At 72.0% G+C, this 55333-nt stretch carries 53 protein-coding genes and 2 pseudogenes; 29 read left to right on the plus strand and 26 right to left on the minus strand.

Features of this window, described 5'->3' with window-relative positions; genetic code table 11:
- Positions 1-158: 158 nt before the first annotated feature.
- From ACZ5D2_RS32175 to ACZ5D2_RS32190, 4 genes are all read right to left on the minus strand, one after another.
- Positions 159-1607: a diaminopimelate decarboxylase family protein gene (locus ACZ5D2_RS32175; protein ID WP_468934262.1), complete on the minus strand. Its 1449-nt coding sequence runs from the start codon at positions 1605-1607 to the stop codon at positions 159-161.
- The gene (locus ACZ5D2_RS32180; protein ID WP_331737948.1) at positions 1604-2440 is read right to left on the minus strand and encodes a class I SAM-dependent methyltransferase; all 837 of its coding nucleotides are present in this window, start codon (positions 2438-2440) and stop codon (positions 1604-1606) included. Before ACZ5D2_RS32180 ends, ACZ5D2_RS32175 begins: the two co-directional genes overlap by 4 nt.
- A gap of 5 nt (positions 2441-2445) precedes the next feature.
- A complete protein-coding gene (locus ACZ5D2_RS32185; protein WP_331737949.1) occupies positions 2446-3132 on the minus strand; it encodes a 2OG-Fe dioxygenase family protein in 687 nt (228 codons plus the stop codon).
- A 473-nt stretch (positions 3133-3605) separates the two neighbouring features.
- Entirely contained in the window at positions 3606-5756 is a 2151-nt protein-coding gene (locus ACZ5D2_RS32190) for a hypothetical protein (protein WP_468934266.1), read from the minus strand.
- Between the two features lie 118 nt (positions 5757-5874).
- On the opposite strand from ACZ5D2_RS32190, the gene ACZ5D2_RS32195 reads away from it, so the two are divergent.
- The 4 genes and pseudogenes from ACZ5D2_RS32195 to ACZ5D2_RS32210 form a co-directional block, all read left to right on the plus strand.
- Positions 5875-6117, plus strand: a complete 243-nt coding sequence (locus ACZ5D2_RS32195) for a hypothetical protein (protein ID WP_468934268.1) — start codon at positions 5875-5877, stop codon at positions 6115-6117.
- 333 nt (positions 6118-6450) lie between these two features.
- The gene (locus ACZ5D2_RS32200) at positions 6451-8091 is read left to right on the plus strand and encodes an alpha/beta hydrolase (RefSeq protein WP_468934271.1); all 1641 of its coding nucleotides are present in this window, start codon (positions 6451-6453) and stop codon (positions 8089-8091) included.
- A 250-nt stretch (positions 8092-8341) separates the two neighbouring features.
- A complete protein-coding gene (locus tag ACZ5D2_RS32205; protein ID WP_331737953.1) occupies positions 8342-9079 on the plus strand; it encodes a VOC family protein in 738 nt (245 codons plus the stop codon).
- A 256-nt stretch (positions 9080-9335) separates the two neighbouring features.
- Positions 9336-9494 (plus strand): annotated as a pseudogene (locus tag ACZ5D2_RS32210) (IS982 family transposase); the annotation flags it as partial.
- Between the two features lie 36 nt (positions 9495-9530).
- Here the strand turns inward: ACZ5D2_RS32210 and ACZ5D2_RS32215 are convergent.
- From ACZ5D2_RS32215 to ACZ5D2_RS32225, 3 genes are all read right to left on the minus strand, one after another.
- Positions 9531-11114: an FAD-dependent oxidoreductase gene (locus tag ACZ5D2_RS32215; protein WP_468934275.1), complete on the minus strand. Its 1584-nt coding sequence runs from the start codon at positions 11112-11114 to the stop codon at positions 9531-9533.
- Between the two features lie 226 nt (positions 11115-11340).
- Complete coding sequence (locus ACZ5D2_RS32220; RefSeq protein WP_468934278.1) at positions 11341-11688, minus strand: hypothetical protein; 348 nt, start codon at positions 11686-11688, stop codon at positions 11341-11343.
- A 113-nt stretch (positions 11689-11801) separates the two neighbouring features.
- Positions 11802-12239 (minus strand): DoxX family protein, encoded by a 438-nt coding sequence (locus tag ACZ5D2_RS32225; protein ID WP_331737959.1) that lies wholly within the window; start codon positions 12237-12239, stop codon positions 11802-11804.
- A gap of 98 nt (positions 12240-12337) precedes the next feature.
- Here ACZ5D2_RS32225 and ACZ5D2_RS32230 point away from each other — a divergent pair, with 98 nt between their 5' ends.
- Entirely contained in the window at positions 12338-12946 is a 609-nt protein-coding gene (locus ACZ5D2_RS32230; protein ID WP_331737962.1) for a TetR/AcrR family transcriptional regulator, read from the plus strand.
- A 312-nt stretch (positions 12947-13258) separates the two neighbouring features.
- Entirely contained in the window at positions 13259-14473 is a 1215-nt protein-coding gene (locus ACZ5D2_RS32235; protein WP_468934283.1) for a phospholipase D-like domain-containing protein, read from the plus strand.
- Positions 14474-14622: 149 nt separating this feature from the next.
- On the opposite strand, the gene ACZ5D2_RS32240 is transcribed toward ACZ5D2_RS32235, so the two are convergent.
- The gene (locus ACZ5D2_RS32240; protein ID WP_331737967.1) at positions 14623-15738 is read right to left on the minus strand and encodes an NADAR family protein; all 1116 of its coding nucleotides are present in this window, start codon (positions 15736-15738) and stop codon (positions 14623-14625) included.
- Positions 15739-15829: 91 nt separating this feature from the next.
- Between ACZ5D2_RS32240 and ACZ5D2_RS32245 the strand changes: the two genes are divergently transcribed.
- Both ACZ5D2_RS32245 and ACZ5D2_RS32250 read left to right on the plus strand, forming a co-directional pair.
- Complete coding sequence (locus tag ACZ5D2_RS32245; protein ID WP_371681460.1) at positions 15830-16693, plus strand: endonuclease/exonuclease/phosphatase family protein; 864 nt, start codon at positions 15830-15832, stop codon at positions 16691-16693.
- 66 nt (positions 16694-16759) lie between these two features.
- Positions 16760-17038 carry a DUF2625 family protein gene (locus ACZ5D2_RS32250; protein ID WP_331737970.1) on the plus strand — a complete coding sequence of 93 codons (279 nt, stop codon included), beginning with the start codon at positions 16760-16762 and terminating at the stop codon, positions 17036-17038.
- Between the two features lie 38 nt (positions 17039-17076).
- Here ACZ5D2_RS32250 and ACZ5D2_RS32255 read toward each other — a convergent pair whose 3' ends face one another.
- From ACZ5D2_RS32255 to ACZ5D2_RS32270, 4 genes are all read right to left on the minus strand, one after another.
- Positions 17077-18063 (minus strand): TolB family protein, encoded by a 987-nt coding sequence (locus ACZ5D2_RS32255; protein ID WP_331737971.1) that lies wholly within the window; start codon positions 18061-18063, stop codon positions 17077-17079.
- The gene (locus ACZ5D2_RS32260; protein ID WP_468934289.1) at positions 18060-19382 is read right to left on the minus strand and encodes an MFS transporter; all 1323 of its coding nucleotides are present in this window, start codon (positions 19380-19382) and stop codon (positions 18060-18062) included. Before ACZ5D2_RS32260 ends, ACZ5D2_RS32255 begins: the two co-directional genes overlap by 4 nt.
- The gene (locus ACZ5D2_RS32265) at positions 19382-20656 is read right to left on the minus strand and encodes a discoidin domain-containing protein (RefSeq protein ID WP_468934292.1); all 1275 of its coding nucleotides are present in this window, start codon (positions 20654-20656) and stop codon (positions 19382-19384) included. Before ACZ5D2_RS32265 ends, ACZ5D2_RS32260 begins: the two co-directional genes overlap by 1 nt.
- Positions 20657-21127: 471 nt before the next feature.
- Complete coding sequence (locus ACZ5D2_RS32270) at positions 21128-21718, minus strand: DUF1963 domain-containing protein (RefSeq protein ID WP_371681462.1); 591 nt, start codon at positions 21716-21718, stop codon at positions 21128-21130.
- Positions 21719-21932: 214 nt separating this feature from the next.
- Here ACZ5D2_RS32270 and ACZ5D2_RS32275 point away from each other — a divergent pair, with 214 nt between their 5' ends.
- Entirely contained in the window at positions 21933-22802 is an 870-nt protein-coding gene (locus ACZ5D2_RS32275; RefSeq protein WP_468934295.1) for a glycosyltransferase family 2 protein, read from the plus strand.
- A 46-nt stretch (positions 22803-22848) separates the two neighbouring features.
- Here the strand turns inward: ACZ5D2_RS32275 and ACZ5D2_RS32280 are convergent, their stop codons facing one another.
- Together ACZ5D2_RS32280 and ACZ5D2_RS32285 are read right to left on the minus strand one after the other, a co-directional pair.
- Positions 22849-23076: a hypothetical protein gene (locus ACZ5D2_RS32280; RefSeq protein ID WP_468934298.1), complete on the minus strand. Its 228-nt coding sequence runs from the start codon at positions 23074-23076 to the stop codon at positions 22849-22851.
- Positions 23077-23365: 289 nt separating this feature from the next.
- The gene (locus ACZ5D2_RS32285) at positions 23366-23746 is read right to left on the minus strand and encodes a winged helix-turn-helix transcriptional regulator (RefSeq protein WP_331737984.1); all 381 of its coding nucleotides are present in this window, start codon (positions 23744-23746) and stop codon (positions 23366-23368) included.
- Positions 23747-23837: 91 nt separating this feature from the next.
- Between ACZ5D2_RS32285 and ACZ5D2_RS32290 the strand changes: the two genes are divergently transcribed.
- The 3 genes from ACZ5D2_RS32290 (at position 23838) to ACZ5D2_RS32300 (ending at position 25679) form a co-directional block, all read left to right on the plus strand.
- Positions 23838-24677, plus strand: coding sequence for an SDR family oxidoreductase (locus ACZ5D2_RS32290; RefSeq protein WP_331737985.1), 840 nt, complete (start codon positions 23838-23840; stop codon positions 24675-24677).
- 345 nt (positions 24678-25022) lie between these two features.
- Complete coding sequence (locus ACZ5D2_RS32295) at positions 25023-25214, plus strand: hypothetical protein (protein ID WP_371681463.1); 192 nt, start codon at positions 25023-25025, stop codon at positions 25212-25214.
- Positions 25215-25283: 69 nt separating this feature from the next.
- A complete protein-coding gene (locus ACZ5D2_RS32300; RefSeq protein ID WP_468934303.1) occupies positions 25284-25679 on the plus strand; it encodes a hypothetical protein in 396 nt (131 codons plus the stop codon).
- A 382-nt stretch (positions 25680-26061) separates the two neighbouring features.
- Here ACZ5D2_RS32300 and ACZ5D2_RS32305 read toward each other — a convergent pair whose 3' ends face one another.
- Positions 26062-26802 (minus strand): alpha/beta hydrolase, encoded by a 741-nt coding sequence (locus ACZ5D2_RS32305; protein ID WP_468934306.1) that lies wholly within the window; start codon positions 26800-26802, stop codon positions 26062-26064.
- Between the two features lie 191 nt (positions 26803-26993).
- Positions 26994-27329 carry a hypothetical protein gene (locus ACZ5D2_RS32310; RefSeq protein ID WP_331737995.1) on the minus strand — a complete coding sequence of 112 codons (336 nt, stop codon included), beginning with the start codon at positions 27327-27329 and terminating at the stop codon, positions 26994-26996.
- 509 nt (positions 27330-27838) lie between these two features.
- Between ACZ5D2_RS32310 and ACZ5D2_RS32315 the strand changes: the two genes are divergently transcribed.
- The 5 genes from ACZ5D2_RS32315 to ACZ5D2_RS32335 all read left to right on the plus strand — a co-directional run bounded on the left by ACZ5D2_RS32315 (position 27839) and on the right by ACZ5D2_RS32335 (position 31588).
- Positions 27839-28393 (plus strand): HAD domain-containing protein, encoded by a 555-nt coding sequence (locus tag ACZ5D2_RS32315; protein WP_468934309.1) that lies wholly within the window; start codon positions 27839-27841, stop codon positions 28391-28393.
- Between the two features lie 776 nt (positions 28394-29169).
- Positions 29170-29433 (plus strand): RlpA-like double-psi beta-barrel domain-containing protein, encoded by a 264-nt coding sequence (locus tag ACZ5D2_RS32320; RefSeq protein ID WP_331738980.1) that lies wholly within the window; start codon positions 29170-29172, stop codon positions 29431-29433.
- A gap of 242 nt (positions 29434-29675) precedes the next feature.
- Entirely contained in the window at positions 29676-30152 is a 477-nt protein-coding gene (locus ACZ5D2_RS32325; protein ID WP_468934312.1) for a hypothetical protein, read from the plus strand.
- Between the two features lie 138 nt (positions 30153-30290).
- A complete protein-coding gene (locus tag ACZ5D2_RS32330; protein ID WP_371681465.1) occupies positions 30291-30830 on the plus strand; it encodes an RICIN domain-containing protein in 540 nt (179 codons plus the stop codon).
- Positions 30831-31117: 287 nt separating this feature from the next.
- Positions 31118-31588: a hypothetical protein gene (locus ACZ5D2_RS32335; protein ID WP_331738004.1), complete on the plus strand. Its 471-nt coding sequence runs from the start codon at positions 31118-31120 to the stop codon at positions 31586-31588.
- Here ACZ5D2_RS32335 and ACZ5D2_RS32340 read toward each other — a convergent pair.
- The 3 genes from ACZ5D2_RS32340 to ACZ5D2_RS32350 all read right to left on the minus strand — a co-directional run bounded on the left by ACZ5D2_RS32340 (position 31535) and on the right by ACZ5D2_RS32350 (position 34331).
- Positions 31535-32098, minus strand: a complete 564-nt coding sequence (locus ACZ5D2_RS32340; RefSeq protein ID WP_331738006.1) for a 2'-5' RNA ligase family protein — start codon at positions 32096-32098, stop codon at positions 31535-31537. The two genes, ACZ5D2_RS32335 and ACZ5D2_RS32340, sit on opposite strands and share 54 nt — an antisense overlap.
- Positions 32099-32209: 111 nt before the next feature.
- On the minus strand, positions 32210-32635 hold the full coding sequence (locus ACZ5D2_RS32345; protein WP_331738009.1) for an SMI1/KNR4 family protein: 426 nt from the start codon (positions 32633-32635) through the stop codon (positions 32210-32212).
- A gap of 199 nt (positions 32636-32834) precedes the next feature.
- Positions 32835-34331: an esterase/lipase family protein gene (locus tag ACZ5D2_RS32350; protein WP_468934317.1), complete on the minus strand. Its 1497-nt coding sequence runs from the start codon at positions 34329-34331 to the stop codon at positions 32835-32837.
- A gap of 20 nt (positions 34332-34351) precedes the next feature.
- Here ACZ5D2_RS32350 and ACZ5D2_RS32355 point away from each other — a divergent pair, with 20 nt between their 5' ends.
- The 3 genes from ACZ5D2_RS32355 (at position 34352) to ACZ5D2_RS32365 (ending at position 41433) form a co-directional block, all read left to right on the plus strand.
- Positions 34352-39244, plus strand: coding sequence for a hypothetical protein (locus tag ACZ5D2_RS32355; protein WP_468934320.1), 4893 nt, complete (start codon positions 34352-34354; stop codon positions 39242-39244).
- A 368-nt stretch (positions 39245-39612) separates the two neighbouring features.
- Positions 39613-40314, plus strand: a complete 702-nt coding sequence (locus ACZ5D2_RS32360; RefSeq protein ID WP_331738016.1) for an RES domain-containing protein — start codon at positions 39613-39615, stop codon at positions 40312-40314.
- Positions 40315-41022: 708 nt separating this feature from the next.
- Positions 41023-41433 carry an XRE family transcriptional regulator gene (locus ACZ5D2_RS32365; RefSeq protein ID WP_331738018.1) on the plus strand — a complete coding sequence of 137 codons (411 nt, stop codon included), beginning with the start codon at positions 41023-41025 and terminating at the stop codon, positions 41431-41433.
- Between the two features lie 218 nt (positions 41434-41651).
- Here the strand turns inward: ACZ5D2_RS32365 and ACZ5D2_RS32370 are convergent, their stop codons facing one another.
- The 3 genes and pseudogenes from ACZ5D2_RS32370 to ACZ5D2_RS32380 all read right to left on the minus strand — a co-directional run.
- Positions 41652-42245 carry a hypothetical protein gene (locus ACZ5D2_RS32370; RefSeq protein ID WP_468934324.1) on the minus strand — a complete coding sequence of 198 codons (594 nt, stop codon included), beginning with the start codon at positions 42243-42245 and terminating at the stop codon, positions 41652-41654.
- Between the two features lie 91 nt (positions 42246-42336).
- Positions 42337-42963, minus strand: coding sequence for a cyanobactin maturation protease PatG family protein (locus ACZ5D2_RS32375; protein WP_468934327.1), 627 nt, complete (start codon positions 42961-42963; stop codon positions 42337-42339).
- 121 nt (positions 42964-43084) lie between these two features.
- Positions 43085-43852 (minus strand): annotated as a pseudogene (locus ACZ5D2_RS32380) (S8 family serine peptidase); the annotation flags it as partial.
- Between ACZ5D2_RS32380 and ACZ5D2_RS32385 the strand changes: the two are divergent.
- Positions 43851-44141 (plus strand): hypothetical protein, encoded by a 291-nt coding sequence (locus ACZ5D2_RS32385; RefSeq protein ID WP_468934329.1) that lies wholly within the window; start codon positions 43851-43853, stop codon positions 44139-44141. The pseudogene ACZ5D2_RS32380 and the gene ACZ5D2_RS32385 sit on opposite strands and share 2 nt — an antisense overlap.
- Before the next feature lie 157 nt (positions 44142-44298).
- Here ACZ5D2_RS32385 and ACZ5D2_RS32390 read toward each other — a convergent pair whose 3' ends face one another.
- Positions 44299-45282, minus strand: coding sequence for a zinc-binding dehydrogenase (locus ACZ5D2_RS32390; RefSeq protein WP_468934332.1), 984 nt, complete (start codon positions 45280-45282; stop codon positions 44299-44301).
- 83 nt (positions 45283-45365) lie between these two features.
- A complete protein-coding gene (locus ACZ5D2_RS32395) occupies positions 45366-45950 on the minus strand; it encodes a TetR/AcrR family transcriptional regulator (RefSeq protein ID WP_468934335.1) in 585 nt (194 codons plus the stop codon).
- 408 nt (positions 45951-46358) lie between these two features.
- Here ACZ5D2_RS32395 and ACZ5D2_RS32400 point away from each other — a divergent pair, with 408 nt between their 5' ends.
- From ACZ5D2_RS32400 to ACZ5D2_RS32415, 4 genes are all read left to right on the plus strand, one after another.
- A complete protein-coding gene (locus ACZ5D2_RS32400; RefSeq protein WP_331738031.1) occupies positions 46359-46865 on the plus strand; it encodes a CAP domain-containing protein in 507 nt (168 codons plus the stop codon).
- Between the two features lie 144 nt (positions 46866-47009).
- Positions 47010-48371, plus strand: a complete 1362-nt coding sequence (locus ACZ5D2_RS32405) for an SMI1/KNR4 family protein (RefSeq protein WP_468934337.1) — start codon at positions 47010-47012, stop codon at positions 48369-48371.
- 246 nt (positions 48372-48617) lie between these two features.
- On the plus strand, positions 48618-48956 hold the full coding sequence (locus ACZ5D2_RS32410) for a peptidase inhibitor family I36 protein (protein WP_331738035.1): 339 nt from the start codon (positions 48618-48620) through the stop codon (positions 48954-48956).
- Between the two features lie 172 nt (positions 48957-49128).
- Positions 49129-49272 carry a hypothetical protein gene (locus tag ACZ5D2_RS32415; RefSeq protein ID WP_371681468.1) on the plus strand — a complete coding sequence of 48 codons (144 nt, stop codon included), beginning with the start codon at positions 49129-49131 and terminating at the stop codon, positions 49270-49272.
- Between the two features lie 39 nt (positions 49273-49311).
- Here ACZ5D2_RS32415 and ACZ5D2_RS32420 read toward each other — a convergent pair whose 3' ends face one another.
- Positions 49312-50163, minus strand: a complete 852-nt coding sequence (locus ACZ5D2_RS32420; protein ID WP_468934341.1) for a LysR family transcriptional regulator — start codon at positions 50161-50163, stop codon at positions 49312-49314.
- An 81-nt stretch (positions 50164-50244) separates the two neighbouring features.
- Between ACZ5D2_RS32420 and ACZ5D2_RS32425 the strand changes: the two genes are divergently transcribed.
- Both ACZ5D2_RS32425 and ACZ5D2_RS32430 read left to right on the plus strand, forming a co-directional pair.
- The gene (locus tag ACZ5D2_RS32425) at positions 50245-50739 is read left to right on the plus strand and encodes a cupin domain-containing protein (RefSeq protein ID WP_468934344.1); all 495 of its coding nucleotides are present in this window, start codon (positions 50245-50247) and stop codon (positions 50737-50739) included.
- A gap of 204 nt (positions 50740-50943) precedes the next feature.
- Positions 50944-51303 (plus strand): DoxX family protein, encoded by a 360-nt coding sequence (locus tag ACZ5D2_RS32430; RefSeq protein WP_331738041.1) that lies wholly within the window; start codon positions 50944-50946, stop codon positions 51301-51303.
- Between the two features lie 309 nt (positions 51304-51612).
- Here ACZ5D2_RS32430 and ACZ5D2_RS32435 read toward each other — a convergent pair whose 3' ends face one another.
- Positions 51613-52866 (minus strand): helix-turn-helix domain-containing protein, encoded by a 1254-nt coding sequence (locus tag ACZ5D2_RS32435; protein ID WP_468934347.1) that lies wholly within the window; start codon positions 52864-52866, stop codon positions 51613-51615.
- Between the two features lie 398 nt (positions 52867-53264).
- Here ACZ5D2_RS32435 and ACZ5D2_RS32440 point away from each other — a divergent pair, with 398 nt between their 5' ends.
- Both ACZ5D2_RS32440 and ACZ5D2_RS32445 read left to right on the plus strand, forming a co-directional pair.
- Positions 53265-54143 (plus strand): aminoglycoside phosphotransferase family protein, encoded by an 879-nt coding sequence (locus ACZ5D2_RS32440; protein ID WP_468934350.1) that lies wholly within the window; start codon positions 53265-53267, stop codon positions 54141-54143.
- Between the two features lie 226 nt (positions 54144-54369).
- Entirely contained in the window at positions 54370-55263 is an 894-nt protein-coding gene (locus ACZ5D2_RS32445) for an aminoglycoside phosphotransferase family protein (protein WP_468934380.1), read from the plus strand.
- Positions 55264-55333 lie beyond the last annotated feature (70 nt).

Here is a 55333-nt window from a genome sequence, read left to right on the forward strand (position 1 = left end):
AACGAAAAGAGGGCGGTCGGGGGGCGTTGTCCTCCTCCCCCCCCCCCCCCCCCCCCCCCCCCCCCCCCCCTCCCCCCCCCCCGGCCCCCCCCCCCCCCCACCCCCCCCCCCCCCCCCCGCGCCCGGAAGCCTCAGGAGCTCCAGGTAGGCCTTGACCATTACGGGGTACCGGGCGTCGGGGCCGGGCCGGCCGGGTCGGCCAGGGCGAAGACGTCCGTGCCGGTCTCGGCCCGCCAGACCAGCTGTTCGGCGTCCCCGTCGACCGCGACGACGGCGGCCCGGGTCCGTATGAAATTGTTGCTGCGGCCGAGCGAGTAGGCGCCCGTGTCGTGCAGGCACAGGAGGTCCCCGGCCCGTACGTCGTCGGGCAGCTCCGTGGCGGCGGCGTGCACGTCGTTCTCGTAGCACAGCGGTCCGGCCACCGACCAGGTGCTGTTCGCGGCCGAGTACTGCCTGCCGATCGGGGTGAGGCGGTGGACCTCGCCGGTGCCGCTCCACGGGGTGACGTGGTTGCCTGCGTCGAGGATCAGCCAGCGGGCTTCGGGGAGTTCCTTGCGCGACATCACCCGCGTGACCATGGCCATGACGTCCGAGACCAGCCAGCGGCCGGGCTCGCAGGCGAGTGCCACCCCGTCGAGGCCGCGCAGCCGCATCCGTTCGTCCAGTTCCGGCAGCAGCCGGGCGATGTCGAGGAAGGGCTCCTCCTCCGGGAAGGGGTCCTCCCCGCGCAGGGCTGCCAGCGCGCTCTGCGGGCCGGTGCGGGGGCGCCGGATGCCGGGTACGCCGAACCCGCCGCCGATGTTGACCTCGGTGAGGCCGAACCGGGCGTGCAGCTTCGCGGCTTCGTCCAGGACCCGGTCCAGTGCCGTCAGCATCAGGTCCTCGTGGACGATCTGGCTGCTGAGGTGGGCGTGGACGGCCCGCAGGGCCAGGTGCGGGGACGCTTCGATCCGGTCCACCAGGGCGGCGAGCTGCGGTGATCCGGCGGGCCAGCCGAAGCGGGTGCGGGCGGCGGCGCGTTCGGCCTGGGCCCGGTAGCTGGGGTCGGCGGAGGTGGAGACGGGCAGGCCCGGGGAAATCCGGATGCCGACCTCGATGGGGCGCCCGGTGCGGGCGGCGACGGCCTCCAGCGCGTCGATCTCCTGCTCGCCGTCGATGTTGACGCGTACGCCGTGCCGTACGGCGGCGGCCAGTTCGTCGTCCGTCTTCACGGGGCCGTTGAACACCATCGCGGCGGGGTCGAAGCCGGCGGCCAGCGCGGCCTCCATCTCGTACCCGGAGACGACGTCCGCGCCGAGGCCGTGGGTGGCGAGCCGCCTCATGAGGTAGGGCAGGTAGTTGGTCTTCACCGAGTAGTAGGCGCGGGCGGGCCTGCCGAGCCCGCCGAGCACCTCCAGCAGGTGGGCGGTGGCGCGGTCCAGGCGTCCGGCGTCGAGGACGTGCACGGGGGTGCCGTGGCGCTGCGCGACGTCGGCCAGCCGTGCGGGGTCCCAGCCGGGTCCCGTGCCGGGGTCCGTGTTCGTGCTCGTGTTCGTTTCCGTGTCCGTGTTCGTGTTCGTGTTGTTCGTGTCCGTGTCCGTGTTCGTGTCCGGCCGGGGACGGCTCATGCGGACGCCTCCGTCCGCGCGGCGTGGACGGACTCGCCGGTGAGCAGGCGGAAGCCGGCGTCGATGTGGTCGCGGGTGGCGAGGTCTGCGTAGCGGCGGTGCCATCGGCCCGAGGCGAGGTCGTCGCGCAGGCGGGTGACGCCCCGGTCGACGGCCTGCTCGTCGGTGAGGGCGAAGGCGGAGCAGGCGCGGCGCGTGGCGGGGTCGAGGTAGGCCTCGGGTCGGCGCCAGAAGGCGGTCATGAATCCGTCGGTGAAGTCGTGCCAGACGGGGAGTTCCGCCACGTCGCAGGGGCCGAGGAGCTTGGTGAGGCGTTCGAGGGAGGGCACGCGGGAGCACTCCGCCTCGGCGATCTCCGGGACGTAGTCGCGGGTGAACCAGAAGTTCCGCTGCACGTTCATGTCGTAGGTGACGAGGGAGAAGCGGCGGGCGACGCGCTGGAGTTCGGCGATCCCGGCTTCCAGGTCCGTCCAGTGGTGGACGGTGAGGACGGCCATGACGGCGTCGAAGCTCTGGTCGTCGAAGGGCAGCCGTTCGGCGCTCGCGACGACGCACGGCGCCGCGAGCGGGCCGCGCTGGGCCCGCATGCGCAGGGACGGTTCGACCGCGACGAGCGTGCGGCCCTCGGGCTCGTAGGCACCGGTTCCGGCGCCGAGGTTGAGCACCGTGCGGGCGTCACCGAGCGAGGCCTCGATCTGCGCGGCCCAGCGGTGGTCGGGGCGGCGTACGGAGGAGTAGCCGACGCCGATCCGGTCGTAGACGGGGGCGTGGCCCGCGGGTGCGGCGGTGCCGGCGGACGTGGCCGGCGCGGTGGGGGGCAGGGTTCGGGACATCGTGCTCAGACCTCCCTGCTCGCGCGGACCTCGGCCTCGTACTCCTCGCCGTAGCGCCGGTTGTCCCAGGTGTTCACCGCGACGAGCCACACGTCGCGGTGGCCGCCCTCGTCGGTGAGGTGCTCGATGTCGGTGACGTGGTGGAACATCAGGCGGTCGTCGAAGGCGATGGCCTGGCCGTCCTGGAGGGTGGTGCGGAAGAAGGGCTCGCCGCCGCCGAGGGGCATGAGCTGGGTCTCGCCGCCGGAGATGTTGTGGCGGCGGGTGACGGCGACGATGCCGTACTGGTGGCCGTCCCGGTGCGGTCCCTCCGGTGCGGCGACGCCGTCGACCTCGGGGGTGGAGACGACGCGGCACTGGTGGATGTTCAGCTGCCAGGCGGTGTTCTTGTCGAGGCCCAGCGCTTCGGCGCCGGCCGCGATGAGCGGGGTGGGATCGGTGGTCAGCGGTTCCAGCGTGCGCATCTGGCCGCCGACGAGGTCGTTGTACTGGCGCGGCTGCGCGAAGTGACGGTGCGGCAGCAGTTCCAGCTTCCACTGGTCTTCGTGGACCAGGCGGAACTGGGAGAAGCGCCGGTACCTCTGCGTCGAGCCGGTGTACGGGTCGAGCGGCAGCTTCTCGAACTCGGCCAGGCTGTGCTCGTCCAGCGGCGGCGTGTCTATGACCGCGTAGCCCTTGTCGCCCAGACTCATGTCAACCCCCAACGTCAGGAGCCCGGAAGTGTGTTCTCCGGGCTTCGAAGCAACGCTGTGCAGGCTAGGCAGGTGTACGACACACCGACAAGATCATGATCTTGGCATGAACGCCGGTGGAACTAGACAACTTGTCGGGTGGACAAGCCGCATACCAAGCGGTATGGGAGGGTCGCGCGACAGCGGGCACCCGGACGTGGCCACGGGGCAGTCGTGGCCTGAATGATACCAGCCTTCATGGCCGAAATCCGACGACCATTCAGGTGTCCGGACAGCGCGCGGTGTTGCGGATGGCCCGTACGGTGGCCTTCGGGTCGGTGAGGGACGCGGCGCGGGTGGGGAGGATGCCAACAGAAACCGAGCAGCCTTAACGGACGACCACCTCCAGCACCAACCCGTACAGCCGCCCGGAGCAGTCAACAACCACCGCACACGAACGCGGTCACCCGCCGACAACCGGCCGCTGGGGCAGGTCAAGGTGACGCAGGAGCCGTGCAGGCGGTGAGGAGTGCCCTGGCGCGGTTCCGGAGGGCTTCGTCCTGGCGGATGATGCGATCTTCGACTCCCGAGCGGATCACCCGGGCGTCGCCGTCGGCGAGATCGGCGAGTCGGCGCACGTGGTCGCTGGTCAATGCGTCGGGGCCGAGTGCTTCCAGGGCGTCGCAGGCGCTCGTCGGATCGGCGTCCGATTCGGCCGACCGCAAGGCGGCCTCAGCGAGCGAGGTGCGGTCCAGCGAGGCGGGTTCGGCTACGGCCGTGAGGGCCAGCACTGCGGCCGGTGCCTGTGCCGGATCGCCGAGGGCGGATTCCAGGCGAGCGACGAGCGGCCGTCCCGCGGGGCCGAGGAGGACGGCCGCGCGGGCGGCCCGCACCACCGACCACCAGGACCAGGGGTTCTGTTCGGCGCGCGCGAAGACCGAGTCCAGAACGGCGACCACCCGGTCCGCGTCCCCCGTGACACGCCACAAAGCCTCAGCGAGGGCCGTGTCCGTATCCAGCGCGGGCGTGGTGTCGGAGGTCGAGCCGTCGAGCACCTCGCGGAGGGCAGGCACGAGCGCCGCTGCCCGGGGACCGAGCGCAGCCGCCGTCGTGGCGGCCTCCCTGAGCTGGTTGGCGCCACGTCGGAGGTCCTGTTCGAGGCAGTGCAGGAGCGGCGCGATCTCGCCGTCGAGGTCGTACAGGGCCTTCGCCGCGGGGAGGACTCCCTGCTCGGCCGTCACCGCCCGCAACGAGGCGGCGGCCCGGTTGCGGTCCGTCGGGGTGCAATGGGCGGCGAGGGAAGCAATGGCTCGGGCGGCCTGGCCGGGAAAGTGTGGGAGCGCCGCGCACAGCTCGGGCAACGCCGACGCTGCCGCGGCGCCCCACCCCGCCAGCAGGTTCGTCAGCTGCGAGGGTTCGTTGCCGCTCAGGACCTCGGGCTGGGTGAGGCGGTGGCGGACCGCGTCGAGGAGTTCTCCGTCGTACGGGAAGGCGGAGTCCCCCGCGCTGCGGAACCCGGCGGCGGCGTCGAGGGCCCGCGGGCGCCGCCCGAGGCCGGCGGCCAGGAGCGGGGCCGACTGTGCGGGCGCGACGAGTACGAGCGCGGCCAGGGCCCGGTCCGCATGGTCGTCGTCGTGGTGCGGGTTCCGTCGGGCGAGGGGGGCGAGGATCTCCGCGGCTGGTGCGGCGACGCTGCCCAACCGGCCCAGGAGGGACGACACGGCAAGCACCGACTCCTCGTCGACGGCCGCCGCTCGCAGGTTCCACACCAGTCGCCGCGGGGCGCTGCGAGAGAGCGTGCAGGCGCGGTCGGCCGCCCAGAGGCCTTCGGCCCGCACCTCGGCCCGATCGTCGTGCAGGGCCGCGTCGATCAGTGCGAACGCCGCCTTGCGCTCCTTGCGGCGGTCCCGGCCCAGGAGTGCCTCGATGACGGCGGCCAGCGGCTCACCGCGTTCGAGGTCGAGATCGGAGCGCAGGGGGTCGGCCGGCAGAAGGGACAGCATCGTCGTGTGCATGGGCTCCGTCCACGGAGCGCCGGCGTCAAGGGAGGCGAAGATGGCGGCCATGCGCACCTCGGCGGGCTGGGACGGGTCCAGGACGGCGGCGGCTGCCGCCGCTCCGCCCTGCGGGTCGAGCCGGGTGATCCCGGCCAGGACCTCCGCGCGTGCGGCGGATTCGGGTTCCTGGTCCCAGCGGGCGCGGAGCGCGGGGAGCGCGGTCTCGGACGCGCGGGTGTGGGACACCACCCAGGCCGCGGTCCGGCGGACCTCCGGCTCCGCAGAGGCCAACAGGGGCAGCAGCAACGGGAGCTGGTCGGCGACGGCCGCCCGGACCGCGCCCGGTACCACGCGGTACTCGTCGTCGCTCTCGGCCATGCCGCCCAGCAACGCCAGGACGTCCACCGTGCGGTGGCCGGCCGCCGCGATTTCGGCCAGGAACGGCACCGCCTCCGCGCTGGCGGCGTAGACCGTCCCCTGGTGCAGGACGCTCCCGTACAGCTCGGACAGGGCCTCCTCCGCCGCGTCCGCGTCGGTGCCGGTCAGAGCCCGCAGCAGAGGGGGAACGTCCTCCGCACTGCCGTAGGCGTGGGAGAGGGAAGACCATGGCCGGGCGTCCAGGCCGTCGAGCGCGCGTGCGAGATCCATGCGCAGCATCGTGCCAGCCGTCTCTGACAAGACCTGGCCACCCGGGCCGCCGGGGCCAACCAGGTACTCAGCCCACGAGCCAGCGGAACCCGACGGCAAGGCGTACGTCCTCGGCTCCGTGGACCCATGGTTCCGTCCGCAGCGGTCAGGCCAACCCGGCCGGCAGGGGACGCGGGGCCGCCTCGCCCTCGAAGCCGCCTGGCCGTCCCGTGCGGAGCCCGTCGGCCGGGTGCAGCTGGAGGCGATGCTGCTCGCCGGGCGGGAACCCGTCGACGTCCGTGCCGCCCGCGTCGTCCTGCGCCGTGGGCCCACCGGCCCGTACGGATTCGTCGTCCTGGCGACCGTCCCGTTCTACCTGTAGGGGCAACCGACCGTGTCCATGAAGCAGACATCGGGATCCCCCAGTCCTCGATCGGTGACTGGCTCCTCCTGCTCGCCGACCACCTCAAGCAGAGCATCGAGGACGGCGAGGTGCCGCCTCCCGGGCACACGCAACGGCGCGGGCCGCCGCCACCCGGTGGCCTGGCTCCACGAAACGCAGATCTTGGGGATGAGTCTCGGCCACCTGTCCGGATTTCAGGTGATACGCGTGGGGGACAGAAGATCACTCTTGGGAGGGATCCGGTCCGACCCGCTCGTCCAACACTGTGGAGGAGCAAGCGATTTCACCTGACGAAGAAACGGCACCACGCGTATGAAACGTCTCGCACCGCTGCTCGCCACCGCCGGACTCCTCGCCGCCGCTCTTCCCGGGCTGGCGGCGCCATCGGCTTCCGCCGCCCCGGTCCCCGCGTACCTGCGACAGACGCCGGCCTGGCACCGCTGCAGCCCCGATCGGCCGGCGGCGTACGAGTGCGCCACCCTCAAGGTGCCGCTCGACTACCGGCGTCCCGAAGGGCGCACCCTGAACCTCGCCATATCCCGGATGAAGAGCGAGAACCCCGCCAAGCGGCGTGGCGTCCTCCTCCTCAACCCCGGCGGCCCCGGGACCCCGGGGCTCTCCCGGCCGATACGGACGAATGCCGAGATGCCCAAGGACGTCCGCGACCGCTACGACCTCGTCGGCTTCGACCCGCGCGGCCTCGGCGAGAGCAGCCCCATCGGCTGTGGTGATCTGAGCGAAGCGGAGGTGGGCGTCGGCGGGGCGTACCGGCCCGAGACCTTCGCCTCGGACGTGTCCTGGGCGCGCGGAATCGCCGACAAGTGCCGTGAGAAGTCGGGCGATGTGATTCCGTACATCACCACCCGCAACACGGCGCGCGACATGGACGTCATCCGCGCCGCACTCGGGGAGCGGACGGTCTCGTACCTGGGCTACTCCTACGGGACGTACCTCGGCGCGGTGTACTCCCAGATGTTCCCGGAGCGCACCGACCGGTTCGTCCTGGACAGCGGCGTGGACCCGGGGCGCGTCTGGCGCGGCATGATCCAGGCGTGGGGGACCGGAGCGGAGCCCGCCTTCGAGCGGTGGACGCGGTGGGCCGCGGAGCGCTCGGACACGTATGGGCTCGGCGCCACGCCCGAGGCGGTCTCGGCCACCTTCTGGGCGCTGGTGGCGCGTGCCGACCGGGACCCGATCATCCACTACGGGGAGAAGGTGACGGGTGACGACATCAGGGCCGACCCGTCGCTCTTCTTCGATCCCCACGGTGCCTCGGTCGTCGTCAAGTCCATCAAGGCATCGGCCGACAAGGCGCCCCAGCCGCCGGGTGGCAACGCTGCGGGAGGCATGGCTCCGGGTGGCTCCGCTCCGGGCGCGAGCGGGAAGGGCGCCGACAGGAAGGGGCCCGGCACGCGGTCACCGCTCGGCGGCGTCCGGGCCGCCGGCCCGGACGCCGACGCGGGAGGGGCGTCGGAGGGTCCGGACGCCATTCCCGCCAGCAACGCCACCGCCGTGTACTGGGCCGTGGTGTGCGGGGACACGGACAGCTGGCCCCGCGATCCGGAGCAGTACGCGCGGGACGCGGCGCGGGACAAGGTGAAGCACCCGCTGTACGGGGACTTCGCCTCGAACATCAAACCGTGCGCCTTCTGGCAGCGGCCGCTGGAGCCCGCCACGCCCATGAAGACCCGGACCGATGTCCTGACCGTGCAGAACGAGTGGGATCCGATGACTCCGCTCGGTACCGGCCAGGGGCTGCACCAGGCGCTCAAGGGGTCGCGGATGGTGCTGGCGCTGGGGGGTGAGGGGCATGGTGTGTATCTCTCCAACCCCACGGCCTGCGCCAACATACCCGTCAACGCGTACCTGTCGACGGGACGGCTGCCCGCGAAGGACGTGACCTGCCACAACCCGCCGCCCACCCCGGATCCGGAGGGTGCCGGAGCCCGCTGACGACAGGCCCGGCCGCCAGGCCCCGCTGCAGTCGGCTGGACCCATTCGAACAGTCAGCCGCGACCCCCGGGCGCGGGCGGCGGCGCGGCGCCAGGGGGCCGGCCAGGTCGGATGCGGGCGGCGTGGTCGGGCTTCGCCTTCGTTCACAAGGGCTTGCACGGTCTCGACGATGGCGACCATGGTCAGTACCTGATGGAGCACATCACCAATTGCGGCGGCCCGGGCCGTGGCAGCTTCTAGGATCTGCGCCATGGCAACACGACTCGTACAGATCAATATGAAGGCGCACGACGACACCGCGCTCGGCCGGTTCTGGGCGGAGGCACTCGGTTGGGGTGTCGACAGCGAGGGACCCGGCGTGACCAACCTCGAACCCGTGGGCTTCGCCTACCCCGACCCCGTGGCCGTCTGCATCGACATCATCTCCCGCCCGGAACCCAAAACGGGCAAGAACCGCGTGCACCTTGATCTGGCCACCACCTCGGCCGCCCATCAGGCGGCGTTGGTCGCGCGCTTGAAGGATCTCGGCGCGACGCTCGCCGACGTGGGGCAGGGCGACGTCCCCTGGACGGTCATGGCCGACCCGGAAGGCAACGAGTTCTGTGTCCTGGAGCCCCGCCCGATCTACCAGGACACCGGGCCGATCGCCGCGGTGGTGGTCGACTGCACCGACCCACGAGCGATGGCCCGCTTCTGGGACGAGGCCATGGACTGGACGCTGCACGGGGTCACCGACGACCAGGCGACCATGCGCTCCGCCAAGGGCGTCGGGCCCTACCTGGAGTTCCTCCGCACTCCCGACACCAAGAGCGGGTGGAACCGCGTCCACCTCGACGTCTGCCCCTACCCCGGTGACGACCTGGCCGCAGAGGAAGCCCGACTGCGCGCCCTGGGCGCCACCGACCCCGGCATCGACCAGTCCGCAATCTCCTGGACGGTTCTGGCCGACCCGGAAGGCAACGAGTTCTGCCTCCTCACCCCTCGCTGACCTGGAGCAACCACTCCGGCCGGGGTCGGGTCAGCCGCGAAGACCGCGTGGCGTCAGCCCGTGCCGCCGGAGATGGATGGGGATGGCGTGCCTGGTGAGCCAGCGCTCGTCCTCGGGGGCAGGAAGGACGCGAGCGGGCCGTAGCCGTCGGCGGTGCCCGCACGGCTACGGCGCCTACGGCGGCGCCACGCGCTGGATCGTGTGCTGACGACCGTGCGGCAGCGGGTGGAGGACATGGCGGCCGAGGTGGTCCGGCCTCAAAGGCCAGCTCGGCCTCGAACGCCGCGGGGCCAGAACCCCTGCCGGGGTCCTGGCCCGCGTCGGTGAGCGCGGCCTGGCACTGGCCGCGGCGGTCTGGCACAACCGGGCCAACGGCACACCCATCACACGGTCAGCGACCGCCTGCGGCCACTGACCGACACATCGGACTCACGCGTCCAGGCCGAGGCGCTCACGGCCGGTCGGAACCTGCGCGCAGGGCCGCGGGTTCGGGGTGGGAGGAGCCGGTGAGTCCGGCTGCGGCCGGTTCACCGAACCAACGGCTCGCGGCCTGCTCGAACGCTTCTCCATCAGGGTGACGATCACCTGCCCAGGCGATCACGCCGTCGGGCCGCACCAGCACGGCACCCGCCCCGAGGTCGTTCGTCGCGGCCCCGGCCGCGTACCGTATCCGGCCCTCCCAGCCCGTCGCCGAAGTGTGCAGGCGCCGGTCGGCGCTGAAGTCGAGCAGGACACCTCGTCCGTCCTCCATGAGGTCGCCGAGGCGGGTGCCGTCCTCAAGGCAGAAGTCAGGGGCGCTCCGGCCGACCAGCGGATGCTCGTCGCCGAGGTCGTACCGGATCCACGAACCCGACAGCCGCTCGAACACGTACGTAGCTCCGTCGCGGGTCGCGATGAGATCGCGGACCACTGCCTGGATCGCCTGGGCGTACGGGTCCGGCCGCATGATCGCCACCTGGGCGCGCGACCAATCGAGCACCGCCGCACCGATCGGATGGCGCTCGACGGCGTAGGTGTCGAGAAGCCCGTCCGGCGCGCACCCGCGCACGGTCGCCGCGAGCTTCCACCCCAGGTTCATGGCGTCGCCGATGCCGGTGTTCAGACCCTGGCCGCCCAGAGGGGAGTGGATGTGGGCCGCGTCGCCCGCGAGCAGGACGCGTCCTCGCCGGTACGCCGTCGTCTGCATCGCCCGATCGGTGAAGCTCGAGGCGATGTGGACCTCGCCGATGGTCACGTCGGTACCGGACACGCGGCGCAGAACCGCCTGAAGGTGGCCGCGGGTCGGCGGCTGCGAGCGATCGAACGCACCGCCGTCGAAGTCCATCATCGCGATGTACCCGTCGGCGGGCATCCGGATGTACATGCCCGTCGGCGTCAGGTTGAAGCCGGGGCGCAGCTTCTCGGGATCGGCGAGAGTGGCTTGCATGGTGTAGCCGGTGAACTGCGGCTCGGTCCCGGCGAATTCGAAGCCCGTGAGCCTGCGCACCGTACTGCGTCCGCCGTCGCAGCCGACGAGCCAGCGCGCCTCGTACGCGTCCGCGCCGGCTTGTGCGACCACGCTCTCGCCGTTCTGGGAGACGGCCGAGACCGTGACGTCGCGCCTGATGTCCACGCCGAGCTTGGAAGCCTGCTCGGACAGCACCGTCTCGACCGCTTCGAGGTCCGTCCTCACGGATTCGAGTGCCGGGCCGGGAAGCCGGAACGGCAGGGCGGCGACGTCGACCTGGGCTCCGTCGAGCATCATGCCGGCGAAGTGCCCGCCGAGCCGAGGGCGTGACGGTGCGCGCGCTCCGGGCACCGCACCGAACACCTCCTGATCACCCGACGCCGTCAGCAGCGGTTCCAGCAACCCGCGCCGGTAGAACGCCTCGACCGACGCGGCGGACAGTCCTCGCCTCCCGAGCGGGGCTGCCCGTAAGGGGGAACCGAGCCCCGGCTCCCGTTCGAGCACCAGTACGGAACAGCCTGCGAGGCCAAGCTCGCAGGCGAGGGTCAGACCGACCGGACCGGCTCCCACGATCACAACGTCATGCACCAGAGATCCCCTCCTCGGACTCCCGGCCGGATGGTTAACCGGCGGGACCTCTCGAAAGGTGTCAGCCCCCACCGACATCGCCCCGACATCGCCCCGACGGCCCCGACAGGCCACCGACAGCACTTGTCGTCGTGCGCCTGGCCCCAGATCCGCGGCGCGCCCACGATGCGCTGCTCGGTCGGTGCGACCGCGGGGCCGCGGGTGAGCGGCCCGTAGAGGGTGGAGGTCATGCCCGGGTCCTCCCAGAGCTCGCGGCCGAGGATGTCGAGGGGGCGCTGGTGGGCGTGGGCGAGGGCCAGGCCGAGGAGGATGTAGCCGCGGTTGACGTAGCGCGCACCGGGGCAGTGCGGCCCATGCGGTGGGTGTCGAGGGCCCGGCAGACCAGCGGCCGGGTCGCGACGACCTTCGTGAGGGAGGCGATGTCGTAGGCGGTGTCCGGGGTGGGGGCGGTGTCGCCGAGTTCGTCCGCGATGCGGCCGCCGGTCAGGAAGCGGGGTTCCGCGCCGAGGGTGCCCATCGTGATGATCCCGCCGGGGTGGCGCCGTCGGTGATGACGGTCGTACACGATCGACATCAACAGCCCCAGGGACGGCCACGAGATGGGCTTCGCCCGGTGGAACGTCGAGGACCGGGCCGCCGCCGGCAACTGCTGCTCGGCGGTGGCGACCGGGTCCGGCCGATGACAGGTCAGAGCGCGGCGAGGACGCACACCGTCACGAACGCCACCTGGAGCAACGTCCGCGGGATCAGTGGCATGACCGGCTTCCCGTTGAGCGTGAGCGCTGACCGGGCGGCGTACACGTTGGCGGGGAACATCGCCAGCAGCATGACCGTGAGCGCGATCGCGGCCAAGGGACGGGTCGCGGGAAGCAGCAGGCCGCCCGCTCCGGCCAGTTCGAGCAGGCCGGTGGCCGTCACCAGCAGGTCTGCCCGGGGCAGCGCAGGCGGGACCATGGCGATCATCTCGGCTCGGCGACCCGTGAAGTGGGCGACGCCGGTGAGCGTGAACATCAATGCCAACGCGACGCACAAGGCGGGCTGCCAGCCGTCCAGGACGGAGAGGCCGAGCAGTCCGGCGAGGCGGGCCAGGGTCCAGCCGACGGCGAGCACGATCACGGGAGCCATTGCGTGTCCATCCTTCCGATTCCCTCATCTTGACACTGGAAAGATTCACCGATCGCGCTCATCTTGTCAATGCCTAGATCTGGGTTAGGCTCGATCCCATGACGACCCCTGCCTCCGCGTCCCGCCCCGCCGCCGCCGCCGCCGACCGCCACGGCTACCACCACGGCGACCTTCGCCGCGCACTCCTGACCGCAGCCGTCGAGGCCATCGAGGAATCCGGGGCCAGCGCAGTGAGCCTGCGCGACCTTGCCCGACGAGCCGGGGTCTCCCACGCTGCACCCGCCCACCACTTCGGGGACAAGGCGGGTCTGCTCACCGCAGTGGCTGTCGAAGGGTTCGACCTGTTCGCCGACGCCCTCAACGCCACGTGGGAGCAGACCGGCGACTTCGCCGAGGTCGGTGTCGCCTACGTACGCTTCGGGCTCACCCATCGCGGGCACTTCGAGGTGATGTTCCAGCCCGCCCTGTGCCGCACGGACTCCGCCGACCTGACCGCCGCCCGGGCCCGCGCGGCCGAGTCACTGCGCAGCGGCGCAGCCCGCCTGGCCGGCCGCACTGAGAACGGGGACCAGCAGATCGCCACGCTGGCGGCCTGGTCACTGGTTCACGGATTCACGGCCCTGCGGATCAGCGGCACGCTCCCGCTGGCGGCGGACGCCGACCCGGAGAGCGTGGCGCGGCAGGTCACCAAGTTCCTCGTCCGGTAGAGCGAGTTCGTCGCCGCGATCGGCGCATGGCTGAGGTCCGGTGCCGGTGGCACATGGGCGGGCCACGACGAACCGCGGCTCCGGGCGTTCCCAGGTGACCTTCGGCGGCCTGGGGGCGACCACACCGACCCGCTCGGCGCCATGCGCAGGCGGAGCCGTTCCGCGGAGGGGGCGACACGACACGCACCCCTGTCAGGCCCGCACTGGGTGGGTCCGGCGGGTCCGGTAGGTTCCTGGGCGTCAGATTCTTTGATCTTCAGACCGGGTGGGGACATGCGGATACGAAGTGCAGCCGCGACGGCGGTTCTTGTGATGGGGGCTTCGTTGCTCGGGGCGCCGGGGGCCATCGCCGTGGACGACACGGTCGCGCTCACCTCCACCTTCAACGACCCGGCGGGGACCACGGCCCAGCAGGACGCGATTCGGAACCAGCTGATCTCCCTGGTCGACCGGACGCCGGCGGGCGCGGAGATCAACGGCTCGGTCTACCTGATCACCGACGGCGGCGTCAGCAGCGCGCTGGTCGCGGCGAAGCAGCGCGGGGTGAAGGTCAGGCTCATCGTGGACGGGGACGCGGTCCCGGACGTGGACGCGAACGGGAAGGCCACCGGGTCGGAGTACTCGATGCTCGCCGCGGCGACCGGTCTGGGCACGGATCTCACCGCGGATTCGTGGGTGCTGGCCTGCCCGGCGGACCGGGGCTGCATCGGCAACCGCAGCCTCGGCGGAAGCAGCGACACCGGCGCGATCAACCACAACAAGTTCTTCCTGTTCTCCAGGGTCGGCAGCACCGACAACGTGGTGTTCCAGACCTCGGCGAACCTGACCACGAGCCAGCGGCGGAACCTGTTCAACAACTCCGTGACGATTCCCGACGCGGGCTCCGGCCTCTACGCCGGCTACCGCGCCTACTGGCAGGACCTGCGGACCAACGGCGCAACCGGGACCGGCCTGGCCACGTACTACAAGACCCGGGACGCCGGCCCCTACAAGACCTACTTCTTCCCCCGCCAGGAGAAGGCCGGCACCACCTATGACAACGACGCCGGCACCGACACCGTCGTGTCCCTGCTGAACAACGTGGACTGCGCGGGCGGCGCGACCCAGATCCGGATCGGCATGTACGCCTTCACCCGCCTCCAGGTCGCCGACAAGCTCGTGGCCCTGAAGAACGCCGGCTGCCGGGTCGAGCTCCTCCACAACGGCGAGGACGGCAACCTCGGCACCGCCGTCCGGTCCTCGATCGCCGGACGCCTCAGCTACGCCGCCCGCTGCTCCGGCACGGCCGTGGACGGCACCGGTGCCTCCCGCACCATCGGCATCCACTCCAAGTACATGCTGATCGAGGGCACCTACCTGGGCGGAGCCAACCGCAGGCTGGTCTTCACGGGAAGCCACAACTACACGCTCCCGAACCTCCGGGCCAACGACGAGACCCTCCTGAAGATCGACAATCCGGCCGTCTACGACGCCTTCAAGACGAACTTCGAAACCATCAAGGCCGGCCCGCACTGCACCGCCTGGTGAACAGCGCCGCGGGGAAGCCGGTGAGGCCCGGTCAGGCCTCCCCCTGGGGCCCCGCCTCGAAGGTGCCGGGCGGAAGGACGCAAGAACGCCCGGCCGGGCTCACCTGGCCGGGCGCTTCGCGCACCCCCCGACGGGTAGTCGGCTCCGCGTCAGTCGATGAGGGTCTGCCCGGCGTGCAGTTCGGAACGGACGAGCTCCAGGAGGCGGCCCGTCCAGTTGCGGCCCCGGCCCCCGTTCTCGCCCCAGAAGCCCGAGTCGGCATCGTCGTAGAGGACGGTCGCATCACCCGTGGCGAGCAGGATCGCCGCGAGGTCGGGGTGCTGCTCGTACTTGGCGCGCAGCAGGCGGGCCATGACCGCCGTCCGGACCTGCTCCCAGCCCTCGCGCCGCGGCGCCGCGGCCGCGACCGTACGGGCCTTCGCGCCCGACTCCGCCGCCACGACCGAGGCCCGGGCCTCCGGTTCGGCGACGGACCGGGCCCAGTAGGCGTGCGCCACCGACGGGTAGGTGACGTCGCCGACGGTGATGGGGGCGGGGTGGTCGTTGCGCAGCCCCCGCTTCCCCGGGTCATCGAGCGCACGCTGCGGATACGAGTGGTAGATCTTGACCGCGGGGGCGAAGGACTCGGCCGGCCCGTCGGCCGGCACCCGCGAAGGGGCCTTCGCGCGCCACTGTTCGCGTTCCTCGAAGTAGGCGACGGCCTCGTCGTACTCCTCCTGCGTGACCGTTTCCCCGTGCTCGTCCGGGGTCCGGCCGCCGGGCCCCGCCACCAGGACCTTCAGGGGGTGGTCCTTGTGGTCCATGTCGCCGAGTGCGTAGAGCCGTACGGTCTCGGGGATGGCCAGGTAGGCGGCGCGGGCGGCGGCCCGGTTGTCCTCCGTACGGTCCGCCATGAAGCCGTCCACCGCGGCGAGGCAGCGGGCGGTCGAGTCGGGGCGGCCGTTCAGCTCGTCGATGGTGTCGCGGACCTCGGCGAGCAGCAGGTCCGGTGTCAGCCAGGTGCTCGGTTCGCCGAACCTCCACGAGGCCAGGTGGTGCGCGGAGGCGCGTCCGCCGTCAGGAAGGCTGGTGGCCACCCATCCGCAGCGGAGCTTCTGCTCGAACTCGTCGAGGGTGACCAGCTCCCAGCAGTCGACGAGGCCGTCGGCGTAGATGAAGAGGTCGGTGAGGAAGTAGGAGCCGCCGTTGCATATGAACGCGTGCCGCCAGGTGCCCGGTACGCGGACGCCGTCCGCCGTGCGATGGGTGATCCGATTGCCGATCATGCGGTGATGATGCCGGACGGACCGGCCGTGAGGCACCTCGATTGTGCGTCGAGGGCGCCGTGTGATGATGTGCGTCCACTCCGGGGAGGCGATGGTGCTGAGAAGGGGCGCGCGGTGGGCCGCGGGCGCGATGGCCGCGGTCTGCATGGTGCTGCTCCTGGGCCCCAGCGCACCGGGCCGTGGCTTCCCCCTCGCCGGGCGCCTGCGTTCCGCCGCCGCCGGGGAGGTCGTACCGGACCGGGTCGGCACGTGGAACATCTGCAATCCGTGCGGTGGCAGCGGGCTCAACTTCGGCCGGGCGAGGGAGATCGCCACGGCCGCGCCGCAGGTCATCGGCCTGCAAGAGGCGTGCGTACGGGACGTCGAGGAGATCCGCACGTACCTGGAGGAGGTCTACGGGCTGGTCTACCGGGTCGCGTACGGCTCGGTCCTGCGGAACTGGAACCGCTGCGGGGGGCTGCCGTGGCGGCCGGGCGGCTTCGGCCAGGCGATCCTCTCGGCGGCGCCGATGACGGACCGGGTGAGCGTCGAATACCCCGACGGCGGCTCCGAGGCCCGCGGCTACCTGGCCGTCACCACGCTGGTGGGCGGCCGGCCCGTCCGCGTCTTCGACACCCACCTCGCCGAGCGCCGGCAGGGAGAGGTGCGGGCGGGCCAGGTGGAGGTGCTCGCCGCGGAAGTCGCCCGCCACGACCGTGCGATCGTCCTCGGCGACTTCAACGCCGTGCCGGACGCGCCCGAACTCGGCCCGATGTGGGCCCTGGCCCGGGACACGGACCCCGGCTGCCGCCCCTCCCCCTCCCCCGTCGGCGTCGACGCCTGCACGGCGACCACCGATTGGAACAGCAAGTTCGACTACGTGTTCCTCCGCGGCATCGCCCCGCGCACGCGCCGCGTCCGCCCCAGCCCGTACTCGGACCACCACCTGCTGTACACCGACCTGAACCGGGGGTAGCCGTGTCGGAGCACGATGGCTGCTGTCCCGATCGGTGGATCGGCGTGCGGGTGACCCGCGGACCCCTTGGGCGCCGGCCACTCGGCGTGGCTGTCCTGGATCTTCTCCGGAGGACTCCGGGAGTTCTATGAAGGCATGCGGTGGGACGGCTGGCGCAGTGAGGTCTCCGTGCTGGACGGGCGGCAGGGACTGTCGTTCTTCCCGCCGTTGTGGTCGGCCGAGGCACGCCGGGACCTGTCGGCGACCAGCCGTCGCGCGGTGCCCATGGCGGAACTCCTCGGCCTGGGCCGCGACTCGTGCCTTCAGTTCGACGGCACCGACCCCGGCTTCCTCGGAGTCGTCTGAGCCGGCTCGCCCGTGGGCCCGCGGTACCAGTCGGCAGGTCAGCGCACCGCGGCCGGGGAGAAGCCGCCGGGGACCAGGAGGCGGGGTTCGGCCGTGCCGTCCGCCGGGACCGACCAGATGTCGCTGGTGCCTCCCTCCCTTCCCGGGAGGGCGTAGCCGACGGTCCCGGCGTCCAGCCAGGCCGCCTGGTCGTCGACGCTGCGCGTTTCCGCGAGCGGGTGTTCGCTCATGTCCGCCAGGTCCAGGACGTACAGCCGCCAGGGTGCGGCGGGGTCGTCGGAGACCTTCTTCTTGAAGGCGATGCGGGTGTCGTCCGGTGACAGCGAAGGGCATTCGACGTTCTCGCGCAGGGCCTTCGCGGACCAGTTGCGCAGGTCCCCCTCGACGAGGTGGGTGCGGCCCTTGGTCGACACCGTGGCGTAGAAGCGGTTGTCGTCGCGTGCGAAGGTCACTCCCCAGTAGTTGACGTCGCCGGCGTGGTAGCGGGTCCCGTCGATGGTCAGCGGGATCTCCTCCATCGATTTGATCAGGTAGCCGGTGCGCAGGTCGAGGATGGAGGTCCGGGTGGAGAAGGCGGTCGTGGCGTAGGAGTCGCCGGTCGCGAAGGCCGTCCAGGACAGTACGTTTCCCGAGGCCGAGACGCGCGCCCGGTTGGGGATGCCGGGTACGGTCACGCGCTGGACCTCCCGCAGCTGCCGGTCCAGTACGAGGGCCTGGGTGCGGGCCGGGATGCCCGGCAGCTTGCGCAGGCACAGGGCGCGTTCCCCCGCGGCGTAGAAGCGCTCGCAGGCGGGTCCTCCCGTGGCGGGCGGCCCCCCTGTGCCGCTCCGGCGGGCGACCCGTCCGGTGGCCGAGTCCCGGTAGTAGAGCCCGGGTTCGGCCAGGCTGAACGATCCGTCCCCGGTGGCGGCCGGCATGCCGCGGTGCCTGGCGTGCAGTACGTAGCCCAGGGAGCCTCCCCCCAGCACCAGGACGGAGAGTACGACGAGGGCGAGGCGGCGGAGCTGTGGCGGTCGCGGGTTCACGGTTCCTCCGGGGCGTCGTGGGCGGGTGCGGGTGCGGGCGCGGGCGCGGGCGCGGGTACGGGTACGGGTACGGGTACGGGTACGGGTACGGGTACGGGTACGGGTACGGGTACGGGCAGGATGCGCCAGCCGGCCACGAGCGCCCCGGCCAGCGCGAGCGCCGCCGTCCACAGGGCGGGCCCCTGCCCCCAGAAGGTCCAGGCGGCCCCGAAGCCCGCGGCGCCCAGCAGCCGGGCCAGCGCCTGGCCGGTCTGGAGCACCGCCAGCCCGCCGGCCCGGCGGTGCGCGTGCAGCAGGGGACCGGCCAAGGCCATCAGGACCCCGTCGGTGGAGGCGTAGAAGACGCCGAGGAGCGCCGGCACCGCGAACACGGTGGGCCAGGCAACGGGAAACAGCAGGACCGCATACGCTCCGAGCAGCGCGAGGTGTCCGGCCAGGAAGGGCAGCCGGCGCCCCACGCGGTCGGCGATCCGGCCCGCCGGGACGGCGCACACCAGGTACCCGGTGGCGGCGCCGAGCGGCAGCAGTGGGAAGAGGGCGGGCGGCAGGTCGAGGCCGCGCTGGATGAGCAGGTAGAGGAAGGAGTCGCCGATGGTGGCGGCTCCGAGCAGGGAAGTGGCGTACAGGATCCGGCGGAAGGCCGGGTCGCGAAGCGCCCCCTGCCGCAGGGGCGTCGACCGGACGGGCGGCGCGGGGGCGGCGGAGGGGACGTACAGGACGAGCAGGAGCACACCGAGCAGGCCCGTGCAGAAGCTGACGGCGAACACCGCGTCGTAGGCGTCGGCGGTGGCCCACAGCACGGCGAATGCGGCGAGCGGGCCCAGCAGCGCGCCGGTGGTGTCCATGGCGCGGTGCACGCCGAACGCGCGGCCCAGTGTCTCCGGTGGGCCGCTGAGCGAGATGAGCGCGTCGCGCGGGGCGGTGCGCACGCCCTTGCCGAGTCGGTCGGCGGCGAGTGAGGCGGCGATCCCGGCGGTGGCGCCGCCGGCGAGGAGCAGCCCGAGCCGGGACAGCGCGGAGAGGAGGTAGCCCGCGCCGGCGACCCGCTTGTGACGGCCGCCGCGGTCGGCGAGCCGGCCGCCGAGGAGCCGTACCAGCGCGGTGGCTCCGTTGAACATGCCGTCCAGAAAACCGAACTGGAGGGGTGAGAGGCCGAGGCCCAGGACGAGGTAGAGCGGCAGCACGGCCGTGACCATCTCGGAGGAGACGTCGGTGACGAGGCTGACCGCGCCCAGCGCGACGACCGTGGCGGGGACGCGCCGCCGGGCCCCGGCGGGGCGGGGCGGCGCGTCCGGGCGGCCGGTGTTGGCCAGGTACATCAGTGGCAGCTGTACTTCGGGCTGGTGTCCTTGACCCCGTCGGTACCGACGTAGCTCCAGCTGTAGCCGGAGTCCGTGAAGTCGAGCTTCAGGACGCCGTACTGGCCGCTGATGCGCTTCTGGCTGTTGGGCTGCACCTGCTCGATCGGGTAGGGCTCGGCGCCGCCCATGCCGCCGACGATCTCCACGATCCCGTCGGCGGCCGCCTTGCCGTCGGGGTTCTGCGGCGCGAACCGCTCGTAGTGGTGGTCGTGTCCGTTGAGGACCAGGTCGGCCTTGGCGCCGTAGAGGATCTTCCAGACGGGCTTGGAGACGGGGTCGTTGCCGTGTCCGCCCGAGGAGTACAGCGGGTGGTGCCAGTAGGCGGCGATGCACTGCTTGCCGTTGGCGGCGAGGTCGGCCTTGAGCCAGTCGATCTGGGCGGCCTGGTCGAAGGCGTTGGAGTCGAGGGCGATGAAGTGCCAGTTGCCCTCGTCGAAGCTGTAGTAGCTCTTGCCCTGGGGGTAGGCGATGTTCCCGAAGTACGTCTTGTATCCGGCGAGGGAGCCGGCCGGGTCGTACGTCTCGTGGTTGCCGGGCACGGGGTGGGTCTTGTCCTTGAAGGCGCCCCAGCTCTTGTCGTAGTAGGCGCGGAAGTCGGCGATCCGGGCGTCGTCGTACTGGTTGTCGCCCATCGTCAGGTAGAACTTCGGGTCGATCTGCCGGGCCAGGGCGGCGGTCTTCGGGTGCGCGCAGCCGCTGTCGGAGGCCGTGCACTGGGCGGCGATGTCACCGGCCGCGACGACCGTGAAGGCGCCGCCGCCGGGGGGCGGGCCGCTGTCGGTGGTGCCGTAGACCTCGGCCTCGAAGAGGGAGTAGCCGTACGCCGTGCCGCGCGCCGTGCCGTACACGCGCAGGTACCTGCCCTTGCCGGAGAGGCCGGCGAGTTCGTCGGTGCCGCCGTTGCCGGCCGTCTCTTCGGCGATCTTGGTCCAGGTCGTGCCGTCGGTGGAGACCTCGACGCGGTAGGCCTTGGCGTAGGCGGACTCCCAGGTCAGCTTGACCCGGGAGACGGTGGCGCCGGCCCCGAGGTCGACGCGGATCCACTGCGGGTCCTTGCCCTCGGCGCTGGCCCAGCGGGTCGAGGCGGAGCCGTCGAAGGCGTTCGCGGCGCCGAGCGAGGAATTCTCGGTGGACGAGGCGGTGGCCGGCCTGCCGCGCGAGATGAGCGGGTCGGCCGCGGCCCCCGCCCGGCCGGGCCAGGCGAGGAGGAGCCCGGCGACGAGGGCGAGCACGGCGGTTAAGACTAGGAGGGCGGGCCGAAGCCGGATGCCGGATGTGGGTGGTGGGGTGGAGGCGTGCAGGTGCATGCCTGACTCCTTGACCTGGGAACGGCGAGAGCTGGACACCGTGCGGGGAACGCCGCCCTCCGGACCCCGGGGCGAACAGGGGACGGCGTCACGGCGGCCGGGTCAGAGCTCTCGCTGAGCACGTCATGCCCATGCCATCAGGCACCGTGCCGGGCCGCCGTCGGGGAGCGTAGCCGATAGGAAAGTTTCCTACCAGTGGTTCGGCCAGGCCGGCGCGAGCGAACAGGCGGGCCGCCGGTACGTGCCTCCGTGAGGGCGTGGGGCAGGGCGAGAATCGCCCACGCCGCCTCCGGCGACCGGCCGTTCAGCCCGATGGCCAGGCGTCCTGGGGCTGTAGGTCCCGGATGACCAGGCGGAACTGCGCAGTGGAGGCCGGCCGTGGGGAGTCGGGGGCGGTCAGCACTGCCACAGGAGTGCCGCGCGGCCGCACGGGGTGCAGGTGTGCGCGTAGGCGCGGCCGGAGCCGAAGTTCATCGCGGTCACGGGGTCGGGGCCTTCAGCGAGTTCAACGGTGAAGTCCATGGGCTGCGCGCAGGTGGGACAGGAGGGGGTCTCATCGTCCTGGAGCCAGTCGGGGGTGCCGCCGAGCCGGCCCAGGACCGTCGCGGTGCCGGGTGCCGTGCGGGCGGGTACGGCGGCGCGGACGGCGCCGAGTCCGAGGAGGTCCTGAGCCACGCCGTCGGGAGCCGGTACGGGCTCCAGTCCGCCGTCGGGGAGCAGCAGGGCGAGGTTGCCGCCCGCGGTGGGGCTCCATTGCGTGCACTGCCCGGGGCGGTTCGCGCACATGAACAGGGCCAGTACCCCGGGGGCGGGGCCGGTGTGTCCGGGAAGGTCGCCGAGGCGGATCTGGGCGAGGAACTGCAGGGGTGCGGCGCACGCGGCACAGGCCGGCCACGGGGTGCCGGCGGGGGCCAGCGGCGTGCCGCCGGTGCGGGTGACCGGGGCGTCCGGGGCGACCGGCCCGCCGTCGAGGAGGAGCATCGTCATGCCGGGAATGTACGCGCGGGGATACGGCGGGCCGGTGGGTGGGGTCGGGGCGGTGTGCGCCGCCGAGGCCCTGGCCAGGAGGACGAAGCGGAAGGTGACCGGATCCAGGGGCGGCTGCCGGATCCCGCGAGCGCGGGGTGGCCGGTGCGGCAAGCTTGGACCGGCGCGCCACCGAACTGCTGCGAAACCACGCGTGAGAGGAACGGGCAACGGAATGCCGAAGATCGGGGTTGTGGTCCTGACCATGGGCGACCGGCCCGCAGAGCTGCGAGCCCTGCTGGACTCGGTCGCCGCCCAGGAAGGCGATCCGGCAGCGGTCGTGGTCCTGGCCCAGGGCGTTGCCCTGTCCCCGCTCCCGGACGGGGTGGACGGGGTCGAGCTGCCGGAGAACCTGGGGATCCCAGGTGGCCGTAACGCCGGCGTGCGGTGGCTGCGTGAGCGCGGCGGCGTCGACGTCGTGGTGGTCCTGGACGACGACGGATCGCTGCCGCGTACGGACACCTTCCGGCTGGTCCGGGAAGCATTCGCCGCCAACCAACGTCTGGGCGTCGCCGGCTTCCGGATCGCGGACGAGACCGGAGCGAGCCAGCGCCGCCACGTCCCCCGCCGGGGCGGCCGGAACCCGCTGGTGTCCGGACCGGTGACGACGTTCCTCGGCGGCGGCCACGCCATCCGCATGAGCGTGATCGACCAAGTGGGCGACTTCCCCGCCCCGTTCTTCTACGCCCACGAGGAAACCGACTTCGCCTGGCGGGCGCTGAACGCCGGATGGGAGATCGACTACCGGGCTGACATGGTGCTGCAGCACCCGCGCACCGCGGCCTCCCGCCACAAGGTGTACTACCGCAACACCGGCCGGAACCGGGTCTGGCTGGCCAAGCGGCACCTGCCGGCCGTCCTCGTACCGGTCTACCTGGCGACGTGGGCCGCGTACACCCTGGTGCAACGACCACCGCTGTCGGGGCTGGTCGCCTGGTGGTCCGGCTTCTTCGAAGGGGTACGCACACCGTGCCCGCCCAGGCGGCCCATGCGGTGGCGGACAGTATGGCGGATGACACGGCTGGGCCGCTCCCCGGTCTTCTGACGGGCGGACACCCGGCGTGTCAGGCGCGGGCCGAAACGCCCTCCGGTCAGGCGGTCTCCGGGCGCTGGGGCGCCTTCCGCAGCTTCACGCCGCCGACGATGAGTGCCAGCCCCACGACGACGATGCCGAGGTAAGCGGTGGACGGAAGGTCGACGATCTTGTGCATCCAGCCCCACTCCGTGCCGAAGAAGGTCTGCGAAGCGAAGCTGACGAGCCCCTGGGCTCCTACGACGTAGCCGATGCTTTCGATGGTGTATCCGATGGTTGTTCGCACGGATCGATCCTCTCGCGGCGGTTCCGCAAGATCCTCCTCCCCAGGGCCGAAAACGCAGTAGGCCAAAGGATGCAGTCGCCCGCGCAGAGCAACGGCACAGCACCATCCCGCCGCGGCGGAGGAGTGGTCGGCAGCAGACCGGCACTCCCTCCGGCGGGGGTCAGCATCCTCCGTCGTAGAGCGCCTGCAGCAGCGGCCCCTGACGGTGGGTATCCGCGCCGCCCGGCAGTCGATGGCCACGAGGAAGGACCTGGTCGCTTCGCGAATGCGCACCGGCCACGCTACGACGCTATCCCGGCTGTCCCGCGCTGCGCGGTGACAGCCGCCGTGTGATCCGGTCGAACAGTTCCGTCAGCGGCTCGCCGATGTCCCGGCCGAACTCGGTCAGCCCGTAGGTGACCTGAGGCGGCGTCGTCGGCTCGACCTTCCGCCAGACCAGGCCGTCCTGGACCAGCGCGCGCAGGGTCTGGGCGAGCATCTTCTCGCTGATGCCCTGGATGCCGTCGCGGAGCTCGTAGAACCGGAGATCGTTGCTCCGCAAGGCGATCAGTACCCAGGTACCCCACCTGCTGGTCACATGGTCGACCACATCGCGCGCGGGGCAGTCGGTGTGAAACACCTCATACCGTTGCCCCGCCTCGGCCTGGTTGAGCTGCGCGCCTTCCACCATGTGATGAGCTTACCCCCAGGTATGTCCTTACCAAGAGTTAGCCCTGCTCCTAGCGTCGAAGCCACATCGGACATCGAACAAGGAGCTGATCATGATCGTGGTGACCGGAGCTACGGGGAATGTGGGCCGGCCGTTGACGCGGGCACTGGCCGAGGCGGGCCGGCAGGTGACGGCGGTGTCGCGGCACGCGGCGGCGGCGCCCGACGGTGTCCGCCACATGGTGGCCGATCTGGCCGAGCCGAACGGCCTTGAGCCCGCGCTGGCCGGGGCGAAGGCGCTGTTTCTGCTGCTGTCCGGCGATATGCACGCCGTCGGGGCCCACCCGGCCGACATCATCGGCCAAGCCGTGGCCGGCGGGGTCCGCCGGGTCGTCCTGCTCTCCTCGCTGGGCGTGGCGACCAGGCCCTTCGGCGCGACGCGGATCGCGATACGAGAGGTGGAGGACGCACTGCGGGACTCCGGCCTGGACTGGACCATCCTGCGGCCGGGCGGCTTCGCCTCCAACGCCCTGTGGTGGGCCGAGTCCGTCCGCACGCGGCGGGTCGTCGCCGCGCCCTTCGGCGATGTCGGGGTGCCGATCATCGACCCTGCGGACATCGCCGAGGTCGCGGCGGCCTGCCTGCTGGACGACCGGCACACCGGCCGTGTGTACGAACTGACGGGCCCTGAGGTGATCACGCCGCGCCGGCAGGCGGAGGCCATCGCCACCGCCCTGGGCTCGCCGGTGCGGTTTCAGGAACTCACCCGCGACGAGGCCAGGGCCGCCATGGCCCGGAGCATGCCCGTGGAACTCGCCGAGGACACCCTGGACATCCTCGGCGCCCCGAACCCAGCCGAGCTGCGCGTCAGCCCGGACACGCTGGAGGTCCTCGGTCGCGCCCCGCGCCCCTTCGCCGACTGGGCGGCCCGCAACGTCGCCGCGTTCCGCTGAAACTGCCCCGCACGCCCGGCGATCCACCGCTGACAGCCGCCGAACCTGATCCGTGACGCTTGCGCGGCCCCCGCCGGGCCGGAACCGACCCTGCGAACGCAGTGGACCGCCGTACGCCGTAGGGCCAACCAGCGCGCGTTGGCCCTACGGCCTGGATTCCCGGGTCGGGCCGCCGTGCGGGTAGCGGCCGTCAAGGCGGAGTGAGGGAGCGGGGGGATACGGCCACCGCGCGGTCCCGGCCAACCTGTTCGCCCGCGCAGGACGTTCGCCGTCGGCGTGGCCGGGGTGCTCGTGGCGGCTGGGGCCGTCTGCGGGGCGTGGACGATGTGGGGCCACGATGATGACGTGACGGTCGAGGCGGTGTGCGCGCTCGACACCAGCCGCCGCGAGTACGTCACCCACAACGCGGCGTGGGTGATCGTCGCGAAGGTCGCCGACAACACCCGCACCACCCCCGACGCGTGGACCCGCGCCGTCGCCGAGGCCACCCCACAGCCGCCGTGCGAGGACATCGTCACGGGCGCACCGACCGGCTAGGACCTGCCCGATGGGTCGTGCGAGCTGGTCAGGGCCGCGGTCTAGTGTTCGCTGGACGAGGGGGGGCGCATGCCGCGCGATACGGCCGCAGCAGAGGCGGGGCTGAAGGGGATCACGTTTCCTGCCTGGTACGGCAAGCACTACGTGACCCTGGCCGAGCTACTGGTTCGCCTCGGTAGTTTCGGCTTGGACCTGACCTGGCACGTCGAGTTCGACGAGATCGTCGATCCTCGCTGTGCCGAGATGGAGAGAAGGTCCGCTGACGCAGGGATGGACACGTTGACGCTGTTGTCGTTGACGACGCCTTTCCTCCAGCTGATCGACGCCGAAGCACGGGGGTTCGCCGACGACAAGCTGGTGCTCGTCCTGACCGAATTCGACAGCTCGTTGTGGGACGTCAGGGCTGTCGACGAGCGCGTACTCAGCGAACTGCGCCACCACTACCCGGGTGCCAAGGACCTCTGAACGGGGCGCTTCACTGCGGACGGAACCATAGGCGGATCGCGGCCACGGTGACCGTCCCGTAGAAGACGTACGCCCGCTTGTCGAAGCGCGAGTTCCCAGCGGGAGCGTCGCACGACCCGTCGGACACAACCTAGCCCCGTCCGCGGAACGGGCTCCCGGAACGGCTCACCCGTCACACCACGAGCGGCCGTCGGCGGTTCGCCACCGGCGTCCGTGAGGCCGACGGCTTCGCCGGGACCTCAGGGCACCGGGCGCGCGTGCCCCCGCCGAGTCGGCAGGGGCACGCGGCGTGGACACGCGCAGGAGCGCCAGGACCCGACCCCGACGCGGAGCGTCCTGGCCGGCACGGCCTACCGTCTGCCGGTGGCCTGACGTCCCGGCCTCACCTCAGGTGCCGGGCGAAGAACCGGGCCGCAGCCTCCCCCGCGTGCTGGGGGACGCCCGTGTGCCCGCCCATGTTGGCGTGGAGGGACTTCTCCTCGGAGCCGAAGGCGTCGAACAGGTCCAGGGACGCCTGCCGGTCGTTCCCCTCGTCGTCCCACTGCAACAGGACGTGCAGCGGGATCGTGACCTGGCGGGCCTCCTCGAAGACGGCACGAGGCACGAAGCTCCCGGCGAAGAGTCCAGCGGCCACGATGCGCGGCTCGACCACCGCGAGGCGAACGCCGATGGAGATCACTCCCCCCGAGTACCCGACCGGGCCGTCGATCTCGGGCAGCGACAGGAGGGCGTCCAGGGCGGCCTGCCATTCCGGGACCGCCTTGTCGACGAGCGGGAGGACGAGGGCGTCGATGACCTCGTCGCTGACCGGCTCGCCGGCTTCCATCGCCTGGCGCAGGTCGGCGCGGGCCTGCTCGGCGGCGGGCCAACGGGGCCGGTCGCCGCTTCCGGGGAGCTCGATGGTGGCCGCGGCGAAGCCGTCCGCCGCGGCCTGCCGGGCCCGGTCCACGAGGCGGGGGTACATCTTGCGCAGGCCGAGCGGGGGGTGGCCGAGCAGGATCAGCGGCACCGGTGCGGCGGCGGAAGCGGAAGCGGGCGTCCACAGGACGCCGGGGATCTCACCGAGGGTGAATTCGCGCTCCAGGACGCCGTCGTCGAGGAGCTGTTCAGAGATGAAGTGCATGGTCGTGCCTTTCGGGAGTGCTCATGAACGGCGCTCCCGGACGACCTATCGCCCGACCGTGACCCCGGAGGGGAGCACCCGTGTCGATACTGCGTTCACGGGTACCACCTCCTCGTTCTCTCGCACGGCCTCCGGAAAACTAGCAGTGGTGGCCGTGGTCCGCCAAGAGGATTTCGCGCAGGTCGAGAGGCTCAGTGCTGGACCGCTGTGCAGGTGACCGTGGTCTTGCCGTCTGCCGTCTTGACCGTGTACTTGCTGCCGGTGAGACCGCCGAGGTCGAACCGTCCCGACTTGTCGATGGGGACCGAGCCCGAGGTGGAGCCGGAGTAGGTCACCGTCGTACCGGCGGGGAATCCTTCGCCCCACACGTGGTACTTGCCGACTGAGTCCACCTCGACGTTGCACTTCGCGGCTGCGGGGGCCGTGGTGGCCGTGGTGGCCGAAGCATGGGCGGCGACGGTGGGGCCCACCACGAGTGCGGGGGCCACCAGGAGCGTGAGTGCTGCAAGACGACGTGTCCGGTTCATCATTCAACCTGCCTTGGACGCTGACGGTGCGGCCGGTGCGGCCGGTGCGGTGCGATGGCTCCAAAGCCCGCGGCAGCGGTCGAGCCGCTCTGCCGCACAAATGGCCGTTCCATCCTATCGTCCGGTTTGTCCTGCGGCATCTCGCGGATGGCCTTGACCGCGGCGAGCGGAATGCCCCCGGCCGAGCCACTTCGTCGTGTTGGGCCGTCCCGAGCGTTGGGCAGTGCAGGAGTCGGCGGGGTCCACCCGCCCTTCGCCTGTCTGGTCGACCACCTGCCGGAAGAAGGCCTCCAGCCGGGCCGGGCGGGAGTCGAAGGCGCGGGGCCGGGGCAGGCGCGTGGCCGCCGGGGGCCGTCCGCGTCGGACCGGCCCACGAAGGGCGGCCCGGCTCCGGCTCCGTGGTCACACCCGCCACCTCGTGTTCATCAATCAGGCCGGCCCCGTGCCGAGACGGTCTCTGCGGCTACGCTTCTCAGGGCAGTCGATGGTGAGCACGACCGGGGGAAACCGTGAACAGACCACTGCTGTTCCTCGACGTGGACGGGCCGCTCAACCCCTATGCGGCCGAGCCGGAGAAGTGCCCCGACGGCTACACCACGCTCGGAACGCCCCTGGACGGCGAGGCTCCTGAAGAGCACGGGAGCATCTCGTCCCGGCGGCGCCCCCCGCGGGTCTGGCTCAACCCCGAGCACGGGCGGTCCCTGCTCCGGCTCGGTTTCGAGCTGTGCTGGGCCACCTCATGGATGGACGACGCCAACCGGTGGATCGCACCGGTGCTCGGTCTTCCGGAACTTCCCTTCGTCGACTTCGGCGACGTCCTGTTCCAGGAACGCCCCGATGGAGTCTACTGGAAGACCGGTCCGCTGGTGGACTACGCCAACGGCCGTCCCTTCGCCTGGGTGGACGATGAACAGAGCGAGCTGGATCAGACGTACGTGACCGCCCACCATCGCGGGTCCGGGCTCCTGCACCACGTCAACCCGCGGGTCGGCCTGCGCGAGAACGACTTCCACACGCTCGCCGACTTCGCCCGGTCGCTGGACACTCCACGAGCCACCGGCTGAGCACGTCGTCGGCGCTTCCGGCAACCATGCGGACACACGGTCAAGCTCCCTGGTAGGGCGGGAGAACCGCCGCAGCCGGAGGCCGCCACGCCCGGGTAAGGGCCTTGTCCCTCGGCACCCCGGCGCCGGCCGAACAGGTCGTTAGCGGAGCGCTAGCAGATCGTTAGCGAGGTTCGTGATCATGGATCCTCCGCGATCGTCGGCCCATACAGGTGGCCATCGCGCCGGCGTGGTCGCGAGGACCGTCGTACGGCACAGCCCCTGCGACTCCCCCGAATCCGCGCCGCAGAACGCGACATTCAGAGAGAGAACGATGCGAGCAAGAATCGCCAAGACCGCGGTGGCCGCGCTACTGGCCGCCGGCCCCGCTGCCGTGATCACCGCCGCCACCGCCTCTGCCTCGGAGGACACCGTCACCAGCATCTCGGCGGCGAGCGCTTCGGAACTGCAGGGGGAGCCCGACTCGGCCGAGGCCGAGCTGCCGCTGCCGCTTTCCGCTCTCGCTCCGGAGCCGGGCAGGAACGACGGCACCGCCCACGAAGCCGGAGCCGGGCAAGACCACGGCAGCGCCCCCGAAGCCGAAGCCCGGGAAGACCACTGCGGCACCCCCGAAGCCGAAGCCGGGGAAGACCACCGCAGCGCCCCCGAAGCCGAAGCCGGGGAAGACCACCGCAGCGCCCCCGAAGCCGAAGCCGGGGAAGACCACCGCAGCGCCCCCGAAGCCGAAGCCCGGCAAGAGCTCGGAGGGAACGGCGGACTTCTTCTCCGGCAATGGTGTGGCCGGGGCGTGCGGCCGGCAGATCAGCGACAGCGATTTCGCTGTCGCGCTCGACCCGATCACGTTCGGAACCGGAAACCCGGCCCCTCACTGCGGCCAGAAGGTCGTGGTCACGTACAAGGGAAAGTCCATCGTCGCGACGGTCCTTGACGCCAGCCCGACCGCGCAGAAGCACGACCTGGACCTGACGCCCGCCGCGTTCAGCGCACTCGCTCCCCTCGACCAGGGGAGGATCAACGTCACCTGGAGTTTCACGGAGTAGCCGGCTCGCCCGCCACCAGGGCGTAGCAGCCGGCCTGCGCATGCGGGGACAGCACGACCCTGCGTAGGACGAAGCCTCCCCCGGCCGGGGGAGGCTCGGCGGTCGGGGCCGGCTGCGGGGGCGAGGAACGCGGCCGGGACCGGGCCGCGGGCGGCCCTGGAGGGCGTGGTGCGCGTTGCACGTGCTGGACCCCCCGATCTGGCGCGTGCAACCGCCGCCTGTGCGCCCGCGTCGGAGATCTCATGATCGTTCTGTTGGTGATCGGCGGCGTTCTCATCCTGGCGGCGGCCATGGCCGGCGCGGCGTCCGTCTGCGGGGGCGTCGCGCTTCGCGAGCGCCCGCTGCGCCCGCTGCGCCCGCTGCTGAGGGTGGCCGCCTGCTTCCAGCTGTCGTCGGCCGCCTTCGCGATCGCGGCCTTGGCCCTGGGGTGGGGGCACATGACCGGCTTCAACGTCCCCGAACCCTACGCCCAGTGCAACGGAATGGGGCGCGACCGGACCGCCCCGCAGCGGTACCTGGTGACGAAGTCGGTGTTCCCCGTTTCCGTCGTCTGCTCCGACGGACCTGACGGCACGGACGGAGACGAGCAGGTTCCGGGCTGGGTCAACCCGACCGTCTCCGTGGCCTCCGGGGTGGGCGTCGCGAGCCTGGTGGCGGCCCCCTTCACGGCCCGGCGGCGACACCGCCGCCCGGACCGGGGCGAGTCCACGGCTGCGTGAGGGGCTCGGCAAACCCTGTCGCAGCACCCAGCATTCAAACCCTCCATTTCGTACACCTGTTCCTATATGCTGCGATCGCACCACCAAGGTCCTTTCTCTGTACGTGACTTACTCCCCAGGGGGACTACAGTGAAGCGCTTGATCGCACGCATGACGTGCACGCTCGGACTGCTGCTCGGCAGCCTGGCCGCGACGACCGCTCCGGCAGGCGCGGCGCCCGCCACCGACATGACCACCATCACGAACGTGGCCGGCGGATCGTGTCTGGAGATGCCCGGGTGGACCGGCCAGCCGGGTGCCCAGGCCGCGGTGTGGGGCTGTAACGGCGGCGACAACCAGAACTGGGTCTTCAACAGCGTGGGCGGTGGCTTCTTCCGGATCGTCAACCGTTCCTCGGGCCAGTGCCTGGAGCTGGCAGGGCTGCCGCCGACCACCTCCAACGGAACCGCGGTCACGCAGTGGCCGTGCAACAACGGCCGCAACCAGCTCTGGTGGTTCGACCACTGGCGCAACGTCAACGGCCAGGCCACTGCCGAGCTCAAGAGCGCCTATACCGGGTGCTTGGAGATCAACGGCTGGCAGGCGGGCACCTGGGGCACCGGAGCCCAGCTGTGGAGCTGCAACAACGGCGACAACCAGCGCTGGGCCTTCGCGCGCGACTTCATCTACAACCACTGACGGGCCCGCCGGCCTGAACCCGTGGTGCTCCGCCCGGTGGTTCTCCTGAGGGTGCGGTTCCCGTCGAGAACCACCGGGCGGAGCTGCGTCCAGCCCTTGATCAGGGCGGCACGGTCCGCGTCCTGATGTGCCGTCGGCCGACGGGAAGCGTTGTTCGAAGGGGGCTGTATTCCACTCCATGCCGCCCTCCGGGCGAAGGCGCCACCGCGTACCTCGCTGTCCGCCGACCTCACCACCGAATCCGACGAATCCGACGCATCCGACCACCCGCGAGGACCCCACAGCTGATGTCCCTATGGCCTTCGATCGTTGCCGTACTCGGTACCCTGGCCGGCGCCCTGACCGCCGGGCTCCTCCAGCACCGTTCGGCACGCACCGCACGCGCCGAGGAGCGCGCCGACAGCCACCGCCAGGACCGGCTCGGCGCCGTCACCGACTTCGCGGCCGCCCTGGACGCGCACCGCTCGGCGATGTTCCATCGGGAGCGTCTGGCCCTGGCCGGGGCGGGCGCCGAGCACCAGCTGGAGGCCCAGACGAGGTCCCACGACACCCGGGCGGCCATCACCGCGCCCCACATCCGCCTTCAGGTCCTGGTCCCCGAACTGGCCGGCCCCGCCCAACTGGCCGCGGACGCCACCTACGAGCTGCGCAAGGCCGGCGACCGGACCGAGCTGGACACCCAGCGGCATGCGGCCAAGGAAGCGTCAGCCGCCTTCATCGCCGCGGCCGCCTCGCTGCTGAGCCCCGGCAACCGCTGACCCGAGCGGCACGCTCAACCGCGGTCGCCAGCCTTCCTCCGTCAGCGCCACCAGCTGGACCGCCGCCGCGCGGGCGCGCAGCGGCAACAGGCTGCCGACCGCAGCGCGCACCCGGCCGGCGGCCGTCGGGTCGTCCGCACCCATGGCGACCGTGACATGGGCGGCGGGACGCGCCCCGAAGCGGCCCCCGTACGGGCGCAGCCCGGGCCACTGGGCGCGGAACGCATCGACGACCGGTTGGAGTTCCGGAACGGTGACGGCGACGAAGCCGGACGCGGTCACGACCTCGTCCAGCAGCAGATCGGCTGCCGGAAGACCCGCCGCCAGGGAACGCACGCCTTCCTCGTCCCGGCATGTCAGCGCCGATTCCGGCACGAACGGGTAGAGGAGCGAGACGTGCGCCGGCACCCCCCGGCGGACCAGCGCCGGGTCGATGCGCCACGCCGCATCGAGAAGCGGGGCGGCATCGGGCAGAACGATGACGACGGCAGTGGTCCCTGGCTCTGGCACGCCATCATCATCGCAGGTCAGGTACGGGAACCGACACTGCCCGGCACGACATCGTCGAAGCGGTCCGAGCTTCGCCGCCCTGCATGGTGAGGGTGAGGGCGGGTGGCGGCGCTACAGCTTGATCTGCCCCGTCAGCCACCATTCGAGGTACTTGGCCAAGCTCGGTGCCGCCCAGGTACGGCTGTCGTCCTCGTGGTTCCAGACGAAGACGTCGGGCCGGTCGATCCTGGGGAGGAGTGCGAAGAGGTCTCCGTTCCCCGCGTCCGCGAAGAAGAGCAGCGGATCGAACGGCATGTACAGCTTGGTGAGCCCGGCGTCCTCGCGCAGGGTCCGGTTCTCGGACGCGATGCGTTCGGCGGACCAGATGAGCCCGTCACCGTACTCGTCCTCCATGCCGTTGCTCTCGCGGAGCAGGGCGACGAGTTCCGCGGGCAATGGATGGCCGAGCGTCGTCGCGCAGTGGATGAGCGACGCCTCCGACACCGGTGGCCGGAAGACGGCCGTACCGGGCAGCGCCGCAACGACTTGGGTCCACACCGTTGAACTCGACCTCCATGAGCCTTGGCCCGTGATGGAGCCGGCGGGCCTCCGGCCCCGCCGACGCGAGACCGGGCTGCGACTCGACCAGCGTGACCGATCGTCGAGCGAAGAGTACGGCTGCCGCGGCCGGGACGGCCCCGCACCGGCCCCAGGACCGTGCGGGGCTCGGCGCCGTCGGCATGGGGCCCGGTGCCGGTTACGCCTCCGCTTCGGCCAGGGGCTGGTCCGGTTCGGTGGCCAGGACCAGTTGGGTGACGTCGAAGCCGTCCGGGGTGCGTACCTCGATGCGGTACAGGCCCGGGGAAGGCGCCGATGCCGTTGCCACCGCGGCGCCGTCCTCCCAGGTCAGGGCGAGTTGTGCCACGGGACGGCCGGGGTCGGCGAGGTCGGTGAGGTGGCAGGTCAGGCCCGGGAGGGAGTCGACGTCGCTGAGGTGGATCTTCCACGGCCGGCCCGCCTCGACGAGGTCGGGTGCGCTCAGACCGCAGCCGGCCTCGCCCTGGGGCGGTCCGGGGTGGATGTCGTCGCGCAGGATCTCGGTGATGGCGTCGAGGGCGGTCGGTGCCTTGGCGACGTCGCCGTGCTGGAGGGGCAGGTGGGTGACGGCGTCGGTGAGAATGGCCGATTCCTTGTACACGGTACCGTCGCCGTGGACCCGGAAGTACCGGATGCGGTCGTTCCGGTCTCGGATGAAGGTGCCGTCGGAGTTCTGGCGGGCTCCGTCGTAGTGGGCCTCCAGCTCGCCGCCGGTGACGGTCAGGTTCTGCCAGGTGGGCTGGTTGACGCCGACGACGGAGCGGTGGCCGGGCAGGCCGATGTTCTTCTGGCGGTGGTGGAAGCGGGCCGCGTCGCGCGCCAGCTCCGCGTCGCCGCCGATGGCCGTGACGTCGCCCGGGGTGAGGTGGCGTACGTCGTCCCCCGCGCGCAGGCTGCGGTACTGCGGCAGCAGGTCGTGGAGGCCGGGCATGGTGGCGCAGAGGGCGCGGAGTTTGCGGTGCGGCAGCGGTACGGGGGCGCCGCGGCCGGTGGCGAGGATGACCGCCGCCTTGACCGAGCCCTGGAAGGGCGTGCCGAGGGTGATGACGCCCCGGGTGTCGGCGTGGAGGTCGCCGTCGTGCGCGGGGTCGAGTGCCGCGCGGGTGACGAGGCCGCCCATGGAGTGGGCGACGAAGACGAGCCGGCCCTCGCGCTGGTCGGTGCGGTGGCGGCGGGCCAGGGTGTGGGCGGGGTGCAGGCGCCAGTCGGTCAGGTGGCGGCGCGCGGCGTCGGCCAGGAGGCGTCCGTTGGTGGCGACGGGCAGGCGCCAGTCGTAGGCGAACTCCAGGATCGCGGCGGGGTCGGCGACGCTGGAGCGCACGGTGTCGACCAGGTCGGCGTACGGCTCGCTGCCCGCGAGGTACGGGGTCCACGCGGAATGCTTCAGGAGGCCGGTCGCCTCGATGCGGCCGGTCTTGCCCGCCAGCTCGTCCTCGGTCATGGCCAGGGACTTCAGGCCCGAGGGGGTGGTCCAGGCCTTCAGCAGCCAGGAGATGCCGCCGATGCCCCAGAGGTCCTTGCCGGTGGTCGTGTCGCGCAGGGTGCTGCCCATGATCCCGGGTACGACGACGACCGCGTCCTGGGTGACGTGGTCGGGTAACTCCGCGGCGTCCTGGGGGTGCTGTGCGGTGGTGGTGCGGTGCGGGTGCTCGTCCATGGCAGTGAAGAATAGGGACCGTGGACGGGGAGCGGGGCGAGATCGGCTTAGCCGGTCCGGCGGAGGCGACGCCGACGGCGACGACGCCGACGGCAGGGGCGCGGGCCGTCACCGGGAAGGTGCCGGCGACGGCGGTCCGCGCCGCCGCGGAGGCGGAGCCGCGTACGGGCACCCTGTTCGTCCTGCCGATGGAGGACGGGACGGAGGCGCTGCGCCAGGCCTTCGGCGCGCAGCTGGAGGCGGTGGCCCTGTGGTGGGAGCGGCCGCCCCCGGACGGGCCCGGTTTCGTGAAGGTGGCGCCCTCGCAGCCGGTGACGAGCCGTCATGACGTGGAGTGCTTCCTGACGGGGTCGGGGATCCGGGAGGCGGATCCGAATGTTCCGCTGGTGCTGTACGTGACGGGGCACGGGGTCGCCTCGTCCGCGGCCAAGCACTTCGCGGTCCTGCGGGACACCGACCCCGGCCGGCTGCTGGCGACGGGGTTGCGGACGACGGAGATCGTGATCGCCGCGCTCGACTCGCACGCGCGGGACGTCCTGGTGGTCGTGAACATGTGCGAGTCCGCCGACCTGGCGGGCGAGCTGCTGGACCTCTCGCGGGACCTGGACACCGCGCGCACCACGTACGGCACGCTGAACGTCCTGGTCACGGCGGCGTCCAAGACGCGGGTGATGGGCCGGGAGTTCGCGCTCGTGCTGCGTGCGGCCCACGAGTGGCTGCGGACGGCCGGAGGGATCACGCGCCCGTACCTGACGATGTCGGAGTTCAGCCGGGCCCTGTACCAGGCGGGGCAGGCGATCGGCGCGGAGCTCGGCCGGAGCCTGTCCGTCGACTGCCGCGTGGTCATGGGCAAGCTCCACGTCCCGACCCCGGCCCTGCCGAACCCGGGGTACCGGCCGGAGCGGGCCGCGGTGGAGGAGAGCCGGAAGGAGGTGGCGGCGACCCCCGAGGACCTCGACTACTGGGTGGAGAAGGCCAGCGGGCGCACCGGAGCCGACGACCCGGGCTGGTACTTCTCGGGCCGCAGGCGGCTGAACGCCTCGGTGGTCTCCTTCCTGACGGGTCCGCCGGGGATCCTGGTGGTCACCGGCATCACCGCGAGCGGGAAATCGGCGATCCTGGGCCGCGCGGTGACCTTGAGCGACGCGAAGTTCCGCGGGTCCGCCCTGTTCGCGGCCGCCGTCGGCCACTGTCCGCCGGAGACCGTTCCGGGCGAGGGCGCGGTGACCATCGCGGTCACCGCGCGGGGCCGGGAGACACTGGAGCTGTTGCGGGCCATCGCGAAGAAGCTGGGGGTCGGCCCGGACCCGTCCGGCAGGGACCAGCTGAGCCGTTGGCAGTTGGGGCTGCGGGGGTTCCTGGCTTCGCCCGGCCCCATGGTCACGATCGTCGTCGACTCCCTGGACGAGGCGACCGATCCGGCGGCGGCGCTGCACCAGGTCCTGGTGCCGCTGGCCGGCCATCTGTCCGTACGCGGCGCCGTGCCCGCGGCGGCGGACGGGGGCCGGTCCCGCTCCGGCGACCTGCCGCCGCCCGTGGAGCGCGGGGTCCGGCTGGTCGTGGCCGTCCGCAGCAGCGATCCGGGCGACGGCGGCCCCCTCACCACCGACGGCGGCAGCGAGGGGGGCGCGGGCGACGGCCCGGACCTCCTGGGCCGGATACGGGACGCGTTCCGCGGCGCGGCCGTGCTGCGCACCGACGACGCGGACATGAGCAGGGACGTCGAGGGGTATGTACGGGCCCTCTTGGACGGGGAGGCGGCTTGGGCGGGGCACGACCTGACGGAGGTGTCGCGGACGGTGGCCGCGGCGGCGGGGCGGTCCTTCCTCGACGCCCGCGTGGCGGCGGGGCAGCTGCGCGCGGCGGGGCCGCGGCTGTCGGCCGACGCTGGCTGGCTCGCCCGGCTGGGCGAGGGCACCGCCGGGCTGTTGGAGGCCGATCTGGCGAGGTCGGCGGAGGACGGCCTGGCGGCCGACGAGGCGCTGGCGCTGCTGCGGGCGTCGGCGTTCGCGCTGGGGCGCGGGATCGCGTGGGGGGAGGTGTGGCCCGCTGTGGCGTCCGCGGTGCTCGGGAGGACCGTCGAGGACGCCGACGACAAGATCGGGATTCTGCTGGAAGGGCGTCTGGCGGGGTATCTCACCCGTGACGTGGAAGAGGATCAGCGGGTGTACCGGCCGGCGCACGAGCGGCTGGCCGCCGTGCTGCGCGCCCGGCCCGTGGGCGGGGCGGCGCCTGGTGGGGGGATGGGAATGGCGGATGGTCAGGACGAGCCTGCCGATAAGGCCGATGGGGCCGTGTCGGGTGGGGTTGGTGGGGTTAGTAGAGCTGGTGGGGACGATGTGGTTACGGGGACGAGTGCGGCGGACAGAAGCCGTGCGGAGGGGGACGCGTTCGGGGGCGGCGCCTACGAGGACGCGTACGGGGCCGCGCACGCGCACGACGCCGACGTCCACGCCCGGATCACGCGGGCGCTCGCCGAGCTGGCCGCGCCGCACACCGGCGCCACCGCGGCCGCAGCCGCGGCCGCAGCAGGCGCGGAGGGCGCCGTCGGCCCCCCGGACACCGCCCCGCATCCCTACGTACGCCGGTACCTCGCGCGCCACGCCCGCCTGGGCGGGGTCCTGGACGACGCGCACGTGCCGGCCGACGTCCTTCCGTGGCTGACCGGCAGCCCCGTCCGTGGTCTGCTGGGCCCCGGCCGGGGGCGGGAGGGCCGGCTGTGGCTGGAGGCGTGGGCCGCGGTGGAGCCCTACCTGCACCGCGCCGACCACCCTTCGCGCCTGGCCAGCCTGCACCTGGCGCACACGGCGCTGCGCTTCCCCGGAACGGCGCGCCCGCGGACGTCCGAGGACGCGGGCGCTGACACGGGCACTGACACGCGCACGGGTGCCGCGGCCCGAGTGCCGGGGCCGCTGGCCGTGCTGTGGTCCCGGTGGACGCCGCCCGTCAACGTCCTGGCCACCCTCGCGACCACGGTGCGGTCCATGACCGCGGTGACGGCCCCCGACGGGCGCGCGGCCCTCGCGGTGGGCGACGACGCCGGCGGCATCGAACTGATCGACGCGGTCGAGGGGACGGCGGTCCGCGAACGGATCCGCGGGCACGAGGGCGCCGTACACCACCTGCTCCTCGCACCGCGCCCCGCGCAGTCCCCGCTGCTCGTGTCCGGGAGCACGGACGGAACCGTACGCCTGTGGGACCCGGCGAGCGGCGGGCTCGTCGACCAGGTCCACCGGCCCGGCGGGATCTGGATCGCCGACGTGTGCGCGTACCGCGACGGCGGGCACGAGCTCGCGGTGCTCAGCGTCAACGGGAACGGGGAGGTGGTCTGGTGGAACGAGCGGATGGGGCCGCAGGACCTGCTGACCCTGCCGGGGGACGCGCCGCGTACGAGTGCCACCGCACTGGCATCGGTGGAGGATCCGCCCGGCCGGCCGCTGCTGGCGATCGCCGACGGGGCGTCCCTGACGTTCCGGGACACCGAGGCCGCCGTGGAGGTGGCGGCGTTCGGCCTCCCGGGGGCGGTACGGGTGCTGGCCGCGACCACGCGGCCCGGGACGGTCGCGGCCGGCCACGCGGACGGGAGCGTCAGCGTCTGGGGCACCGACGGACTGCGCTCCACCCTCACCGGCGCCGACGGGCCGGTGAGCTGCCTGACCGGCCTCGTCCTGGGCGGGCGCCACCTGCTCGCGGCCGGAACGGGCCGGGGCATCGCCGTATGGGACGTCTCCGCGTGGGAATCCGCCGACGTGGCGGCTCCGGGGCTGCTGGACGGGCACGCCTCCGCCGTGACGGCGCTCAGCCCCGTCGCCTCCCCAGAATCCGGAATCCTTGCCTCCGCCTCCAGTGACGGCACGCTGCGGCTCTGGAACCGGGAGGTCCTGGAGCGCGCGCTGGCCGGCGCGCGTACGCCTGCCGAACCCGTGCCGACGGTCGGGGCACTGCTCCTGCCGGGGCCGGGGGGACCGCGCGGCCCTTCCTGGTTCGCGCTCGGCGGCGACGGCGTCCCGTACGTCGACGTCCGGGACATCGGCACGGGGGACGCGGTCGCCCGGATCGACACCGGCCGGCCGCCGTCCGCCCTGGCCTGGGCCCACCGCCGGGAGGGCGGCCGCGTCCTGGTGTCGGCGTCCGGGTCGGCCTCCGGGTCGGCCGGAGGCGAGGGCTACGGCATCCGGTTGTGGGACGCGGGCACCCGCCGCTTCCTGCCCGACGTCCTCGAAGGGCATTTCCTGCCCGTCCGCTCCCTCGCCGCCTGCACCACCGCGGACGGCCGCCACCTGCTCCTGAGCGGCGGCGACGACGAAACGGTCCGGCTGTGGGACCTGGACGACCCGGGCCCGCTGCGCACGTGGACCGGTCACGGCCTGCGGATCCGGGCGGTGGCGGCCGCTTCGTGCGAGCGGGGCGGGGACTGGTTCGCCTCCGCGAGCTCCGACGGCACCGTACGGCTGTGGGACGCGGAACTCGGCCCGCTGGGCGGGCCCCTGCGCTGTGACCAGGGCGTCCTGCACGCCGTCGCCCTCGCCCCCCGCCCGCTCGGCGGCCTTCCGCCGTACCTGGCCAGCGCCGGGGACACCGGCACGGTACGGCTGTGGGATCTGGCGGGGCGCCGGCCCCTGGGTGCACCGCTGACCGGCCACACGTCGGCGGCCGTACACGCCCTGGCCCTGTGGAACGCGGAGGGCCACGGCAGCTTCGCCGCCGCCGGCGCGGTCGACGGAACCATCCGCGTCTGGGACGCCGCCACCGGGCACTGCCGTCTGCTGCTGGCCACGGGCAGCCCCGTCCGCGGCATCACCGCCCATCCGGCGGCGGCGGGCGGTGGGCGCGTCGTGCTCTCGTTCACCGGGGACGGTGGAGCCGCCGCCGTCGAGATCGACCTCGCCCGGTGCCGGACGGACGGCAGCTGACCGCGCCGTGCGCAGAGCCGTGTGCGCCCCCGTGTTCCTTCGTGCGCCCCCGTTGACCCGCGCAACCCGGTCGCTTCGGTCGCACCCGAGCATGAAAATGATCGTTCGGCATGTGCCACCGATCAGTACGCCGCACCGAGGGCGCCCCGCACCTCACGCGCTGACCGATGGCCGATGACCGATGACCGATGACCACGCCGCTCGTGAGCCTCCCTCATGAGCCCCCCTCACGAGCACCACACCGTCACAAGACCGGCTCTCCCGGCGGGCGGACCGCCCCGCCGGCCCGCCCGCCGCACGAGCCCACGAGCATCACCGGCCCGTACCCCGCGTCCCGCGGAGCCGGCCGGAGCAAGGAGAACGGCCCCATGAGCCGGGACACCGACACCGCACAGCCGGACGTCAGCCTCATCCCCGCACCGGAACGCGGCATCTGGCGGCTGGGGAAATCCAAGAATCCGGTCACGTACGAAAAGATCAGCCAGGAGGACTCCGACCGGACGGGCGGCAACCGCTGGAGCCTGGTCAGCTACGGCACCCTCTACTGCGCCTCCGAACACGACGGCTGCTTCGCCGAGGCCTTAGCCCCCTTCCGCGTGAGCCCCGCCATGCGGGAGGTCATCGCGGACGACTGGCAGGAGCCGTACTACATGGGCCCCGGCAAGATGCCCCGCGACTGGACCACGCGCCACACCCTGGTCCGTCTGCAGCCGCCCAAGGAGGCCCGCTTCCTCGACGTGGACGACGAACGGACCCTCAAGACGCTCTCCCACGAGCTGGAGGACAAGCTGGCGGAGCAGGGCGTCGACCTGCTCACCACGGAACACGTCCAGGGCTTCAACCGCCGGATCACCCGGCTGATCTCCGCCTGGGCCATCACCCAGCGCACCGGACCCTCGGAGCAGGAGCGCCTCGTCCACGGCATCGCCTACCGCTCCCGCTTCGGCATGCGCCAGTGCTGGGCCGTCTTCAGCGACGTGGCACTGAAGCAGGAGGAGTCCAGTCTGGTCTTCCCCGAGGCGGAGGCGCTGCGGCGGGTGGCGGACGAGTACGGCCTGACCATGCTGTGACCGGACCCGCCCGGGCCACAACCACTCACCCCCCCTACTCCCCCACCCGAAAACCCACCTGGAAACCAACCGGAAAACCACCACATCCCTGTCGTCCGAAAGGAGGAAAACAACTCACTCCCCGCACGCACACGACCTCCGCCCCCTCCCCCAATCAACGACATCAATGCAGGTCAGAAGCTAAGTACAGCCTCAAACACGGTAGTTGACGCCCCGTCGAGAACGCGCTGGATTCCGCCTAAGAGGTGGAGTTGACAGGTGATAATGGGTAACCTGACAAGTACATCGACCGACTTGGAACATGTGGGGGATCTCATGAGCATCACCGGCAACACCGTCCGTACGTGCTTACCTTCGGGGTTCACGCCGCACAGCGCGGCACCACCGAGCACCCCAGGCGCCGCCTCACCCCCAGCACGCTCCAGTCATCCATGCGCCGGATCCCCGCGGACCGGAATACATCGATGCTGAACCCCGCCGCCCGCCGCTAGCCGGCCCGGCCCACCCCACCCGTCACTGGTCACGCTTCCCGGCGGGTCGGAAGCACATCACGAAGCGTTCACAGCTCGCCGAGACCGAGCGTCCCCTCCGTCTGCCATCGCAGCAGCACGCGACAGCCAGGTCCTGCGCGCACCCGACACCCGTCGCCTGAACACGCGACCCGCCGCCGCGCGGGCGCGCAGTCAGGGCAGCGAGGGAGACCTGACCATGCCTTCACACACCACCACCACGACCGCCTCCGCCGCCACCAAGAGCGCCGTGAGTGCCGAACGGGCCCACATCGCCACCGTGCGCATGCACATCAGCGAGATCGCCCGGTTCCTCCAGGACAACCTGGGCCAGCGCCTGACCGCGCGCATCGCCAACATCAGCGACCCCAAGCAGGTCGGCAAGTGGGCATCGGGCGACACCACCCCCCGGCACGAATCCGAGGAGCGCCTGCGCGCCGCCCTCCAGGTCTTCCAACTCATCCAGGACGCCGAGAGCCTCTACACGGCGCGCGCCTGGATGATCGGCATGAACCCGCAGCTGGAGGACGAAGCACCGGCCCAGTGCATCGCCGACGGCCGCATGCGCGACGTCATGGTGGCGGCCCGCGCCTACGTGGACGGCGGCTGACCCCCCGTCCCACCCGACACGGCAGCCCCACGGGCCCCACGGAACGCACCGGCTGCCTGAGGCTCTTCAAGGAGGACCCGTCGGACGACCACACCGTCTACGTACACGTGCAGAGCCAGGACCTACAGCGGGCGAACTGGCTGGCCACCCGCATCGGGCGCCGCACCATCGGCGAACCCCAGCACGTCTGACGCCCCGGGATCCGGCACCGGCGCCGCTCAGGGCAGGACCGTGACGCCGATCTGCATGTGGATGTGGTTCTGGTGGGCGTTGACCAGCGCGGCGGGGCCGGTGCAGTCCGGGTAGATCACGAAGCCGGAGCCGCCGATCTCGGGCATGGGCCACTTGTTGGCCGGGCCGATGGCGGTGGCCTCGCACTCGAACGTGGCGCAGCGGAAGGCGGTCGAGAACAGCCCGTACGCGAGGGGGTCCGTCGCGGGGTCGATGCGGAACTTGCCGGGGGTGCGGGGCAGGTCTCCCCAGTCCCGTTGCACCAGACGGGTGAAGGCGACCCCGTCCAGCTCCCCCACGATGCCCGAGAGGCCGAGCGCGCGGCCCTGGTTGTGGCAGTCCTTCGGATGGGGCCCGCCGTGCCCGATGCCCAGGTGGAGGAGTTCGGTGACGTCCGGCGACGAGGAGTTGATCCAGCGGGTGAGGCGGTACAGCGCGATCAGCATGCACTGGTCGAGGTTGTCGATGACCGTGGACGCCGGGGCGATCTGGTTCGTGCAGCGGATGCCGCCGAACGACGGCGGGCTCACCACGACGCGCTGGGTGGGTGTCGGCTCCATGATGCCGGTCGGCCCGTCCACGAACACCGGGCTCTTCAGGGTCCTTTCCTCGTGTTCCCTCTGTTCCTTGGAGAGGGGCCGGTGACTTCAGGGGGCTGATCCCCGACAGGGGTCAGACCCTGAGACCGTGCCGGCCCGCGTAGCACATCTGCCGGGCCATGCCGGTGAGGTTGCCGCAGCCCGACGCGGCGGCCGCGACGCCCTGTCGACGGGCGTCGGCCTCTGCCGCGGCGTCGTCGCGGCGGACGGCCCGGACGTGGGGAGGCAGTCCTCCCGGTCTGTTCGGGCTCTTGGTGACGGTGATCGTGTCGAGCGAGTACAGGCCGCCCTTCGATCCGGGTATCTGGCCCGCGGAGAGGATTCCCCGGACCATCTGGCCCCCGATCAGGAACGCGTTGGTCCCCGCGTAGTTCAGCGCCCGGCCGGCCGAGGTCTGGCCGAGGTTGCGGAACTGGTAGTAGATCTTGTCGAGGAAGGAGCGGATCGTCAGCCGGATCTCGCTCTCCTGGACGGTGGAGACGTGCCTGATCTCCGCGTCCTTCATGACGCTGTCGAAGACGGAGTCGACGAGTGCCGTCTCGTTCCAGGTGTAGAGGCCTCGGCTCTTCACCTCGACCACGGGCACGAGCTGGCCGTTGAAGAGTCGCCTCGTGCGGTGGGTGAGGATCCCGGGCACGGAGACGCGCGAGACGTAGCCTGCCCGTTCCTCCTGCTTCTCCGGGTCGAGCGCCTGGCCCACGATGGCGGCCGGGCGGGGGCCGCCGGGGACGGCGCCTGGACGGCCTGGACCGGGGGCGGTGCGGCCGGCGGCGGGGGAAATGCGCCGCCGTCGGCTGTGATACCGGCGGCGACCGGTGGGCCGCGACGAGCAGCGCCGCGGTGCCGGTCACGAGCGGAGTGGCGAAGCTGCTTCCCGTCAGGGAGGCGAGGCCGCCGCCGGGTGCGGCGCCCTCGATGTCCTGCCCGGGGGCGAGGATTCCGTGGGTGCGGTAGGCGGCACCCCAGTTGCTGATGTCGAGTGGCCGGCCGACGGCGGCGGCGCCGACGGCCAGGACGGAGGGGACGGCGGACACCGGCCCCTGCCCGGCGGGCTCCTGGACCACGGTGTCCGGACGCGTGAGGTCCGCGCCCGCGAAACAGGGGTGGGACAGGTCGACCGGGCCGTCGAGCAGGGCCACGCAGACGCGCGGGTCGCCGAACGGTGCGTCCGGCCGTGCGCCGAGGTCCCCCAGGACATCCCGAGGCCTCATCCGGGACCTGCTTTCCGTGCCCGTGGGCACTGCGTACCGAAAGTCATGCCGAGTACGAGCGTCGGAGGTCCTCGTCCCCGGTCCGTCACCCGTAATGTCCAAACGTCGTCGTGACGGCGTCTTCAGAGCGTTTCCGGACCATTGCGGGAGCGTCTGTACGCCGGTCAGACCCGTGACTGCGGCGTGCCCGGAGCGCCGCGGAATTCGGGCGGGAGGCGCGGGACCGGAGCTTCGGGGCTGTTGTGGGGGCGGATGGAGGGGTGGGTGCGGATGCGTGCTCCACCGGCCGGTTGCACAGTGAGGGATGTGTCTTCGAACGGCGTAGACCTTGAACTGCTCGGAGCCTTCGAGCTCTCGTACGCCGGATGCCGCATCCATGGTCGAGTGCGTGGACCACCGGCTGCTGCTCGCGCCTCTGGTGAACGTGGACCTTCACAGCGCGCGCTGGCGGGCAGCCCAGGACGCGACGGGCGACGGTCTGCCTCCCGCCCATGCCGAGGCGCTTTCGGCCATGCTCGGGAAGGAGCTGCTGCCGCGCTGGCCGGACGAGTGGCTCGTCCTGGAGCGGGAGCGCTGGGACCAGGTGCGGCTGCACGCCCTGGAGGGCCTGGCGCAGAGGCTGCGTCGGGACGGGGAGTACCTGGCGGCGCTGCATACGACACTGTGAAGCGCTACAAGGAGTACCAGCGGCTGCTGCGCCGTGAGCTGGAGGTGGATCCGTCCCCGCTCATGACGCGACCGGTCCAGGACCTCACTGCGGTCTGAGCATCCGGTGGTCACCGGGCGCCGGTCGCCGGGCGCCCGGCGACCGGCGCCCGGGTGTCTCAGCCGACGGTGACGGTCATCTTGCCCAGTGCCTCACCCGCTTCCATGATCCGGTGGGCTTCGACGATCTCCTCGAAACGGAAGATCCTGACCGGCCTTGCCGACAGCGCCCCCGACTCGACCTTGGCGTAGATCTCGTCGAACGGAACGTCGGCGAGCGGAAAATCGGGGCTCCCCAGGACGAAGGCGCTGCCGAAGAAGCTGAACTGGACGCCGGTGGGGAGATCGGTGATCGGGTTGAAGTCGCGTACGGGCTCGAAGCCGCCGAGGAAGCCGAGTTGGCAGACCCGGCCGCGGGGGCGGACGGTGGCCAGGGAGTCGCGCAGGACGTTGTTGCCGACGAGATCGAACACCGCGTCAACGGCGCCGTGGCTGCCTCTGTCGACCTGGGCGGCCAGGTGGCCGTCGTCGATGAGGACCTCCTCGGCGCCGAGGTCCTTCAGCAGCGGCGCGTGGGCGGGGTTGCGGGTGGTCGCGAGTACTCTCGCGCCGTGGACGACGGCGAGGTTGACGGCGGCCTGGCCGAGGGAGGACGTCGCTCCGCGCACCAGGACCCGCTCGCCCGGGCGCAGGCCGAGGTTGCCGAACAGCCCGTGCCACGCCGTCGCGTAGACCTCGGGAACCGCCGCCAGCTCGGCCCATCCCAGTGACGAGTTCACCGCTGCCACGTTGGTGGCCGGTACCGTGACCAGCTCGGCGTAGCTGCCGTTGCGGGTGCGGCCCATGCCGCCGAGGAGGGCCACGACCCGGGTTCCGGGGGCGAGGCGGCCCGAGGGATCGGCCTCGACCGATCCCGCGCACTCGATCCCCGGGACGGCCGCGACATCGCCCCAGGCACCCGCGCGCATGTATGCCTCGGCGTGGTTGATGCCGAACGCCCTGACCCGGATCAGCACCTCTCCCTGTGCGGGCACGGGGTCGGGCAGGTCGGTGATGTGCAGGACCTCGGGGGCGCCGTAGGCGGATATGACGATGGCCTTCATTGAGCGGGCTCCGTTCTTGAATGGTCATTCATCTATTGGGGCCGAAAAAGAGCCACCGCATGCGGTGGCCCCGGGTGGAGCTGTCAGACGAGGACGGCGAAGGCGTTGTCGACGATGGCGCGCAGTACCGCCCCGTCGGGGTTCGCCTTCCCTACGACCATGAGCCCCTGGCACGTCGCGACCAGCAGCCGGGCGCTGCCGCCCGGGTCCACCGAGGCGCGCACCTCGCCGGCGTCGCGAGCGTTGCGGAGGGCCGTGGCCATGCACTGCTCCAGGCGGGCCAGATGGCCGCGCACGACGGCGGCGGCCTCGTCGTCCTCGGCCGCGTTCTCGATCGCGGTGTTCACCAGCAGGCACCCCTGCCGGCCCTCCGGACTGAGCAGGTCGCTCACCAATCCGTCGAAATAGCCGCGCAGCTCGGCCAGGGAGGCGCCGGGCGCCGCCAGCTCGCCGAGCTTCTGAGGAACGACCAACGCGGAATAGCGCTCCAGCGACTTCAGGAACAGCGTGCGCTTGCCGCCGGGGAACGCGCTGTAGAGACTGCCGGGTTTCACCCCGGTCGCCTTCACGAGGTCCTCGATCGAGGTGGCCCGGTAGCCCTGCCACCAGAAACGCAGCATGGCCTGGTCCAGCACGGCGTCGGGCTCGAACTCGCGGGGTCGGGGCATGGCACAAAAATACATGAGCGACCATTCAAGAACAAGGGCGACGCCTCACCCCCGCACGTGTCGCGGTCTCCGGCCGGGCGGACGGTCTGCGGGCGCCCGGACCACGGACGGGGGCTTGCCGGCCTCGGTCACCAACCCTGCATCAGCCGGCATCGGTTGGAGCTCGGCGGCCTTGCGGACGGAGCGGTCGTGCCGGTGCCCGTCCCGCAGCCCCGGTCGCCACCCCCGCCACCTGGACCTACGCTGGCCGTAGGGGAGGCGGCCATGGGCCGCCCTTTCGAGAGCACCGTGTCGCCGATGGCTCAGTCACCATCGCGCTCGCCGGCCGTTTCGCCCCCTCCCACGACGGTTGACGGTAGTGAACCATGCCGGCACTCTCCGCTGCTTCCGTGCGACCAGGGAGTCGCAATGACAAGACTTTCCCGTACGCGCCGTCGCGCCATCGCCATTGCGGCAACGCTGATGGCCGCAGGAATGATGCTGGGGGCGGGCGGGGCGGCCTCCGCCGCCGTCCCGGCCGGCCTTCCCGCCGAGGTCAGCCCCGCCGACCAGGCGGCCCTCCTGAGCGATACCAACGCGATACGCCAGACGGAAGGCGCCCCGCCCATGGCCTGGGACGCGGCTCTCGCCTCAGGCGCGCAGGCATGGGCCGACAACCCCGCCTCCCACGCCGGTGGGCTCGCGCACGACAAGGGCTTCAACAACGGAGCCGAGAACATGTCGGGCGCCGGACCGTCCCAGGCCGTCTCCCAGTGGGCCGGGGAGAAGGCCGCCTACGACGCGGCCGGCCCGAACTGGAACACCGACGACCCCAGCTACAGGAACTGGGGCCACTACTGGAACATGGTCCAGAAGAACTACTCGAAAATGGGATGCGGTGCCGCAGCCGGCGTGACCGTCTGCCGCTACGCCTGACCGGACCTGTACATGCCGCGAGGGGCGCTCTCCACCTGCCGCAACCGCCGTCCGTCCGGGCCGAGCTCCATCAAGAAGACCTCTCCCTCCTCGAACTCCGGCCTGCCCGTCTCCGTTGTCACCGGCTCCGCGTACGGTCTGCGCATGGTTGACCAGAGATCCCCGTCCCACTCGCTGCACGACTTCGCGACCTGGGAGCCCGTGCTGCGTCTCATGCTGACCGGCGACACGCAGAGGCGTGCCGCCCTGCCCGCCCGTGTGGCGGGACGGATCAGCCAGTACGGCTGGAGCCTCGCCCACCGGGGGGCCATGCCGACGGCGACGCGGATCGCGGTGGAGGGCATACAGAAGGCGCTCGGGCGCGGCGGGGTCCAGGAGAGGGAGATCGCCTTCAGGGCAGAGGTCCAGCCGGACGGAAGCACCGTGCTCGGCCTGGTCTGGCCCGGCCCGGCCGTGGAACCTGCCGTCGGCTACCCGGACCTGGGCGTACTCGTCCTGGTCGAGAGCGCCCTTCCCGAGCCATGGCGCCGGCTGCCCGCTCCGGCACCCGGGGCGCCGGCTGCTTCGGCAGACCTGGAACTGCTGGAGCGGACGCTCCGCGAGCGCCTGCCCGACGCCATCGGCGCGACGGAGGCGGAGATCGCCGCCACCGAAGCCCGCCTGGGAGTCACGCTGACGGACGAGTTCAAGGTGCTCTACCGGGTGACACGGGCGCGTTGGGAGGACTGGGACCACGAGTACCAGGACCAAGCCGACACGGCGGTCGGCTGCGAACTGGCCGCCATGGAGCACCTGTACAGCGTGGACGCCGAGGTCCGGCACCCGGGCTGGGACCTCGGGGCGACGCAGGCACCGTGCACCCCGCCCGATGCCGCGGTGCAGGCTCTGGCCGGCTCACCGGGCTGGATCGGCTTCGGAAGCAACGGTGGCGACGAGTACGCGGTCGACCTGACACCCGGCCCCGGCGGGCACACCGGGCAGATCATCCTCGTCGACCACGAGCAGAGCATCGGCGCCGAACTCGTCGCCGACTCCCTCACCGACTTCATCCTGGGCCGGACGAGGCAGGAAGGCCCTGCCCTCCGCACGGATGAGCCGCCGTCGGCGGCCACGGTCGGGGCGGGAGGCCTGGCAACCGTCCGGGCCGCCGCCCACCCTGACCTGGAAGTCCTGTCCATAGGCATGCCGGACGGCCCGCCGTTCAGCCTCGCCCCGCTCACCGGTCTGCCCCGGCTGCGGACCCTCTCCGCCTCCCCCGGCGCGCTGGCCGACCCCCTGGAGCTCACCGGAGTCACCGGCCTTGAGTTCCTGGAACTCGGTGCGCAGGAATGGCGCGTGCTCCTCGACGCCGGAGCCGTCCCGCGCAGTCTGAAGGCCGCGGCCATCGCGGTGCGGGATCAGGACCATCTCCCCGTCGTGGCCATCGCCAACGACCTCCTCGCCCTGTGGGACCGGCCCCGGATCGTCGAGACGATCCTCAAGGGGGATCTCGGCCCCGCGACATGACCAGCGGGCCACAAGGGTCCGGGTGAGCGACCTGGGCCTGCTCTGCAATGACCGGTCAGGAACGTCCGTCACCGGGATCCGGCTGCGACGGGCCCGTCGCTCGGCCCGTCGCTCGGCCAGACGGGTGGCCATGTACACAGCAGAAACGATCAAGCCTATGCCAGAGGCATACGCCGCGCACTTACCGTGGAACGGTGATTCCGCACTCGCCGGAAAGGCCGGCGGGACAAGAGAGCGGAGCGAGCCATGAGCGCGAACACGGGGCTGCCCAACGGTGTTGTAGTGGTCAGTCCCCCTGAGGGTTCACCCTGTCCGCCGAAGACCCTGGGCCTGTGGCGGCACTACAACTGCGGGGGCGAGGCATACGGAATCGGGGCCGGCCACCCGGTGGACCTCAAGCTCCTGCCCCTTCCCAACGGCGGCAGCATGCACAAGAACGTCTCGTCGTGGGTCAACAACACGGACAGCAACGCGAAGCTGATCAGCAAGAACGGCACGCTCACGCGCATCCTGAGGGCCGGCGACAAGCTCGAAGAGCCGAAGGAGCACAACGACACGGTGGAACGGGTCGAGTGGGAGCTCTGACTCCGGCCGGCTGACGTGTTGGGGTGGGCATCCGCAGCGGCGCCCGCCCCGCATCCGGCTGATCCGATGCGGATGAAACGGCAGGCAGCGCAGGCCCGGCCGAACCTCGACCCACTTCGCACACGTGAGCTCGTACGAGGAGTTCCTGACCGTGTTCGGCCAACCTGATCGCATGCACGAGAACGAGGCGTACGGCGACCTCATGAGCTACGAGACCTACTACTGGGGCGCTCGGAAGCATGTGACGTGGGACGTCTGGGAGAACCGGGTGGGCTTCATCAACCTGGGCGACTTCGAGGGGAACAACGGCCCCTGACAGCACACCTCGGTGCCGGAGGTCAACGGTTGCCGGAGCTCAGTCCCGGTACGCCGCTGTCGCGGTCTCGATGAAGGACCGGATCAACGGGTTGACGTCACCTTTGTTCCACACCGCCACCACTCGGCTCGGCGCCATGTCGATCAGCGGCACCACGGCCAGCTCCGCGTGCAGGTCGTCCCCGAGCGGGGCCAGGCCGACCGTGCCGTTCCACAGCACGGCCTGCAGGCATTCCCGGACGGTGCGTACCACCGGGCCCTCGCGCGACATGCCGCCGTTCCAGTAGGACTGCCAGACGGGGTCGGTCCCCTGCGGGAACTGGAACCAGCGGCGGTCGTTCAGGTCGGCCGGCCGTAGTCGGTCGTGCCGGGCCAGCGGATCGTCGGCGCGCAGGACCACCCCGACCGGATCCGCCCGCAGCTCACGCACCGTCAGGGCGGTCTCGTCGAACGGCGCCCGGGTCAGGGCGACATCGACCAGCCCGGTGCGCAGACCGCAGGTCGGGTCGGTCAGGTCGGTGTCGCGGATGCGGATGTCGATGCCGGGGTGGCGCCGGCGGTAGGCGGCCGCCAGCCTGAGTGCTGCCGGGTCGGTGCCGTCACCCAGGATGCCGACCGTGAGGGACGCGACGCCGGCCGCCGCGCTCACGCGCAGGCGGACGCGGTCGGCATGGTCGAGCAGTGCCCGCGCCTCGTCGAGCAGCACCGTACCGACCGGGGTGAGCCTGACGCCGGCGGCCGATCGCGCGAACAGCAGGGCCCCGACGTCGGCCTCCAACTGCTTGATCGCCCGGCTCAACGGCGGCTGGCTCATGTGCAGTCGGGTGGCCGCCCGGCCGAAGTGGAGTTCCTCGGCGACGGCCACGAAGTAGCGCAGGGTCCGTAGCTCCACGCTGCAACGATACCCACGGGATATCGGCGTTGCGGAACGGGTCTTGGACAGCCGTGGGGCCTTGGCCGTGCACTGGTGGGCATGACCGAAGAAACAAGGACCAGCGAACCGCAGGCCGGCCCCGCCGTATCGGTGGTCGGTCCCGGCGACGGCGAGACCATCCTCCTGGGCCCCACGCGCATGCGCATCCTTGAGGACGGCAGCCGTACCGGGCACCGCCTCGCGATCGCCGAGTCCGTTCTCGCCCCGCACACCCAGGGACCGCCGCAGCACCGTCATGCCGGCCACGACGAGGGCTTCTACGTCCTCTCCGGCACCGTGCGGTTCACCGTCGGGGACGAGGACCACGACGCTTCCACGGGCACGCTCGTGATCGTTCCGCCCGGCACCCCGCACACCTTCTCCAACCCGACCGACCGCCCCGCCGTCATGCTCAGCACGTTCACCCCGGATCTGTACGTGCAGTACTTCCGAGACCTTCAGGAGGTGCTTGCCACCGGCCGGCCGATGACGCCGCAGGCCGGCATCGACGCGATGGGCCGCTACGCGACCGAGCCCGCGACCGACTCCCCCTGAAGCCGACGGGAGGGCCCGGCCGCGCTCCTCCCCCGACCGGCAGGCCGGGGCGCTCCTCCCGTCCCTCGGCGGCAGGGCCGGCCCGTCCGGGCACCGCCGGGCCTTCGCCCGGGGCTCCCCGGACCTTTCCGCCCATCAACGCAATCGACGCAATGAACGCAATGGACGGGCTCCCGGGGAACCGGTGGCCCAGGAACGGGAATCATGAACACCGCCTATTGGATCGTCGCGGGACTGCTCGCCCTCTTCTACCTCTACGCGGGCTCGATGAAGGTGATCCGCAGCCGTGACCGACTCCGACCGATGATGGCCTGGGTCGACCGCGTGCCCCCGGCCGCCGTCAGGACGCTGGGGGCGGTCGAGATACTCGGTGCCTCCGGGCTGGTCCTGCCGCCGCTGACCGGCATCGCTCCCTGGTCGGCGTCGGCCGCGGCCATCGGGTTCGTACTCCTGCAGACGGGTGCGGTCGCCGTCCACCTGACCGGCGAAGACCGCTCGATCACACTCAACGTCGGGCTCATCGCCACGGCGGCCGTGACCATCTGGCTGGCCACCGCGCTGTGAGCGAGCACCGCCTCGACCGGTGGACCCGATCGGGAGCCGGCCCGTTGGACATTCTTCGGGCCGGAATCTGGACGACCTACCTGTAATCGCAAGAGGAACGCCAGCCACCCCGCGACCGGAGGTCGGCCCCGTGCGCGACGGCATGGAGCACCACGATCAGCGACGACGCGCCCGGCCGCTCACGGGGTGAGGTCCAGGATCCGGACGGGTCCTGCTCGGCCGGGGTCCGCGCGTACCCGTACCCGTACCCGCTGCGCGGTCGGGGCCGGTTCGGCCGCATCCGGTCGGAGAGCCACCGCACGTGGCCGGTCAGCGCTGGGCGGGGCCCGTCTGCTCGGCGTTCTCCAGCGTCTCGGCCAGGACCCGCCAGATCTCGGCGGCGAGGTCCATGTTCGAGGCGCGGCGGGCCTCCTCCCCCAGTTCCTTCAGCCGGGCGCGCCCCTCCTGCCGGCGGCCCTCGACGATCAGGAGCAGGCTGTCGAGCGTCTGCAGCCGGATCCGGTCGCGGTAGGTGAGCCGCAGGCTGTCGAAGTCGAGCCGGTCGTGGACGGCGCGGGCGTCCGCGTAGCGGCCCTCCGCGAACGCGAGGTGCGCCTGGAGCACCAGCAGTTCCTGTTGCTGGACCGGCGTGCCGATGATCGAGAGCGCCACCTCGGCCTGCGTCAGGCAGGTGCGCGCCTTCCCGGTGAGGGCGGGCCTGGACTGCAGGTACAGCGAGGCCGCGGCGAGTCTCAGCCGGGCCCACAGAACGGGGTCGACGCGGCTGTCGAGCGCCTGCACGGCCTGCGCCAGGTAGGCGTGGACGGCCTCGTCGTCCCCTTGGCGGGAGCAGACGGTGGCCGCCGACCACAGGGCCTCGGCGCGCAGCGCGTCCGTCCCGCCCGCCACGAGTTCGACCAGTTCCTCGGCGTGTGACCGGGCCTCGGTCAGGCGGCCGGCCTCCGCCTCGGCCGACACCAGCGCCAGCAGGGCGGTCCCGGTGTCGGGGACGGAGAGGCCGGCGTCCCTGGCGACGCGGTACGCGCCCTCGGCGAGTTCGAGTGCGCGGGCCACCTGGCCCACCGAGCGCAGGCACCGGGCGAGCTGGGTGCCGGATCTGCACCGCAGCGCGGGGAGCGCGAGGTCATCGGCCACCTCGGCCAGCTCTTCCAGACACTCCTGTTCCTCGGCGCGCTCGCCCTGGCGGGCCCGGTACCGGGCGATCACCCACAGGGCCTGCCAGCGCAGCAGCGGGTCCTCCTCCGCCCCGGCGGTCGCGAGTACGTCGATGAGTTCCTCGACGGACTCGTCGCTGTCGGAGGAGGCGGCGATGCTCAGCGCCCGTGTCAGCGAGCTCCCGACGGAGACGGTGGCCGTGCCGGGCAGGGCGTCGAAGGCCAGGCGGTCCACGCCGAGCTGTTTGGCAAGGTGGGTGATCACGCGCTCGGTGGGGCGGCGCGCGCCCGACTCCAGGCGGGAGAGGTACCCCGTGGAGATCTCCTCGCCGGCCAGGGAGGCCTGGGAAAGGCCACGTTGCAGCCTCAAGGCCTTGAGGCGCGCGCCGAAGGACGACCCGTCTGTCATATGAGCCCTGCCATCAATTCTCGGAACCACAACCCTGATCGCGCCCCCGACGCTCTGGTGCGCAGCGTAGCCCCCCTCACCGCCCCTTGGCAAAGGTTTGCCTGACCTCTGGCACTGCACCTCCATCGAGGCTTGGCAATTTTTGGCAAGTTGACTTGCCGCAGGGACAGGGGCGATCTAGGTTGACCGGCGAGGCCGAACCGCTTCGAGCGGATGTCGAGCCGCCACCTCCACACTCTTCGATCCCGTGGCGCGGGATCCTCCGTTCGGAGCCGTTCATGCGCAGAAGCATCCCCGTCGCCTGCACCGCAGTGCCGCTCTCCGCAGCAGCCGCGGCCACCCTCACCCGCGGCGGCGGGGCCGGCGTCATCGGCCGGGTCTGACGGCACATGGCCAAGATGCACGCAGACGAAGCGGAGACCGACGAGGGCCTCGTCCGGCGGCTGCTGCGCGGACAGTTTCCCCGGTGGGCCGAGCTGCCGGTACGGCGCCTGGAGTCCGGTGGCACGGTCAACGCGATCTACCGCGTCGGCCCCGGGCTGACCGTCAGGCTGCCGCTCACCGCGGGCGGCGCCGGAGCACTCGAACGGGAAGCCCACTGGCTGCCGCGGCTGGCGCCCCTGGTGCCCGTCCCGGTCCCGGAGGTCGTCGGGCTGGGCCGGGCCGCCGAGGGCTACCCGTGGAGGTGGGCCGTCCATCGGTGGATCGACGGCGAGGTGCTCGTCGAGGGCCGTACGGACGACCCCGGGCGGCTGGCCCGCGACCTCGCGGCGTTCGTCACGGCGCTGCGCGGGGCGGAGCTCGGCGCGGGGCCGCCGGCGCACCGGGGAAGACCCCTGGCCGCCGCCGACGCGGACACCCGTGCCGCGATCGAGGAACTGCGGCGCACGGACGAGCCGTTCGACGCCGGCGCGGCCCTCGCCGCGTGGGAGGAATCACTCGCCGCCCCCGGGTGGACGGGGGAGCCGCGGTGGATCCACTCGGACCTCATGCCGAGCAACCTGCTGGGCGCCGACGGCCGGCTGGCCGCCGTGATCGACTTCGGGACCGCCGGCCTCGGCGACCCCGCCGTCGACCTGATCCCGGCGTGGAACCTGCTGCCGGCCGCCGCGCGGCGGGTCTTCCGCGAGGCCGTGGACACCGACGACGCCACCTGGGCCCGCGGCCGCGGGTGGGCGCTGTCCATGGCCGTCATCCAACTGCCCTACTACCGCGGGACGAACCCGGTCATCTCCGCGAACGCCCGCTATGTGATCCGTCAGGTCCTGGGGGGCTGAGGCCGTGTCAGAGGGAGGGGGGCTCCTTGGGCGGCGGCAGGACTTCGGCGTTGGTCTCGCCGTACATGGCGACGGCGCCGAGGCCCCCTCCACGGAGCATCTGGTTGCCACATCAGGCAAGTTTGATTGCCAAGAATATTGACCGGCGAGGCAACATCCGTCACTCTTCCTGAACAGAGCTGCTCTACCGAGCCGCGTCGTCCTGATGGAGGTGTCCAGTGTGAAGATGCATGCCGACGAAGTGGACATCGACGAGGGGCTCGTGGAACGGCTGGTCGCGGCGCAGTTCCCGCAGTGGGCCGGGCTGCCGGTACGGGCGGTGCGTTCGGCCGGCACGGACCACGCCATGTACCGGCTGGGCGAGGACATGACCGTACGCCTGCCCCGCGTCCCCGATGCCGAGGGGCAGGTCGGCACCGAGCAGCGATGGCTGCCGCACCTCGCACCCCACCTGCCCCTGGACGTGCCCGTGCCGCTCGGGCACGGGGCGCCGGGCGAGGGGTACGCGTTCGCCTGGTCGGTGTACCGGTGGCTCGACGGGGAGAACCTCCACGACCGGCCCCTCGCCGAACGCGGACTCCACGACGCGGCCGCCGCACTGGGCCGCTTCCTCGCGGCGCTCCACCGCGTCGACACCACCGGGGCTCCGCGGTCGTTCCGCGGCGGCCGGGTGGACACCGCCGACGACGAGGTCCGCGCGGCGATCCGGGACCTGGGCGCCGACGGCACGCTCGACGCCGGGGCGGCTGCCTCGGCGTGGGAGGCGGCCGTACGCGCACCACAGTGGCGGGGCGCGCCCGTCTGGCTGCACGGCGACCTGTTGCCGGGAAACCTGCTGGGCCACCGGGGCCGGCTCACGTCGGTCATCGACTTCGGGCTCGTGGGCGTCGGTGACCCCGCCTGCGACATGATGGCGGCCTGGACCCTGCTGACCGCCGACACCCGCGAGGTGTTCCGCGAGGCGGTGGGCGTGGACGACGCGACGTGGGCGCGGGGGCGGGGCTGGGCCCTGCGCTTCGGGCTCACCGCGGAGCACCACTACCGCGGTCTCAACCCCGCCCTGGCGGCCGTCGGCCACCGCGCGGCGGCCGAGGCCGTCGCCGATCACCACCGCCCCTGACGTTCCCCTCCCCCACCGGTCGTCATTGATTTCTTTGACCGAAATCAAAGAGGCGGAGACCGACAATCGG

The organism is Streptomyces sp. NPDC031479 (assembly GCF_055581065.1).

What these genes read in the sequence shown, in the direction of transcription:
- ACZ5D2_RS32395 (WP_468934335.1), bottom strand. Translation starts at nt 45,950, where the DNA reads ATGCCCCGACCCCGCGAGTTCGAGCCCGACGCCGTGCTGGACCAGGCC.
- ACZ5D2_RS32240 (WP_331737967.1), bottom strand. Translation starts at nt 15,738, where the DNA reads ATGATCGGCAATCGGATCACCCATCGCACGGCGGACGGCGTCCGCGTA.
- ACZ5D2_RS32225 (WP_331737959.1), bottom strand. Translation starts at nt 12,239, where the DNA reads ATGGCTCCCGTGATCGTGCTCGCCGTCGGCTGGACCCTGGCCCGCCTC.
- ACZ5D2_RS32220 (WP_468934278.1), bottom strand. Translation starts at nt 11,688, where the DNA reads ATGTCGATCGTGTACGACCGTCATCACCGACGGCGCCACCCCGGCGGG.
- ACZ5D2_RS32305 (WP_468934306.1), bottom strand. Translation starts at nt 26,802, where the DNA reads ATGCACTTCATCTCTGAACAGCTCCTCGACGACGGCGTCCTGGAGCGC.
- ACZ5D2_RS32270 (WP_371681462.1), bottom strand. Translation starts at nt 21,718, where the DNA reads ATGACGATGCTCCTCCTCGACGGCGGGCCGGTCGCCCCGGACGCCCCG.
- ACZ5D2_RS32410 (WP_331738035.1), top strand. Translation starts at nt 48,618, where the DNA reads ATGAGCGCGAACACGGGGCTGCCCAACGGTGTTGTAGTGGTCAGTCCC.
- ACZ5D2_RS32190 (WP_468934266.1), bottom strand. Translation starts at nt 5,756, where the DNA reads ATGGATCTCGCACGCGCGCTCGACGGCCTGGACGCCCGGCCATGGTCT.
- ACZ5D2_RS32205 (WP_331737953.1), top strand. Translation starts at nt 8,342, where the DNA reads ATGGCAACACGACTCGTACAGATCAATATGAAGGCGCACGACGACACC.
- ACZ5D2_RS32445 (WP_468934380.1), top strand. Translation starts at nt 54,370, where the DNA reads ATGCATGCCGACGAAGTGGACATCGACGAGGGGCTCGTGGAACGGCTG.
- ACZ5D2_RS32175 (WP_468934262.1), bottom strand. Translation starts at nt 1,607, where the DNA reads ATGAGCCGTCCCCGGCCGGACACGAACACGGACACGGACACGAACAAC.
- ACZ5D2_RS32435 (WP_468934347.1), bottom strand. Translation starts at nt 52,866, where the DNA reads ATGACAGACGGGTCGTCCTTCGGCGCGCGCCTCAAGGCCTTGAGGCTG.
- ACZ5D2_RS32230 (WP_331737962.1), top strand. Translation starts at nt 12,338, where the DNA reads ATGACGACCCCTGCCTCCGCGTCCCGCCCCGCCGCCGCCGCCGCCGAC.
- ACZ5D2_RS32275 (WP_468934295.1), top strand. Translation starts at nt 21,933, where the DNA reads ATGCCGAAGATCGGGGTTGTGGTCCTGACCATGGGCGACCGGCCCGCA.
- ACZ5D2_RS32325 (WP_468934312.1), top strand. Translation starts at nt 29,676, where the DNA reads ATGATCGTTCTGTTGGTGATCGGCGGCGTTCTCATCCTGGCGGCGGCC.
- ACZ5D2_RS32285 (WP_331737984.1), bottom strand. Translation starts at nt 23,746, where the DNA reads ATGGTGGAAGGCGCGCAGCTCAACCAGGCCGAGGCGGGGCAACGGTAT.
- ACZ5D2_RS32185 (WP_331737949.1), bottom strand. Translation starts at nt 3,132, where the DNA reads ATGAGTCTGGGCGACAAGGGCTACGCGGTCATAGACACGCCGCCGCTG.
- ACZ5D2_RS32430 (WP_331738041.1), top strand. Translation starts at nt 50,944, where the DNA reads ATGAACACCGCCTATTGGATCGTCGCGGGACTGCTCGCCCTCTTCTAC.
- ACZ5D2_RS32200 (WP_468934271.1), top strand. Translation starts at nt 6,451, where the DNA reads ATGAAACGTCTCGCACCGCTGCTCGCCACCGCCGGACTCCTCGCCGCC.
- ACZ5D2_RS32360 (WP_331738016.1), top strand. Translation starts at nt 39,613, where the DNA reads ATGAGCCGGGACACCGACACCGCACAGCCGGACGTCAGCCTCATCCCC.
- ACZ5D2_RS32365 (WP_331738018.1), top strand. Translation starts at nt 41,023, where the DNA reads ATGCCTTCACACACCACCACCACGACCGCCTCCGCCGCCACCAAGAGC.
- ACZ5D2_RS32425 (WP_468934344.1), top strand. Translation starts at nt 50,245, where the DNA reads ATGACCGAAGAAACAAGGACCAGCGAACCGCAGGCCGGCCCCGCCGTA.
- ACZ5D2_RS32415 (WP_371681468.1), top strand. Translation starts at nt 49,129, where the DNA reads ATGCACGAGAACGAGGCGTACGGCGACCTCATGAGCTACGAGACCTAC.
- ACZ5D2_RS32440 (WP_468934350.1), top strand. Translation starts at nt 53,265, where the DNA reads ATGCACGCAGACGAAGCGGAGACCGACGAGGGCCTCGTCCGGCGGCTG.
- ACZ5D2_RS32390 (WP_468934332.1), bottom strand. Translation starts at nt 45,282, where the DNA reads ATGAAGGCCATCGTCATATCCGCCTACGGCGCCCCCGAGGTCCTGCAC.
- ACZ5D2_RS32245 (WP_371681460.1), top strand. Translation starts at nt 15,830, where the DNA reads ATGGTGCTGAGAAGGGGCGCGCGGTGGGCCGCGGGCGCGATGGCCGCG.
- ACZ5D2_RS32310 (WP_331737995.1), bottom strand. Translation starts at nt 27,329, where the DNA reads ATGAACCGGACACGTCGTCTTGCAGCACTCACGCTCCTGGTGGCCCCC.
- ACZ5D2_RS32335 (WP_331738004.1), top strand. Translation starts at nt 31,118, where the DNA reads ATGTCCCTATGGCCTTCGATCGTTGCCGTACTCGGTACCCTGGCCGGC.
- ACZ5D2_RS32385 (WP_468934329.1), top strand. Translation starts at nt 43,851, where the DNA reads ATGGTCGAGTGCGTGGACCACCGGCTGCTGCTCGCGCCTCTGGTGAAC.
- ACZ5D2_RS32290 (WP_331737985.1), top strand. Translation starts at nt 23,838, where the DNA reads ATGATCGTGGTGACCGGAGCTACGGGGAATGTGGGCCGGCCGTTGACG.
- ACZ5D2_RS32350 (WP_468934317.1), bottom strand. Translation starts at nt 34,331, where the DNA reads ATGGACGAGCACCCGCACCGCACCACCACCGCACAGCACCCCCAGGAC.
- ACZ5D2_RS32400 (WP_331738031.1), top strand. Translation starts at nt 46,359, where the DNA reads ATGACAAGACTTTCCCGTACGCGCCGTCGCGCCATCGCCATTGCGGCA.
- ACZ5D2_RS32300 (WP_468934303.1), top strand. Translation starts at nt 25,284, where the DNA reads ATGCCGCGCGATACGGCCGCAGCAGAGGCGGGGCTGAAGGGGATCACG.
- ACZ5D2_RS32235 (WP_468934283.1), top strand. Translation starts at nt 13,259, where the DNA reads ATGGGGGCTTCGTTGCTCGGGGCGCCGGGGGCCATCGCCGTGGACGAC.
- ACZ5D2_RS32180 (WP_331737948.1), bottom strand. Translation starts at nt 2,440, where the DNA reads ATGTCCCGAACCCTGCCCCCCACCGCGCCGGCCACGTCCGCCGGCACC.
- ACZ5D2_RS32260 (WP_468934289.1), bottom strand. Translation starts at nt 19,382, where the DNA reads ATGTACCTGGCCAACACCGGCCGCCCGGACGCGCCGCCCCGCCCCGCC.
- ACZ5D2_RS32405 (WP_468934337.1), top strand. Translation starts at nt 47,010, where the DNA reads ATGGTTGACCAGAGATCCCCGTCCCACTCGCTGCACGACTTCGCGACC.